This window comes from Leptothrix discophora (assembly GCF_030705305.1).
In the GTDB taxonomy this organism is placed as follows: Bacteria; Pseudomonadota; Gammaproteobacteria; order Burkholderiales; family Burkholderiaceae_C; genus Sphaerotilus; species Sphaerotilus discophorus.
On the sequence record NZ_JAUZEE010000006.1, the window covers coordinates 281,424 to 331,877 of the forward strand.

Annotated in this window: 41 protein-coding genes and 6 tRNA genes (1 of these 47 cut by a window edge); 33 read left to right on the forward strand and 14 right to left on the reverse strand. The window is 67.5% G+C overall.

Features of this window, described 5'->3' with window-relative positions:
* From Q8X39_RS13230 to Q8X39_RS13285, 12 genes are all read right to left on the reverse strand, one after another.
* On the reverse strand, positions 1 to 869 hold the 5' portion of the coding sequence (locus tag Q8X39_RS13230) for a transglutaminase-like domain-containing protein (RefSeq protein ID WP_305750146.1). Its footprint begins 262 nt before the window's first position; 869 of the gene's 1,131 nt are visible here — the first part of the coding sequence; its start codon is at positions 867 to 869; the stop codon falls past the left edge of the window.
* Between the two features lie 81 nt (positions 870 to 950).
* The gene (locus Q8X39_RS13235; protein WP_305750147.1) at positions 951 to 1,562 is read right to left on the reverse strand and encodes a TlpA family protein disulfide reductase; all 612 of its coding nucleotides are present in this window, start codon (positions 1,560 to 1,562) and stop codon (positions 951 to 953) included.
* 27 nt (positions 1,563 to 1,589) lie between these two features.
* Positions 1,590 to 3,068, reverse strand: a complete 1,479-nt coding sequence (gene selA, locus Q8X39_RS13240; protein ID WP_305750148.1) for an L-seryl-tRNA(Sec) selenium transferase — start codon at positions 3,066 to 3,068, stop codon at positions 1,590 to 1,592.
* Positions 3,068 to 4,153 carry a formate dehydrogenase accessory protein FdhE gene (fdhE, locus tag Q8X39_RS13245; protein WP_305750149.1) on the reverse strand — a complete coding sequence of 362 codons (1,086 nt, stop codon included), beginning with the start codon at positions 4,151 to 4,153 and terminating at the stop codon, positions 3,068 to 3,070. The genes selA and fdhE overlap by 1 nt, the downstream gene beginning before the upstream one ends.
* Before the next feature lie 115 nt (positions 4,154 to 4,268).
* Positions 4,269 to 4,889 carry a formate dehydrogenase subunit gamma gene (locus tag Q8X39_RS13250; protein ID WP_305750150.1) on the reverse strand — a complete coding sequence of 207 codons (621 nt, stop codon included), beginning with the start codon at positions 4,887 to 4,889 and terminating at the stop codon, positions 4,269 to 4,271.
* Positions 4,886 to 5,752 carry a formate dehydrogenase subunit beta gene (gene fdxH / locus Q8X39_RS13255; protein WP_305750151.1) on the reverse strand — a complete coding sequence of 289 codons (867 nt, stop codon included), beginning with the start codon at positions 5,750 to 5,752 and terminating at the stop codon, positions 4,886 to 4,888. Before fdxH ends, Q8X39_RS13250 begins: the two co-directional genes overlap by 4 nt.
* Before the next feature lie 3 nt (positions 5,753 to 5,755).
* The gene (gene fdnG, locus Q8X39_RS13260; protein WP_305750152.1) at positions 5,756 to 8,914 is read right to left on the reverse strand and encodes a formate dehydrogenase-N subunit alpha; all 3,159 of its coding nucleotides are present in this window, start codon (positions 8,912 to 8,914) and stop codon (positions 5,756 to 5,758) included.
* A gap of 218 nt (positions 8,915 to 9,132) precedes the next feature.
* Positions 9,133 to 9,966 (reverse strand): M90 family metallopeptidase, encoded by an 834-nt coding sequence (locus Q8X39_RS13265; protein ID WP_305750153.1) that lies wholly within the window; start codon positions 9,964 to 9,966, stop codon positions 9,133 to 9,135.
* Positions 9,967 to 9,979: 13 nt separating this feature from the next.
* The gene (locus Q8X39_RS13270) at positions 9,980 to 10,819 is read right to left on the reverse strand and encodes a UDP-2,3-diacylglucosamine diphosphatase (protein ID WP_369538105.1); all 840 of its coding nucleotides are present in this window, start codon (positions 10,817 to 10,819) and stop codon (positions 9,980 to 9,982) included.
* Positions 10,816 to 11,325, reverse strand: a complete 510-nt coding sequence (locus tag Q8X39_RS13275; RefSeq protein ID WP_305750154.1) for a peptidylprolyl isomerase — start codon at positions 11,323 to 11,325, stop codon at positions 10,816 to 10,818. Before Q8X39_RS13275 ends, Q8X39_RS13270 begins: the two co-directional genes overlap by 4 nt.
* A gap of 2 nt (positions 11,326 to 11,327) precedes the next feature.
* A complete protein-coding gene (locus Q8X39_RS13280) occupies positions 11,328 to 11,897 on the reverse strand; it encodes a peptidylprolyl isomerase (RefSeq protein WP_407068009.1) in 570 nt (189 codons plus the stop codon).
* Complete coding sequence (locus Q8X39_RS13285; RefSeq protein ID WP_305750155.1) at positions 11,894 to 13,834, reverse strand: L,D-transpeptidase family protein; 1,941 nt, start codon at positions 13,832 to 13,834, stop codon at positions 11,894 to 11,896. Before Q8X39_RS13285 ends, Q8X39_RS13280 begins: the two co-directional genes overlap by 4 nt.
* A 320-nt stretch (positions 13,835 to 14,154) precedes the next feature.
* On the opposite strand from Q8X39_RS13285, the gene cysS reads away from it, so the two are divergent.
* From cysS to Q8X39_RS13435, 30 genes are all read left to right on the forward strand, one after another.
* Entirely contained in the window at positions 14,155 to 15,546 is a 1,392-nt protein-coding gene (cysS, locus tag Q8X39_RS13290; protein WP_305750156.1) for a cysteine--tRNA ligase, read from the forward strand.
* An 8-nt stretch (positions 15,547 to 15,554) separates the two neighbouring features.
* Positions 15,555 to 16,211: a DNA-3-methyladenine glycosylase family protein gene (locus Q8X39_RS13295; RefSeq protein WP_305750157.1), complete on the forward strand. Its 657-nt coding sequence runs from the start codon at positions 15,555 to 15,557 to the stop codon at positions 16,209 to 16,211.
* Positions 16,212 to 16,332: 121 nt separating this feature from the next.
* The gene (locus tag Q8X39_RS13300; protein ID WP_305750158.1) at positions 16,333 to 17,301 is read left to right on the forward strand and encodes an acetyl-CoA carboxylase carboxyltransferase subunit alpha; all 969 of its coding nucleotides are present in this window, start codon (positions 16,333 to 16,335) and stop codon (positions 17,299 to 17,301) included.
* A gap of 69 nt (positions 17,302 to 17,370) precedes the next feature.
* Positions 17,371 to 18,768 carry a tRNA lysidine(34) synthetase TilS gene (gene tilS, locus Q8X39_RS13305; RefSeq protein WP_305750159.1) on the forward strand — a complete coding sequence of 466 codons (1,398 nt, stop codon included), beginning with the start codon at positions 17,371 to 17,373 and terminating at the stop codon, positions 18,766 to 18,768.
* Positions 18,769 to 18,822: 54 nt separating this feature from the next.
* On the forward strand, positions 18,823 to 20,091 hold the full coding sequence (locus tag Q8X39_RS13310) for an aspartate kinase (RefSeq protein WP_305750160.1): 1,269 nt from the start codon (positions 18,823 to 18,825) through the stop codon (positions 20,089 to 20,091).
* 119 nt (positions 20,092 to 20,210) lie between these two features.
* A tRNA-Ser gene (locus Q8X39_RS13315) sits at positions 20,211 to 20,301 on the forward strand.
* Positions 20,302 to 20,563: 262 nt separating this feature from the next.
* On the forward strand, positions 20,564 to 21,517 hold the full coding sequence (locus Q8X39_RS13320) for a LysR substrate-binding domain-containing protein (protein WP_305750161.1): 954 nt from the start codon (positions 20,564 to 20,566) through the stop codon (positions 21,515 to 21,517).
* A gap of 20 nt (positions 21,518 to 21,537) precedes the next feature.
* The gene (leuC, locus tag Q8X39_RS13325) at positions 21,538 to 22,962 is read left to right on the forward strand and encodes a 3-isopropylmalate dehydratase large subunit (RefSeq protein WP_305750162.1); all 1,425 of its coding nucleotides are present in this window, start codon (positions 21,538 to 21,540) and stop codon (positions 22,960 to 22,962) included.
* A 12-nt stretch (positions 22,963 to 22,974) separates the two neighbouring features.
* A complete protein-coding gene (leuD, locus tag Q8X39_RS13330; protein WP_305750163.1) occupies positions 22,975 to 23,622 on the forward strand; it encodes a 3-isopropylmalate dehydratase small subunit in 648 nt (215 codons plus the stop codon).
* Between the two features lie 45 nt (positions 23,623 to 23,667).
* Positions 23,668 to 24,780, forward strand: a complete 1,113-nt coding sequence (leuB, locus tag Q8X39_RS13335; RefSeq protein WP_305750164.1) for a 3-isopropylmalate dehydrogenase — start codon at positions 23,668 to 23,670, stop codon at positions 24,778 to 24,780.
* Between the two features lie 92 nt (positions 24,781 to 24,872).
* Positions 24,873 to 26,000 (forward strand): aspartate-semialdehyde dehydrogenase, encoded by a 1,128-nt coding sequence (gene asd / locus Q8X39_RS13340; protein WP_305750165.1) that lies wholly within the window; start codon positions 24,873 to 24,875, stop codon positions 25,998 to 26,000.
* 464 nt (positions 26,001 to 26,464) lie between these two features.
* On the forward strand, positions 26,465 to 29,146 hold the full coding sequence (locus Q8X39_RS13345; RefSeq protein WP_305750166.1) for a motility hub landmark protein FimV: 2,682 nt from the start codon (positions 26,465 to 26,467) through the stop codon (positions 29,144 to 29,146).
* A 54-nt stretch (positions 29,147 to 29,200) separates the two neighbouring features.
* Positions 29,201 to 30,007: a tRNA pseudouridine(38-40) synthase TruA gene (truA, locus tag Q8X39_RS13350; protein WP_305750167.1), complete on the forward strand. Its 807-nt coding sequence runs from the start codon at positions 29,201 to 29,203 to the stop codon at positions 30,005 to 30,007.
* Between the two features lie 3 nt (positions 30,008 to 30,010).
* Positions 30,011 to 30,709, forward strand: a complete 699-nt coding sequence (locus Q8X39_RS13355) for a phosphoribosylanthranilate isomerase (protein ID WP_407068010.1) — start codon at positions 30,011 to 30,013, stop codon at positions 30,707 to 30,709.
* Positions 30,710 to 30,804: 95 nt separating this feature from the next.
* Complete coding sequence (gene trpB / locus Q8X39_RS13360; RefSeq protein ID WP_305750169.1) at positions 30,805 to 32,091, forward strand: tryptophan synthase subunit beta; 1,287 nt, start codon at positions 30,805 to 30,807, stop codon at positions 32,089 to 32,091.
* Positions 32,088 to 32,912, forward strand: coding sequence for a tryptophan synthase subunit alpha (gene trpA, locus Q8X39_RS13365; RefSeq protein WP_305750170.1), 825 nt, complete (start codon positions 32,088 to 32,090; stop codon positions 32,910 to 32,912). The genes trpB and trpA overlap by 4 nt, the downstream gene beginning before the upstream one ends.
* On the forward strand, positions 32,909 to 33,781 hold the full coding sequence (gene accD / locus Q8X39_RS13370; RefSeq protein WP_305750171.1) for an acetyl-CoA carboxylase, carboxyltransferase subunit beta: 873 nt from the start codon (positions 32,909 to 32,911) through the stop codon (positions 33,779 to 33,781). The genes trpA and accD overlap by 4 nt, the downstream gene beginning before the upstream one ends.
* 110 nt (positions 33,782 to 33,891) lie before the next feature.
* Positions 33,892 to 35,205 carry a bifunctional tetrahydrofolate synthase/dihydrofolate synthase gene (gene folC, locus Q8X39_RS13375; protein WP_305750172.1) on the forward strand — a complete coding sequence of 438 codons (1,314 nt, stop codon included), beginning with the start codon at positions 33,892 to 33,894 and terminating at the stop codon, positions 35,203 to 35,205.
* Positions 35,206 to 35,358: 153 nt separating this feature from the next.
* The gene (locus tag Q8X39_RS13380) at positions 35,359 to 36,165 is read left to right on the forward strand and encodes an SPOR domain-containing protein (protein ID WP_305750173.1); all 807 of its coding nucleotides are present in this window, start codon (positions 35,359 to 35,361) and stop codon (positions 36,163 to 36,165) included.
* Positions 36,166 to 36,175: 10 nt separating this feature from the next.
* Entirely contained in the window at positions 36,176 to 36,688 is a 513-nt protein-coding gene (locus Q8X39_RS13385; protein ID WP_305750174.1) for a CvpA family protein, read from the forward strand.
* 84 nt (positions 36,689 to 36,772) lie between these two features.
* Positions 36,773 to 38,293 (forward strand): amidophosphoribosyltransferase, encoded by a 1,521-nt coding sequence (gene purF / locus Q8X39_RS13390; protein WP_305750175.1) that lies wholly within the window; start codon positions 36,773 to 36,775, stop codon positions 38,291 to 38,293.
* 19 nt (positions 38,294 to 38,312) lie between these two features.
* The gene (locus Q8X39_RS13395) at positions 38,313 to 39,566 is read left to right on the forward strand and encodes an O-succinylhomoserine sulfhydrylase (RefSeq protein WP_305750176.1); all 1,254 of its coding nucleotides are present in this window, start codon (positions 38,313 to 38,315) and stop codon (positions 39,564 to 39,566) included.
* 43 nt (positions 39,567 to 39,609) lie between these two features.
* Positions 39,610 to 41,004: a glutamate--tRNA ligase gene (gltX, locus tag Q8X39_RS13400; RefSeq protein ID WP_305750177.1), complete on the forward strand. Its 1,395-nt coding sequence runs from the start codon at positions 39,610 to 39,612 to the stop codon at positions 41,002 to 41,004.
* 120 nt (positions 41,005 to 41,124) lie between these two features.
* A tRNA-Ala gene (locus Q8X39_RS13405) sits at positions 41,125 to 41,200 on the forward strand.
* 33 nt (positions 41,201 to 41,233) lie between these two features.
* A tRNA-Glu gene (locus Q8X39_RS13410) sits at positions 41,234 to 41,309 on the forward strand.
* 58 nt (positions 41,310 to 41,367) lie between these two features.
* Positions 41,368 to 41,444: transfer RNA gene (locus Q8X39_RS13415), tRNA-Asp, on the forward strand.
* Between the two features lie 64 nt (positions 41,445 to 41,508).
* A tRNA-Glu gene (locus Q8X39_RS13420) sits at positions 41,509 to 41,584 on the forward strand.
* 70 nt (positions 41,585 to 41,654) lie between these two features.
* Positions 41,655 to 41,731 (forward strand) — tRNA-Asp (locus tag Q8X39_RS13425).
* A 213-nt stretch (positions 41,732 to 41,944) separates the two neighbouring features.
* Positions 41,945 to 43,627 carry a site-specific integrase gene (locus tag Q8X39_RS13430; RefSeq protein WP_305750178.1) on the forward strand — a complete coding sequence of 561 codons (1,683 nt, stop codon included), beginning with the start codon at positions 41,945 to 41,947 and terminating at the stop codon, positions 43,625 to 43,627.
* A 213-nt stretch (positions 43,628 to 43,840) separates the two neighbouring features.
* Entirely contained in the window at positions 43,841 to 45,550 is a 1,710-nt protein-coding gene (locus tag Q8X39_RS13435) for a site-specific integrase (RefSeq protein ID WP_305750179.1), read from the forward strand.
* Between the two features lie 21 nt (positions 45,551 to 45,571).
* Here the strand turns inward: Q8X39_RS13435 and Q8X39_RS13440 are convergent, their stop codons facing one another.
* Both Q8X39_RS13440 and Q8X39_RS13445 read right to left on the reverse strand, forming a co-directional pair.
* Positions 45,572 to 47,647, reverse strand: coding sequence for a hypothetical protein (locus Q8X39_RS13440; RefSeq protein WP_305750180.1), 2,076 nt, complete (start codon positions 47,645 to 47,647; stop codon positions 45,572 to 45,574).
* 293 nt (positions 47,648 to 47,940) lie between these two features.
* On the reverse strand, positions 47,941 to 48,390 hold the full coding sequence (locus tag Q8X39_RS13445) for a hypothetical protein (protein ID WP_305750181.1): 450 nt from the start codon (positions 48,388 to 48,390) through the stop codon (positions 47,941 to 47,943).
* 360 nt (positions 48,391 to 48,750) lie between these two features.
* On the opposite strand from Q8X39_RS13445, the gene Q8X39_RS20535 reads away from it, so the two are divergent.
* The 3 genes from Q8X39_RS20535 (at position 48,751) to Q8X39_RS13455 (ending at position 50,425) form a co-directional block, all read left to right on the forward strand.
* Positions 48,751 to 49,272 (forward strand): BPSL0761 family protein, encoded by a 522-nt coding sequence (locus Q8X39_RS20535; protein ID WP_369538106.1) that lies wholly within the window; start codon positions 48,751 to 48,753, stop codon positions 49,270 to 49,272.
* A 108-nt stretch (positions 49,273 to 49,380) separates the two neighbouring features.
* The gene (locus tag Q8X39_RS13450) at positions 49,381 to 49,824 is read left to right on the forward strand and encodes a hypothetical protein (protein WP_305750182.1); all 444 of its coding nucleotides are present in this window, start codon (positions 49,381 to 49,383) and stop codon (positions 49,822 to 49,824) included.
* Positions 49,817 to 50,425 (forward strand): HAD domain-containing protein, encoded by a 609-nt coding sequence (locus Q8X39_RS13455; protein ID WP_305750183.1) that lies wholly within the window; start codon positions 49,817 to 49,819, stop codon positions 50,423 to 50,425. The genes Q8X39_RS13450 and Q8X39_RS13455 overlap by 8 nt, the downstream gene beginning before the upstream one ends.
* Positions 50,426 to 50,454 lie beyond the last annotated feature (29 nt).

The window sequence follows — 50,454 nt, forward strand, 5'->3', positions numbered from 1 at the left end:
ACCTTGAGCACGTCGGCCGGGTCCATGGCGACCCAGCCCAGGCCGGCGAGGTGGACCTCGGCGCGGCAGTGCTGCGCGCCCTTCAGGTTGGCCGGGTTGCCGCTGAGTTCCTTGTAGCCAAAGGCCGACGGGACCAGGCGCAGGCCGTAGACATCGCGGGCCGGCACGCCGACCGCGCGGCACAGGCCGACGAAGACGGCGTTCAGGTCGGCGCACTTGCCGCCCAGGTTGCCGGTCTCCAGCATGGTCTTGATGTCGCCGGTGCCGCAGCCGCGGGTCTTGGGCTCGCGGTAGGCGTGGGCCACGACCCAGCCGTAGAGGGCGCGGACCTTGTCCAGATCGGTCTTCGCGCCACGGGTCGCTTCCAGCGCGGTCTTGCGCACGATGCCGTCCAGCGGCTTCAGTTCGGTGGGCTGCAGGTTGGCCTTGAGCACGGCCGGGTCCTCGGCGACGGTGCCGCGGCCATTCCAGTCGACGGCGCGGTTGCGGGTGCGCAGCGTGCTCGTCAGCGTCACGGTCGGCTGGGTCGTCTCGGGCGCGAAGGCCGCGTGCAGCATCCGCACGCCATGTTTCGGATCGCGCGTCAGGCCGATGGTGCGGGCGTTGCCGGTCCAGCTGTTGTCGACCGACCGCTGGTAGTCGGATTCGATGTCGGGCACCGGCAGCCAGAGCTGGGTCGCGCCCTGCACGTCGGCGATCTGGACGGTGGTCGTGACCTCGAAGGTGCGCCAGCCACCGACCTGCGGCTCGAAGCGGCGCTCGGCCGGTGCGGCGGTCTGGGCGCGGGTCAGGCCGGGCACCAGCAGCGGGGCGGCGAGGGCAGCGGTGGAGGCCAGCAGGCTGCGGCGGTCGAGTCGGATGTTCTTCATGGTGCGGGTTCCAGGAGACGTTGACGTTTCGGGGGAGAGGGTTCGAGGCGTGGGCGTGGGCGTGGGCGTGGGGGCGAAGGCTCAGACCAGCTCGCGCATCCAGCGGCGGGCGGCCGGACCGGCCCAGTCGAGTTCGCCGATGACGCTGAAGGCGGCCCGGCCCTTGCGATCGACCACGACGGTGGTCGGGAACACACGGGCGCCCCAGGCCCGCGAGGCGGCGCCGTCGCGGTCGCGCAGCACCGGCAGGCTCAGCGGTTCGGCGGCGAGGTAGCGGCGCACGGCGGCGTCGGTCTCGCGGTGGTTGACGGTGACGACCTGCACGCGGTCGTCCAGGTGGCGCTGCGCCAGCAGCTCCAGCGACGGCAGTTCGGTGCGACAGGGCTCGCACCAGCTGGCCCAGAAGTTGATGACGACGACCTGGCCGCGGGCATCTGCCAGACGCCAGGCCGGGCCGTCCCAGGTCGGCAGTTCGAGCGCCGGCGTGGCTTGACCGCGTGGCCACGCGGTGCGCTGGGCGCCGGGGGGATCGCCGTTGGCGAGGCAGGCGGCCGGCGCGGCGCTGAGGCTGGCGGCCAGTCCGGTGGTCGATGTCAGCAGCGAGAGCCCCTGTCGCAACGCCTGGCGCCGGGCGGGCGAGGGCGGTGCACCGGCTCCCGCCGGACCGGCGAGGAACGGATGATCAGGCGTCATGGTCGTGGTTCGTTGGCAGACGTCGGGTCAGGCCAGCCGATCGGCCAGCAGCGGCAGCTGGGCTGCCAGGAGGGCGTGATTCTCGACGCAACGCAGGTCGAGGATCAGCCGGTCGTCCGTGATGCGGCCGATAACAGGGCGCGGCAGGCTGCGCAGCGCGCTGGCCAAGTCGTCCAGCGCGCGGCCGGCGCCCTTTTTCTGTGTCGGCGTGATCGCCAGGCCGGCCGAGGGCAGGCGGTCGACCGGGAGCGAGCCCGAGCCGATCTGGCCGAGCAGGTCATCGACCACGGCGACGTCGACGCGCGGCGCAAGCGCCTGTGTGAACGGCGCGTGCAGCGCTTGCGCGGTCGCCAGGATGTCGGCCAGCGGGCGCGTCAGCAGCCGCAGCGTGGGCAGGTCGCGGCGGAGGCGTTCCGGGCGCAGGTAGAGCCGCAGCGTGGCCTCCAGCGCGGCCAGTGGCAGCTTGCTGACGCGCAGCGCGCGCTTCATCGGGTGCTTGCGGATGCGCTCGATCTCGGCACGGCGGCCGACGATCAGGCCGGCCTGCGGGCCGCCCAGCAGCTTGTCGCCGCTGAAGGTGACGACCTGGCAGCCGGCGGCCAGCTGTTCCTGCGGCATGGGCTCGCGCGGCAGGCCATGGGCCGACAGGTCGATCAGCGAGCCGGCCCCAAGGTCGCTGACCAGCGGCAGGCCATGGCGCTGCGCGATGCCGGCCAGCGTGGCCTCGTCGACGCTGGCGGTGAACCCCTGCACCACATAGTTGCTGGTGTGGATCTTCATCAGCAGCGCGGTGCGCTCGCCGATGGCCTGTTCGTAGTCGCGCGGGTGGGTGCGGTTGGTGGTGCCGACCTCGACCAGTCGGACGCCTGCCGCGGTCATGACATCGGGGATGCGGAACGCGCCGCCGATCTCGACCAGTTCGCCGCGCGAGACGATCACCTCGCGGTCACGCGCCAGTGCGGCCAGCGTCAGCAGCACGGCCGCCGCGTTGTTGTTGACAACGGTGGCCGCCTCGGCGCCGGTGAGCTGGCACAGCAGGTCCTCGACCAGACTGTCGCGATCGCCGCGGCCTCCGCTGGCCAGGTTGTATTCGAGGTTGTTCGGGCTGGCCATCAGCGCCAGCACCTGCTGCAGGGCCGCGTCGGCCAGCAGTGCGCGGCCGAGGTTGGTGTGGATGACGGTGCCCGTGCAGTTGAAGACGGCACGCATCGCGGGCGCGAGCGCCGCGTCGACGCGCTGGCCCAGCGCATGGCCCAGGGCGGCCGGTGCGACGGCCTCGCGTGCCAGCGTGCCGGCCAGCGCCTGCACGCGCAGGCTGTCCAGCAGCGACCGGGCGTGGCCGGCGACCAGCGTGTGGCCATGCTCGGCCACCAGCGCCGCGACCTCTGGCTGGCGCAGCAAGCGATCGACGGCGGGAAGGTCCTTGGGGCCGGCCGGCTCGGAGGGTGAGCCTGTCTCGCCGGGGGCCTTGGAACCGTGAACCACGGATTCGTCGGGCCGCGCCATCACGCGCCTCCGGGATCGGGTGGCGCGCTGCCGGGGTCGGCGCCGGACGTGCCCTGCTCGTCCTGGGCATCCGGATCGCCGAACAGCAGCATCAGGTTCAGGCCGTGGCGCTGCAGGCCGGTCTCGGCAACCAGCAGGTCCAGCGTGATCGAGGCGAGGTCGTCGGCCACCGCGTCGATACCGGGATCGCGGTCGGTGTGCAGGATCTTCAGGTAGTGGCCGCAGTCGTCGCAGGTCTCGGCCTGGACCGCCGCCTGGGCGGCGCGGGCCGAGCGCGCGGCGTTCTCGTCCTCGTCGAGGCCGTCGGCCAGCTCGGCGGTGTCGAGTGACTGGAAGGCGATGGCCTTGCCGCTGCCGCAGTGCGCGCACTGGATGCGCACGCGGTGCCATTCGGTGTTGCACAGGCCGCAATGCAGGTAGCGCTGGCCGAGCGATTCGCCCTCGCTTCGGGTGACGCTGGCCACCGGACGGCTGCCGCAGCAGGGGCAGACGCCGCTGGCATGGTCATCCGGACGACCGAAGGGCTGTCCGCCGCCGATGTGGGCACGCTGCACCGACAGCACGAGGTGGGTCCAGTAGACCTGGAGGGCGGCGGCGATCAGCGGCGCGGTGCCGAGGTCCAGCCCCCGCATCAGGCCGGTCAGCAGGCGGTCGGCCTGGTGTTCGAGGTGGTCGTTGCTGGCCTGCAGAAGGCCGTCGATCAGGGCGGCGACCGGCGCAGGGGCCTGAGGTCGCAGCGTGCCGCAGATCTGACGCAGCGCGGCCTGCCAGGCGGGGTCGCGTGGCCAGTCCAGCGTGGACAGCGGGGGCTCGCCGCGCTGCGCGGCGCGGTCGAGCGCGGCGGCGTCGGGCAGGGGCACGCCGCTGGGGAAGTCCTGCAGCGCCTGGTGCTGGGCCAGGGCAAGGTCGGCCATGAAGCCGAGGAAGTCGCCCATCGCGTGGCCGCGCGCGAGCTGGCGCAGGCGCATCGCGCGCTCGGCGAACAGCGTCTCGCGCTGCGGCCAGCGGAAGTAGGGCGTCTCGCCGGCAGGACGCGAGGCGATCTCTTCCGGGGTCATCACGCGGACCGTGGCGGTCGCTGTCATCGGGCGGGTTCCTTGGTGTGACGGGCGGGAGGGAAGAGGGATCGCATCAGCGATCGGGCCGGGATTCTGTCTGCGACGCGACGATCCCGGCCCGGGTGGAAAGACCGATGGCGCGTCAACGGCGACGCGTCATCTCCTCATGCCAGAGCGGATGGTTCAGCCGCGCCCAGTTCTCGGACACCGTGCCGCGCGTCATCGCCCGGACCGTGCCCTTGACCCAGATCGCCGCATAGACATGCACGATCACCGACAGCACCAGCACCACCGCCGAGACCGAGTGCAGCAGCACGGCGATGCGCAGCACGTTGATCGGGAACAGCGGCGCGAACCACGGGCGCCAGAACATGATGCCGGTGACCACCAGCACGGCCAGGCTGATCGACATGGCCCAGAACACCCGCTTCTGGCCGGCGTTGTACTTGCCGACCGGCGGCAGGTTGGCCTTGTTGCCACGCAGCATCTCGCCCATGTGCTTGGACCACTCCTTGTCGGCCGGCGTCATCACGTTCTCCTTCCACAGCCGCAGGAAGAGGCCCAGGAAGGCCACGACCATCAGCAAGCCCATGAAGGGATGCAGGATGCGTGTCCACGGGCCGCCGCCGAACAGGTTGGAGAAGAAGAACAGGCTCGGGTGGAAGAAGGCCAGGCCCGACAGGCCGGCCAGCACGAACATCAGGGCGATGAACCAGTGGTTCATGCGCTCCGAGTCGCCATAGCGCTGGATCAGCTTGCTCATGACTTTTCCTCCTCCGACTCGACCGGGCCGACCTTCATGTAGTGGAAGAAGCCGGCCACCACCGCGCCGACCATGCCGGCCACCGCGAGCGGCTTGGCGATGCCCTTCCAGACCGACACCATCGGGTTGATCGACGGATTGGCGGGCAGGTCCTCCAGCTCGGGCTTGTCGGCATGCTTGAGCACGTACATGACGTGCGTGCCGCCGACGCCCTGCGGGTTGTAGAGGCCCGCGTTCTGGAAGCCGCGATCCTTCAGCTCACCCGCGCGCTTCTCGCCATACGCCACCATGTCTTCCTTGGTGCCGAAGCCGATCGCGCCGGTCGGGCAGGTCTTGACGCAGGCCGGCTCCAGGCCCACGCCGACACGGTCCGAGCACAGCGTGCACTTGTAGGCCTTGTTGTCGGCCGCGCTGATGCGCGGCACGTCGAACGGGCAGCCCTTGATGCAGTAGCCGCAGCCGATGCAGTTCTCGCTGATGAAGTCGACGATGCCGTTGCTGTACTTGACGATCGCGCCGGGTGAAGGACAGGCCTTCAGGCACCCCGGGTCCTCGCAGTGCATGCAGCCGTCCTTGCGGATCAGCCACTCGAGGCTGCCGTTCTCGGGCTCGACCTCGAAGAACTTCATCACCGTCCAGCTGCTGGCGGTCAGGTCGCTGGGGTTGTCGTACACGCCGATGTTGGTGCCCACCTCGTCGCGCAGGTCATTCCAGTTCATGCAAGCCACCTGGCAGGCCTTGCAGCCGATGCACTTGGACTCGTCGATGAGCTTGGCGACCTGCGGCGCGTTGGTTCGCACCTGGGGCGTCGGGGACGTCGTGGCTGAGCGTGCAACCACGTCTTGCGATTGGAGGCTGGCCACTTGTCAGCTCACTTTCTCGATGTTGACGAGGAAGGCCTTGAACTCCGGTGTCTGCGAGTTCGCGTCGCCGACAAACGGTGTCAGGGCATTGGCCAGGTAGCCGTTCTGCGTCACCCCCTTGAAGCCCCAGTGGATGGGAATGCCGACGTGATGGACCTTCTTGCCGTTGACCTCCAGCGCCTTGATGCGCTTGGTGACCACGCAGGCCGCGACCAGCTCGCCGCGCTTGCTGCGCACCTTGACCTGGTCACCCTGCTTGATGCCCTTCTCCTTGGCCAGGTCCTCGCCGATCTCGACGAAGGGCGCTGGCTGGACGATGGCATTGCTGCGCGAGTGCTTGGTCCAGTAGTGCAGGTGCTCGGTCAGGCGGTAGGTCGTCGCGGCATACGGGAACTCGTCCTGCTTGCCGAAGTTCTCCCGGTCACCCTTGTAGACCCGGGCCGCCGGATTGCTGACCGCGCCCGGGTTGGTCGGGCACATCAGGTTGACGCCCAGCGGGGTCTCGAAGGGTTCGTAGTGCTCGGGGAAGGGGCCCTCGTTCATGCCCACCGCGTGCAGCCTCGCGACGCCCTCGGGGTTCATGATGAAGGCACCGACGCCCTGCTCCGGCGCGGCATCCGGACGCATGTCCGGCACGTCCGCACCGCCGGCCCAGCTCGTGCCGTTCCAGGCCAGGTACTTGCGCGACGGATCCCAGGGCTTGCCATCCTTGTCGGCCGAGGCGCGGTTGTAGAGGATGCGGCGGTTGGCCGGCCAGGCGAAGCCCCAGTTCGGGAACACGCCCAGGCCAGTCGGGTCGCTGTTGTCACGCCGGGCGGTCAGGTTGCCGCTCGGGCCCCAGCAGCCGGCGTAGATCCAGTTGCCGCAGCTTGTCGTGCCGTCGTCGCGCAGCACCGCGAAGCCCGGGATCTGCTCACCGGCCTTGACCAGCGGAGCGACCGGCGCCGCAGGTGCGGCCGCAGCGGTGGCGGTTGCCGGCTTGGCACCCGCGCTCGCAGCCACCGCAGGCTTGGCACCCGCAGCCGGTGCAGCGGGCGGCGGCGGGTAGAGGTCGGCCAGCGCCTTGCCGGAGATCTCCCGCAGCAGCTCGCCCGGCTGGGGCACGTTGGCGTTGAGGTAGGGCCAGCTCAGCGCGGCGATCGGCTCGGGCAGCGCACCGCCGTCCTTCGCGTACATGCCGCGCAGCTTGACGAACAGCCGCGCCATGATTTCCGAGTCCGGCTTGGCCTCGCCCGGGGGATCGACCGCCTTCTCCTTCCAGCTGATGACGCGGCTGGAGTTGGTGAAGGAGCCGGTTTCCTCGGCGAAGCAGCTGGTCGGGAAGCGGAAGACCTCGGTCTGGATCTTGGAAGGATCGGCATCGTTGAGCGGGCCGAAGTTCTTCCAGAACTCGCTGGTCTCGGTCTCCAGCGGGTCCATCACGACCAGGTACTTCAGCTTGGCCAGGCTCTCCGAGAGCTTCTTCTTGTTGGGCACGGCCGCCAGCGGGTTGAAGCCCTGCACGACGAAGCCGTTCATCTTGCCCTGGTGCATGCGCTCGAAGATCGCCAGGATGTCGTAGGCGCCATCGCGCTTCGGGATCCAGTCGTAGGCGAAGCTGTTGTCGGCCGTCGCGGCATTGCCGTAGTAGGCCTTCATCAGGCTGGTCTGCCACTTCGCGAAGTTCTGCGTGAAGGCCATCTGCCCCGGACGCAGCGGCTTGCCGGTGCGTGCGGCCAGGTAGGTCGCACGGTCAGCGTCGGCGTCGGTCGGTGCACCGATGTAGCCCGACAGCACCTCGGTGTAGGCACACATGTCGGTGATGCCCTGCACGTTGGCATGGCCGCGCAGTGCGTTGATGCCGCCACCCGGGCGTCCCATGTTGCCCAGCAGCAGCTGGATCATGGCCATCGTGCGGATGTTCTGCGAGCCCACCGAGTGCTGGGTCCAGCCGAGCGCGTAGCAGATGGTCATCACCTTGTCCGGCGCCGCGGTGCCGGCCAGCATCTCGCACACCTTGAGGAACTTGTCCTTGGGCGTGCCGGTGATCTGGCTCACCAGCTCCGGCGTGTACCGGGCGTAGTGCTTCTTCATCTGCTGGAAGACGCACTGCGGGTTCTGCAGCGTGTCGTCCGTCTTCACGAAGCCGTCCTCGCCCATCTGGTAGCCCCAGGTGGACTTGTCGTAGCTGCGCTTCTCGGCGTTGTAGCCGCTGAAGAAGCCGTTCTCGAAGGCGTAGCCCTCCTTGACCAGGAAGGCGGCATCCGTGTTCAGCTTGACGTAGTCAAGGTGAATCTTGTCGCTGCTCAACAGGTAGTTGATGACACCGGCCAGGAAGGCGATGTCGGTGCCGACCCGGATGGGCGCGTAGAAGTCCGCCACGGCGGCCGAGCGCGTGAAGCGCGGGTCGACCACGATGAGCTTGGCCTTGCGCTGCTGCATGGCCTCCACCACCCACTTGAAGCCGCAGGGGTGGGCTTCGGCGGCATTGCCGCCCATCACCAGGACGAGATCGGTGTTCTTGATATCCGTCCATGAATTGGTCATCGCTCCGCGACCGAAAGTCGGGCCCAGACTGGACACCGTCGGTGCGTGTCAGATGCGCGCTTGCGTGTCCAGGGCGACCATGCCCAGGCCACGAGCGATCTTGACGCTCAGATAACCGGATTCATTCGAGGAGGCGGACGAGATCAGGAAGCCGGTGGTGTTCCAGCGGTTGACCGTGACGCCCTTGTCGTTGGTCTTGATGAAGTTGGCGTCCCGGTCGGCCTTCATGTGGGTGGCCACGCGGGTCAGCGCGTCTTCCCAGGACAGGCGCTTCCATTCGTTGCTGCCGGGTTCGCGAACCTGCGGGTACTTCACGCGGTCCTTGGACTGGATCATGTCCATCACGCCGGCACCCTTGGGGCACAGCGTGCCGCGGTTGACCGGGTGATCCGGGTCGCCCTCGACGTGGACGATGGTCGACTTGACGTTCTTCGACTTGTCGCCCAGCGTGTACATGATCAGGCCGCAACTGACCGAGCAATACGGGCAGATGCTGCGGGTCTCGGTGGTCCTGGCCAGCTTGAAGTTTCGCGTCTCGGCCAGAGCGGCCGTGGGCGAGAAGCCCAACGCGACGAGGCTGGACGCTGCCAGCCCCGCTCCACTGACCCGGAAGAACTGTCTCCGGTCCATGTCCATGGGTGGGATCTCCTGCGGGCCTGCGGCCCCTTGCGTTCGATGCGAGCGAGCCTGCACGTGCATGCCAGCGCCTGCAAGCTGGCATTCCGGCAGGACTGTGAGGATTGAATCGCCACCGCGCCCCGCCAGCCATCCGGAAGTGCCCGTGCGCGGCCGCGTCAACTTGTCGCGGCGGGCTGTCCAGGGCAGGGGCAGGGCAGGGGCAGGGCAGGGAGACCTCAGGGTCGCCGGTCTGCGGCCCGTGGCTTGCGGGGTGCGCGGGGCCGCAGCACGGCCGGGTCGGCGTCGACGGAGGCCGGGTCCTGGCGGAAGTGGCTGGCCAGCAGCGCGTACACGGCCGGCTCGTGTGCCAGCAGCAGCTCCGGCGCGACGAAGAAGGCCTCGCTGGCGACCGGGAAGTACTCTTCCAGGCCGTGCACGCCGTAGGGATCGAGGGCGGTCGGCTCGCCGGACTCGACCTGCCGGACCAGCCGGGCATGGGCTGCCTGCATGACCTGCAGCCAGTGGCGGCGCGCGCCCGCGTCGGGCAGCGGCGGCACGCCGTCGGCCTCGCCGTCGAGCATGTCCAGCACATGCACGAACTCGTGGATGACGACGTTGTAGCCGTCCTCGGCGGTCTCGCCGCTGGCGGCGACCTCGCTCCAGGCCAGCATCACCGGGCCGCCGGGCATGGCCTCGCCGGCCAGTTCCTCGCTGCCTTCATGGCAGACGCCGTCCTCGTCGATCCACTGGCGCTGTGCCGTCACCTCGCCGGGGTGCAGGACGATGCCGACGAAGCCGTCGTAGGCGGCCAGGTCCAGGTGCAGCACCGGCAGGCAGGCCTGCGCGGCGATCGCCACGGCCATCTCGTCGGTCACGACCAGGCCGCCCGCGCCGTGGAACTCGTGGCGGTCCAGGAAGACGGCGCAGTCCTGCCGCAGCTTGAGCAGGTCGGCCAGCGGCCGGCGTTTCAGGAAGGGCAGGCGGCGCAGCGTGTCCAGCCACAGCGCGTCCGGAATGGCCCGCTGCTGCCGGGCCCGTGCATCGCGCCAGCGGCGCCACCAGGTCAACATGGTGGTGCGGCCCTCAGGCGGGCTGGACGCCGGGCAAGGTGCGGCGCTGCAGGCCGTCGGCGCACCAGCGCAGCAGGTCGGCGCGCATCAGGCTGCGCTCGACCGGGTGATCGTGCCAGTCGCTCAGGACCCAGCGGCTCAGGCCGTCGCCGAGGTCATGGCAGGCCGGACGGTGGGTGTGGCCATGGACCAGCGTGCGGGCACCGGCTTGCACCAACGCGGCGCGCACGGCGTCGGCATCGAGGTCGCCATAGGACTCGACGCCCTGGTCGCGCTTGCGGGCCTCGCTGGCCTCGCGCAGCTGGCGCGCGATGGCGCGACGTTCGGACAGCGGACGGGCCAGGAAGGCGTCCTGCCAATCGGTGCTGCGGACCTGGGCGCGGAAGGCCTGGTAGGCCGTGTCGTCCAGGCACCAGGCATCGCCGTGCCCGACCAGCAGGCGTTCGCCCCAGGGCGCGACCAGCACGGTCGGATCGGCCATGGCCTGCAGACCGGCGGCGCGGCAGGCTTGCGGTCCGAGCAGGAAATCGCGGTTGCCGACCAGCAGGGCGAGGCCGAGCGGCCGATGCCGGGCCTGGACGGCCGCCGTCAAGGTGGCGAAGGCGCGGGCTTCGAAGCTGTCGGATTCGTCGAGGCTGTCGTCGCCGATCCAGACCTCGAAGATGTCGCCCAGCAGCAGCACCGCGTCGGCATCGGTGCCGCGCAGGTGCGCCGCGAGCGCCGCCAGCGTGGCCGGGGTGTCCTCGGCCAGGTGCAGGTCGGCGATGAACTCGACGGCGCGCCAGTGGGCCGGCAGGACCCAGGCGGACGCCGGCGTGGCGGCGTCCGCAGGGCGATCGCTCGCCAGGGTCACGCCGTGACGACCACGGCCTTGGTGATGATGACGTCCTCGACCGGCACGTCGTCATGGTGACCGCGGGTGCCGGTGCGGACCTTCTCGATCTGGTCGACGATCTCGGTGCCGGCGATGACGCGGCCGAAGACGGCATAGCCCCAGCCCTGCGGCGACTCGGAACGGAAGTTCAGGAAGTCGTTGTTGACCGTGTTGATGAAGAACTGCGCGGTGGCCGAGTGCGGCGCGTTGGTGCGCGCCATGGCCAGCGTGTACTTGTCGTTCTTCAGGCCGTTGTTGGCCTCGTTCTGGATCGCGGCCTGGGTCGGCTTCTGCTTCAGGCCCGGCTCCATGCCGCCGCCCTGGACCATGAAGCCCTTGATGACGCGGTGGAACACCGTGCCGTCGTAGTGGCCGCTGTTGACGTAGTTGAGGAAGTTGGCGGCCGACAGGGGCGCCTTGGCGTCGTCGAGCTCGATGCGGATGACGCCAGCGGTGGTGTGCAGATCGATTTGGGGTGCTGCCATGTTCATTTCTCCAGGGTGGCCTTCTTGATGATGACGGGTTCGTTGGGCACGTTCTGATGCATGCCGCGGTTGCCGGTGGGCACGGCGCGGATCTTGTCGACCACGTCCATGCCTTCGACGACCTTGCCGAAGACGGCGTAGCCGTTGCCGTCCTGCGAGTTCGGCTGGTCGAGGAAGTTGTTGTCCTTGACGTTGATGAAGAACTGGGCGGTTGCCGAGTCCGGCACCATCGTGCGGGCCATCGCGATGGTGCCGCGCGCGTTGGACAGGCCGTTGCGGCTCTCCAGCGGGATCGCGGGCTTGGTCGCCTTCTCCTTCATGCCGGGCTCCATGCCACCGCCCTGGATCATGAAGTTCGGGATCACGCGGTGGAAGATCGTGCCGTCGTAGTGGCCGCTCTTGACGTAGCCGAGGTAGTTCTCGACGGTCTTCGGTGCCTTGGCGGCGTCGAGCTCGACCACGATGTCGCCCATCGTGGTCGACAGCCGGACCTTCTGCGCGAGGGCGAGGCCACTCATCGCAAGGCCCAGGGTGATGGCGGCCGCGCCGCGGGCCAGGGTGGCCAGTTTCATTCGAGGACTCCTTCGGAAAAGATGCGCCATTGTCCGCTCTCACGCGTCCAGTACTGGCGCCGCATCAGCCCGTGCGTGCTGCCGCGCAGCCGTTCACGGAAGGTCACGACCAGCATCTCGTGCGGGTCGTTCCAGCTCAGCACGCTGAGCTCGTCGAGCTCGCGTTCGCGGCCCTGCCCGGCACGGGATTCGGCCTGCAGGCGCTCGCGCCACGCATCGTAGCCATCCTCGCCGTTGTCGAAGTGCATCGAGTACATCGCCATCAGCCCGCCCAGGTCGCTGTGCATGCGGGCCCGCCGCCAGCTCTCGACCAGGCCCAGCGCGGTCTGGCGCTGGGCCATCAGCGCACGCGGCGCGACCCACTCCAGCCGCTCGGCCACGATCACCGGCGTGTGACGCGGCGCGAGCAGCCTGAGCCAGCGCGACAGGTCGTCGTTGGCCATGACGATGCAGCCATTGGTCGACAGCGGCGCGCGGGCGTACTGGCCGGTCGGCGTGCCGTGGATCCAGATGTTGGCGCCGGTGCGGCCGAGGTGGCGGTCGAGGTCGTTGGGGTAGTTCAGCGGCAGCGCGCCGGCGCCATAGAAGTCGCCCAGCTGGCCGCCGTCGAGGTGGCTGGTGATGCTGTAGATGCCCAGCGGCGTGCGCTGGTCGCCCTCGCTGCGCTTGCCGGTGCCGCGGCTGCCGATCGAGACATAGTGGTGGCCGACGAGGCGTGGCGTGCCGGCCTGGTTCTCGATCACGTAGAGCCGGGCGCGCGAGGTGTCGACGGCCACCACGTGGCGCACGCTGCCCGACAGCTGCAGCACCTGGCTCGGCCAGCTGCCCGGCGCGGGCGGGTCACGCAGCGCCTGCAGCCGCAGCACGGCCTCGCGGCGCAGCGCCTGGGCCTGGGGACTGGTCTGGGCCGGCGTGCCGGCCGGTGTCAGGTCGCCGGTCGAGGCCAGCAGCAGGTCGCCGTAGACGAGTTGCCCCAGCGCGAACTGCGGCACGTCGCGCACCAGGGACTCGATCGCTGCCAGGGCCTGCGGCAGGCGGGCCTCGCCGATCAGTCGGTAGACGGCGATCAGGCGCGCCTCGGGTGCCTCGCCACGGTGGCGCAGCGGCTCGTCGTCGACCTCCTGTCGGGTGGCCTCGAAGGGCAGGGCCGCCGTGTTCGTCGCCGTGCGGGCGTTGGCATCGACGGGCGCCCGGTCGTCCGTTGCCCGGCCGCGCGCCCACACCGCCGACAGGCCTGCGGCGAGCAGCAGCAGCGAGCCGAGCGCCACCCACAGCAGGCGCTGCAGAGGGATCGGCGTGGACGTCGCGGGGATGTCGGAAGCGGGCGTGGGCACGTCGGATGCGGAAGGGGTGGGCGGGAGCGCGGGAGCCTGGGATCCGGCCGTGCCGGGGGTGGTGGATGAGGCTACGTCGGACGCGGCAGCAGGCCCCGCGGCCACGCGCGACGGTCCCGGCGCCGAGGCTGGCGGACCGGCGATCGTCGCCGTCGTGGTGGTCCACGGCAAGGCCAGCGGCGGAGCGTCCGATCGTGCCGTGCCGAGCGCCCGGTCGTAGGCCTGGCGGGCCATCTGCGCATGCAAGAGTTGCAGCAGTTCGTAGGCCCGCGCATGGGCCGCGCTGGTGCGCAGCGCCGCTTCAAGATGGGACCGCGCGGCCGCAGCGTCCTGGTCCTGGATCGCCAGCGTCGCGAGGTTCATCTCGGGCTCGGGACGTTGCGGCCAGCGCCGCGCCAGGTCTTCCAGGCGGGCCCTCGCCAGGTCGCGCTGGCCGCTGCGTGCCAGGGCCACGGCGGCATCGACTTCGGCCATCAGCGGATCGTCGGACGCGGCAGGCGATCGGACCGGTGCAGGGACCGTGGGGGGTGTGTCGGCCGCCATCGCGGCGTGCGCGCCGCAGCCCAGCAGCAGGGCCAGGACGACCTCTCGCAGGACGGTCACGAGACCGGTGCGGAGGTGTCCGATGACCTCAGGCGGCAGGTCGTGCATCAGTCGACGGCCCTGAGACAAACGACGTGCCGCGAGGGCTGGCGGAGGGGCGGCACAGGGCTCACGTCAGGGGGTCCAGGGCTATACTGATTTGATTCTAGGGGAGGCTGTGCAAGGGCCTGATCAGGCCCTTGCCGTGGGCGACCGAGGGGAGTGCGACACGCCGTTGTCAAGCCTGCTCCCCCGTGTTCGAGTGGGTCTTGACGGCCTGTCGAGGGCCCTCCCCGCATCGATGTCTCTTAATCGCGAAGCGCCCGGAGTTGCGTCGTTCTATGCGCCTACACAACAGCCTGACCCGCGCGGTCGAAACCTTTGAACCGCAGGAGCCGGGCCATGTCCGCATGTACGTCTGCGGCATGACGATCTATGACCTGTGCCACATCGGCCATGCCCGCATGATGATGGCCTTCGACGTGGTCTACCGCTGGCTGCGCGCCAGCGGCTACCGCGTCACCTACGTGCGCAACATCACCGACATCGACGACAAGATCATCCGTCGCGCGACCGAGCGTGGCATCACGATCCGGCAGCTGACCGACGAGATGATCGCGGCCATGCACCAGGACATCGGCGCGCTGGGCATCGAGCGCCCGACCCACGAGCCGCGCGCGACCGAGTACGTGCCGCAGATGCTCGACCTGATCGGCCGCCTGCAGGACAAGGGCTTGGCCTATCGCAGCGGTACCGGCGACATGAACTACGCGGTGCGTCGCTTCGAGGGCTACGGCAAGCTGTCGGGCAAGTCGCTCGACCAGCTGCGCGCCGGCGAGCGCGTGGCCGTCAACGACGGCAAGGACGACCCGCTCGACTTCGCGCTGTGGAAGTCGGCCAAGCCCGAGGAGCCGGCCGACGTGAAGTACGACAGCCCCTTCGGCGTCGGCCGTCCGGGCTGGCACATCGAGTGCTCGGCCATGAGCTGCGCCCTGCTCGGCGAACAGTTCGACATCCACGGCGGTGGCCTGGACCTGCAGTTCCCTCACCACGAGAACGAGATCGCCCAGACCGAAGGCGCAACCGGCAGGCCCTGGGTGCGCTACTGGATGCACAACGGCTTCCTGAACGTCGACAACGAGAAGATGTCGAAGTCGCTCGGCAACTTCTTCACCATCCGCGACGTGCTCAAGAGCTACGACGGCGAGACGGTGCGCTTCTTCATGCTGCGCGTGCACTACCGCAGCCCGTTCAACTTCAGCGATGCCGGACTGGACGATGCGCGCAATGCACTGACCCGTCTCTACACGGCGCTCGACGGCGTCGAAGGCCTGGACGTCGGCATCGCCGATGCGGCCGCGATCGACTGGAACCTGCCTGCTGCCGCGCGCTTCAAGGCCGCGATGGACGACGACTTCAACACGCCCATCGCGGTGTCGGTGCTCTTCGACCTCGCCGGCGAGGTCAACCGCACCCGGGACCGCGCCACCGCGACGCAGCTGCGTCAGCTCGCCGGCGTGCTCGGCGTGCTTCAGCAGGCCCCGCGGGCCTATCTGCAGGGCGGTGCGTCGTCCGGCCTGGACGAGGTCGCGATCGCCGGCCAGATCGAGGCCCGCAAGGCCGCCAAGGCCGCGCGCAACTTCGCCGAGGCCGACCGCATCCGCGACAGCCTTGCGGCGCAGGGCGTGATCCTCAAGGACACCCCGCAGGGCACGACCTGGGTCAAGGCTTGAGCGCCCCGATGAGCACGCCTGCGGCCCTGGCGCTGGTCACGCCCGACTATTGGGACGAGGCCTGCAAGCACCTGATGAAGCGCGACCGGGTCATGAAGAAGCTGATCCCGCGCTTCGGCGAGGCCCGCCTGCAAAGCCGCGGCGACGCGTTCACGACGCTGGCCCGCTCGATCGTCGGCCAGCAGATCTCGGTCAAGGCGGCGCAGTCGGTCTGGCTGCGCTTCCTGGCGCTGGGCGCCGCAGCCGACGCGCCGCTGCAGCCGGGCTGGGTCATCGACCTGGGCGTCGAGACCATGCGCTCGGCCGGCCTGTCGGCCCGCAAGTGCGACTACCTCCGCGACCTGGCCCAGCACTTCATCGACGGCGCGGTGCATGAGACGCACTGGTCGGCGATGGACGACGAGGCCATCATCGATGAGCTGGTGGCGATCCGCGGCATCGGTCGCTGGACCGCCGAGATGTTCCTCATCTTCCACCTGATGCGCCCCAACGTGCTGCCGCTGGACGACCTCGGCCTGATCAAGGGCATCAGCCTGAACTACTTCAGCGGCGAGCCGGTCTCGCGGGCCGAGGCGCGCGAGGTCGGCGATGCCTGGGCACCCTTCCGATCGGTTGCGACCTGGTACGTCTGGCGCAGCCTGGATCCCTTGCCGGTGGAGTACTGATCTACACTGCCAACCCCATTTCTAGCCACGTGCTGGCCCGACAAATGCTAGTGACCTCGCCAGGCAACGTGCTTGTCCCAGGCCCCGGGCCCTTGTCGAACCAGCCACAGGAAAGGCGCTCATGAGCAAACGACACTTCCTCGAATTCGAGCAACCCATCGCCGAACTCGAGACCAAGATCGAAGAGCTGCGCTACGTGCAGAACGAGTCTGCGGTCGACATATCCGAGGAGATCGACCGGCTCTCCAAGAAGAGCCTGCAGCTCGCCAAGGACATCTACTCGAGCCTCTCGCCCTGGCAGGTCACGCTGATCGCCCGGCATCCCCAGCGGCCCTACACGCTGGACTACATCAACGAGATCTTCACCGACTTCCAGGAACTGCACGGCGACCGCCACTACGCCGACGACCTGTCGATCGTGGGTGGCCTGGCCCGATTCAACGGGCAGCCCTGCATGGTGCTAGGCCACCAGAAGGGCCGCGACACCAAGGAGCGCGCCGCCCGCAACTTTGGCATGTCGCGTCCCGAGGGTTACCGCAAGGCCCTGCGCCTGATGAAGCTGGCCGAGAAGTTCGGCCTGCCGGTCTTCACCTTCGTCGACACGCCCGGCGCCTATCCCGGCATCGGTGCCGAGGAGCGCGGCCAGTCCGAGGCCATCGGCCGCAACATCTTCGAGATGGCGCAGCTGGAAGTGCCGATCATCACGACCATCATCGGCGAAGGCGGGTCCGGCGGCGCGCTTGCCATCAGCGTGGCCGACCAGGTGCTGATGCTGCAGTTCTCGGTCTACTCGGTGATCTCGCCCGAAGGCTGCGCGTCCATCCTCTGGAAGACGTCCGAGCGCGCCAGCGATGCGGCCGAAGCCCTGGGCATCACCGCGCACCGCCTGAAGGCACTGTCACTGATCGACAAGATCGTCAACGAGCCGGTCGGTGGCGCTCACCGCGACCCGAAGGCCATGGCGGCGTCGCTCAAGCGCGGCCTCAACGATGCGCTGCGTCAGGTCTCGGACCTGAAGACCCGCGAACTGCTGAACCAGCGCTATGCGCGCCTGCAGTCCTACGGCCGCTACAACGACACCAAGTCCTGACAGGGCCTCGGCCCTTGCCCTCGACGGCCGTCCCGGCATGACCGGGCCGGCCGTTTCGCCGTTCTGGCCATGAATCCGATCCATGACCCTGGCCGATCGTCGTCGGCAGCACCACCGGTCGTTCGGCGCGATGACCTGGCCGCGCTGCCGATGCTGGCCGGCCACACGCGTGTCGCGGTGGCCTACAGCGGCGGGCACGACTCGACCGTGCTGATGCACGCGACCTGCCTGTGGGCGGCGGCACGGGGCGCGCAGGTGCACGCTCTCCATGTCCAGCATGGCCTGAGCCCGCATGCGGCGCATTGGGAGGCGCACTGCGCGGCGCAGGTCGACGGCTGGACTCGCATCGCGCGGGTCAGCCTGCACATCCGACGCCTGGCGCTGGTCGTGCCGCCCGGTGCCAGCCTTGAGGCCCATGCGCGCGCCGCGCGCTATGCGGCGCTGGCCGACATGGCGCGCGAGGCCGGCTGCGACACCGTGCTGCTGGCGCATCACCTCGATGACCAGGTCGAGACCTTCCTGCTGCAGGCGCTGCGCGGCGCCGGTCCGGCCGGCCTGTCGGCCATGCCGGTCGACATCCGGCGCGACGGGCTGCGCTGGGTCCGGCCCTGGCTGGACCGGCCGCGGGTCGAGCTGGCGGCGCATCGGGAGGCTCACGGATTGAGCCACATCGAGGACGACAGCAACGCCGACCCCCGCCTGGCCCGCAACCGCCTGCGGCTGTTGGTGCTGCCGGCCTTGCGCGCGGCCTTCCCGCAGGCCGACGAGACCCTGAGCGCGTGCGTGCGCCAGGTCCAGGACGCGCGGGTCTGCGTCGATGCGCTGGCACGCATCGACCTCGAAGGCCTGCGGGATGTCGACGGCGGGCCGGCCTTGTCGGTGTCGCAGCTCCTGGAGCTGGCGCCGGCGCGGCAACGCCATGCGCTGCGGCGATGGCTGATCGAGCGCAGTGGTCACGCACCGAGCCAGGCGCTGCTGATGCGCCTGTCGACCGAGGTCGAGCATGCACCCGATGGCCGCTGGCAGGGCCGTGGCGGCTTGGTGCATGCGCATCGCGGGCGGCTGGCCTGGGTCGCCGAGACGGGTCGTTGCCCGGCTCCGCCGACTTGCCGTGTCTCGCTGCGGCCGGGTCGGCATCCGGTGCCGGACTGGGGTGGCGTGCTCGTGATCGAGCCCGTGCTGCGGGGCGGCATTTCCCAGGTGGGCGGTGACATGGTCGAACTGCGGCCGCGTCAGGGCGGCGAGCAGTTCCAGTCGCATCCGCAGGGTGTGCCGAGGTCCTTGAAGAAGCAGTTCCAGGATGCGGGCGTGCCGTCCTGGGCGCGCGCGGCGCCGCTGGTGTGGCGAGACGGCCTGCTGGTGCAGGTCGAGGGACTCGGCGTCGATGCCCGTGCCCGGGTGCGCGATGGCGAGCCTCAGTGGTCGCTGCGCTGGGAGGCTGGCGAGCAGGCGGTCGCAGGTCGTTAAAATATCTGGTTCTCCGCACGGCAGTCGTGCCGGAGCATCCTTTCATCAACCGACATGGCCTTGATCGTTCACAAGTACGGCGGCACATCGATGGGCTCGCCCGAGCGCATCCGCAACGTCGCCAAGCGCGTCGCCAAGTGGGCGCGTGCCGGCCACCAGATGGTGGTCGTGCCCTCCGCGATGAGCGGCGAAACCAACCGCCTGCTGGGCTTGGCCAAGGAGGTCTCGCCGGCCGTCCAGACGCCGGCCGTGCTGCGCGAACTCGACATGATCGCCTGCACCGGCGAGCAGGTCTCCGTGGGCCTGCTGGCGCTGGCGCTGCAGGCCGAAGGCATGGAAGCCATCAGCTACAACGGCTGGCAGGTGCCCATCAAGACCGACCAGGCCTACACCAAGGCCCGCATCGAGAGCATCGACGACAGCCGCGTGCGCGCCGACCTGGCCGCTGGCCGCGTGGTTGTCATCACCGGCTTCCAGGGCATCGACGGCGACGGCAACGTGACCACGCTGGGTCGCGGCGGCTCGGACACCTCGGCGGTCGCGGTCGCGGCGGCGATGAAGGCCGACGAGTGCCTGATCTACACCGATGTCGACGGCGTCTACACCACCGATCCGCGCGTCGTGCCCGAGGCGCGCCGGCTGCACACCGTCAGCTTCGAGGAGATGCTGGAGATGGCCAGCCTGGGCTCCAAGGTGCTGCAGATCCGTTCGGTCGAGTTCGCGGGCAAGTACCGCGTGCCGATGCGCGTGCTGTCGAGCTTCACCCCGTGGGACATCGCCATCGAGGAAGAAGCCAAGTCGGGCACGCTGATCACTTTCGAGGAAGACGAGAAGATGGAACAAGCCGTTGTGTCGGGCATCGCGTTCAACCGCGACGAAGCCAAGATTTCCGTGATGGGCGTGCCGGACAAGCCGGGCATCGCCTACAGCATCCTGGGCAAGGTTGCCGATGCCAACATCGACGTGGACGTGATCATCCAGAACGTCTCGCACGACGGTCGCACCGACTTCTCGTTCACGGTCCACCGCAACGACTTCCAGCGCACCGTCGACCTGCTGAACAAGGACGTCGTGCCGGCCCTGGGCGCCAAGGAAGTCGTGGGCGACACCAAGATCTGCAAGGTCTCGATCGTCGGCATCGGCATGCGATCGCACGCCGGCGTGGCCAGCACGATGTTCCGCGCGCTGAGCGAAGAGGGCATCAACATCCAGATGATCACGACCAGCGAGATCAAGACCTCCGTCGTGATCGACGAGAAGTACATGGAGCTGGCGGTGCGCGCGCTGCACAAGGCCTTCGATCTCGACCAGCCGAACGCCTGATCGACACCGCACGGATCTCCGTTGATCCGTGCTGGCTTGCGAGTTTTGACGCGCCGATTCTGGTTTGAAGTGCCGGGGGCTGGTACCGGAAGGGATTCCGGCTATACTCCCGCTTCTTCGGAGACGTGACCGAGTGGCCGAAGGTGCTCCCCTGCTAAGGGAGTATGCGCCAAAAGCGCATCGAGGGTTCGAATCCCTCCGTCTCCGCCAAGACCTGCCGATCTGGCTGGAAGAATTGGCCGAATGAGCCTCCGCCCTGCGGAGGCTTTTTTCGTTCTGGCGTCGAATATCTCGCGAGATATCGCGGCCCTTGCGGACTTTGTGGTGGTCCCTGACGGGAAGGCTGCGACGGCGGGGTGGCGATTAGCCTTCGCCTGCCGCGAAGGCACAATTGACGACCTTCGATGGGCCCGCCTTCGACCGCATGCGACGATGACGGTCTCGTTGCTGACCGGGCCCCGGGCAGCCTTCCATGCGCTTCGATCTCGTCACGCTCAACCTCGTGCTGGCCATCGCCGAAACCCGCAGCATCACGCGCGGCGCGCAGCGTGAACACCTCGCGCTGGCCGCTGCAAGCAAGCGCTTGAGCGATCTGGAGTCGCGCCTGGGCGTGCAGCTGTTCGAGCGCCGCGCCCGCGGCATCGAGCCGACCTCGGCCGGTCAGGCGCTGGTGCGGCACATCCGCTCGCTGCATGCCAGCCTGCATGCGCTGGAGGAAGAGGTCGCCGAATACGCCGACGGTGTGCGCGGCACGCTGCGCATCGTGGCCAATTCCTCGGCCATCGCCGAATGCCTGCCGCCCGACCTCGCGGCCTTCTCGCAGGCCCATCCGGGCGTGCAGGTGAGCCTCGAGGACGAGACCAGCACGCAGGTGCAGCGCGCGGTGCTGCAGGGTCAGGCCGACGTCGGCATCTTCGTGCCGCCGGTGATCGAGAGCGGCTTGCGGACCTGGCTCTACCGCCACGGCGAGCTGTCGGTGATCGCCCCGCGCACCCATCCGCTGGCACGGTGTGCGTCCTTGAAGCTGGCCGACCTGCTTGACGTGGACTTTGTCGGCCTGCACGTTGGCGCGGCCGCGCAGGACATCATCCTTGCCGAGGCGGCCGCGCAGGGCCGCAGCCTGAAGGCGCGGCTGCAGGTCCGCGGCTTCGATGCGATCGCGCAGCTGGTCGCGGCCGGACTGGGCGTGGCGATCATGCCCACCGGTGTCGCGCAGCGGCTGTCGCAGGCCTACGCGATCGGGCTGGTCGCGCTCGACGAGGCCTGGGCGCGGCGCGACTACCTGGTCGCGGTGCGTGCGCAGGAGGTCCTGCCCGCCGTCACCCGTCGTTTCGTGGACCTGCTGCGCCAGGGCGCGCCCGGATCCGACGCTCCCCTTGCCAGCGACGTCGCCAGCGCGTCGTCGCCCCCTTCCACCTCCCCTTGAACCGCCCGACAGGAGCTGCCATGACCGGACGCACCCTCTACGACAAGCTGTGGGACGAACACGTCGTCCACACCGAGGAAGACGGCACCGCCGTGCTCTACATCGACCGCCACCTGGTTCATGAGGTGACCAGCCCGCAGGCCTTCGAGGGGCTGCGGCTGGCCGGACGCAAGGTCTGGCGCGTCAGCTCGGTGGTGGCCACGGCCGACCACAACACGCCGACGACCGGCTGGGAGCAGGGCTACGACGGCATCGCCGATCCGATCAGCAAGTTGCAGATCCAGACCCTGGACAGCAACATCCGGGAGTTCGGCGCGGCGGCCTATTTCCCGTTCATGGACCAGCGCCAGGGCATCGTGCACGTGATCGGCCCGGAGAACGGCGCGACCCTGCCGGGCATGACCGTCGTCTGTGGCGACAGCCACACCAGCACGCACGGCGCCTTCGGTGCGCTGGCGCATGGCATCGGCACCAGCGAGGTCGAGCACGTCATGGCCACGCAGACGCTGCTGGCCAAGAAGGCGAAGAACATGCTGGTCAAGGTCGAGGGCTGGCTGTCGCCGGGCCTGACGGCCAAGGACATCGTGCTGGCCATCATCGGCCGCATCGGTACCGCCGGCGGCACCGGCTACACGATCGAGTTCGGCGGCAGCGCCATCCGCGCATTGAGCATGGAAGGCCGCATGACGGTCTGCAACATGGCCATCGAGGCCGGTGCCCGTGCCGGCCTGGTGGCGGTTGACGAGACCACGCTGGCCTACGTCAAGGGTCGTCCGTTCGCGCCCAAGGGCGTCGAGTGGGATCAGGCCGTGAGCCACTGGCGCACGCTGCACAGCGATGCCGACGCGGTCTTCGACGTGGTCGTCGAGCTGGACGCCGCGCAGATCCGCCCGCAGGTCACCTGGGGCACCAGCCCGGAGATGGTGCTGGCGATCGACGAGCGCGTGCCCGATCCCGACAAGGAGAAGGACGACGTCAAGCGCTCGGCCATCGAGCGGGCGCTGACGTACATGGGCCTGGAGCCGAACAAGGCGATCGCCGACGTGCGCATCGACAAGGTCTTCATCGGCTCGTGTACCAACAGCCGCATCGAGGACATCCGCGAGGCTGCCGCCGTGGTACGTCGCATCGGCGGCCGCGTGGCCGGCAACGTCAAGCTCGCGATGGTCGTGCCGGGCTCGGGCCTGGTGAAGGCGCAGGCCGAGGCCGAGGGCCTGCACGAGGTCTTCCGTGCCGCAGGTTTCGAATGGCGCGAGCCGGGCTGTTCCATGTGCCTGGCGATGAACGCCGACCGGCTCGAGCCGGGCGAGCGCTGCGCCTCGACCAGCAACCGCAACTTCGAGGGCCGTCAGGGGGCTGGTGGCCGCACCCACCTGGTCAGCCCGGCCATGGCCGCTGCCGCCGCCATGAACGGCCACTTCGTTGACATCCGCCGCATCGTCTGAGCGAGGAACACCATGCAAGCCTTCACCGTGCTCAAGGGCCTGGTCGCCCCGATGGACCGTGCCAACGTCGACACCGACGCGATCATCCCGAAGCAGTTCCTGAAGTCGATCGCCCGGACCGGCTTCGGTCCCAACCTGTTCGATGAGTGGCGCTACCTCGACAAGGGCGAGCCGGGCCAGGACCCGGCCAGCCGCAAGCCCAATCCCGACTTCGTGCTGAACCAGCCGCGCTACCAGGGCGCCTCGGTGCTGCTGGCGCGCGAGAACTTCGGTTGCGGTTCGAGCCGCGAACATGCGCCGTGGGCGCTGGATCAGTACGGTTTCCGTGCCGTCATCGCGCCGAGCTACGCCGACATCTTCTTCAACAACTGCTTCAAGAACGGCCTGCTGCCGATCGTGCTGCCGGAGTCGGTCGTCGCGCGTCTGTTTGACGAGGTGCACGGCTTCGTCGGCTACCAGCTGACGGTCGACCTGCCGCGCCAGGTCGTGGTCAAGCCCGATGGCACCGAGATCCCTTTTGACGTGCAGCCCTTCCGCAAGTACTGCCTGGTCAATGGCTTCGACGACATCGGCCTGACGCTGCGTCATGCCGACAAGATCCGCAGCTACGAGGCCGAGCGGCTGGCGCGCATGCCTTGGCTGGCGCAACGCGCGCTGTGAGCGGCGCGGCGCGCGTCCCGAACACCCACTCCTGAAAGCATCCCCATGAAGATTGCCATCCTGCCGGGCGACGGCATCGGCACCGAGATCGTCGCCGAGGCGGTCAAGGTCCTGAAGGTCCTGGACCTGTCCTTCGAGATGGAGGCCGCGCTGGTCGGCGGTGCCGCCTACGAGGCGCATGGCCACCCGCTGCCCGAGTCGACGCTGAACCTGGCGAAGGCCGCCGATGCGGTGCTGTTCGGTGCCGTCGGCGACTGGAAGTACGACAAGCTCGAACGGGCGCTGCGCCCGGAGCAGGCCATCCTGGGCCTGCGCAAGAACCTGGGCCTGTTCGCCAACTTCCGTCCGGCGATCTGCTACGAGCAGCTCACGCACGCGTCGAGCCTGAAGCCGGAGCTGGTCGCGGGCCTGGACATCCTGATCATCCGCGAGCTGACCGGCGACATCTACTTCGGCCAGCCGCGTGGCCGCCGCACCGCCGTCGACGGCCTGTTCCCGGGTGCCGAGGAAGCCTTCGACACGATGCGCTACAGCCGCCCCGAGGTCGAGCGCATCGCCCACGTGGCCTTCCAGGCCGCGCGCCGGCGCAACAAGCGCGTGACCAGCGTCGACAAGGCCAACGTGCTCGAGACCTTCCAGTTCTGGAAGGACATCATGATCGAGGTCGGCCAGCAGTACCCGGACGTCGCGCTGGATCACATGTACGTCGACAACGCGGCGATGCAGCTGGTCAAGGCGCCGAAGAAGTTCGACGTGGTCGTCACCGGCAACATGTTCGGCGACATCCTGTCGGACGAGGCCGCGATGCTCACCGGCTCGATCGGCATGCTGCCCTCGGCGTCGCTGAACGACCGCAACCAGGGCCTCTACGAGCCCAGCCACGGCAGCGCGCCGGACATTGCCGGTCAGGGTGTTGCAAACCCGCTGGCTACAATCCTGTCCGCTGCCATGATGCTCCGCTACTCCCTCAACCAGCCCGAAGCTGCCGACCGGATCGAATCCGCGGTCAGCGCCGTCCTGTCCACCGGTCTGCGCACCGGCGACATCTGGTCCGAAGGCACGCAGCGGGTCGGCACGCGGGAGATGGGCGACGCCGTTGTCGCGGCCCTGGTCGGCAACACCAGCGGCAAAACCATTACCACGATGACCAAGAGCTAGTCAGCTCCGGATCGTCTCGCCCCCACACCTGGACCCCGGCGAAGCGAGCCGGGGAATACGGGGGTCCGGAAATCAACTGAAAGGCTAAGGAAATGGCACTCGTAGGATTGGTCGGCTGGCGTGGCATGGTCGGCTCGGTCTTGATGGACCGCATGCAGGCGGAAGGCGACTTCGACCTGTTCGAGCCGATGTTCTTCTCGACCAGCAATGCCGGCGGCCCTGCCCCGGCGATGGCGAAGAACGAGACGAAGCTGCAGGACGCGTTCGACATCGACGCGCTCAAGCGCTGCGAGATCATCATCACCGCGCAAGGCGGCGACTACACCTCCGACGTCTTCCCCAAGCTGCGTGCGGCAGGCTGGAACGGCCACTGGATCGACGCCGCCTCGACGCTGCGCATGAAGGATGACGCCGTCATCATCCTGGACCCGGTCAACATGCCGGTGATCAAGGACGCGCTGGCCAAGGGTGGTCGCAACTGGGTGGGTGGCAACTGCACCGTCAGCTGCATGCTGATGGGCGTGGGCGCGCTCTACAAGGCCGGTCTGGTCGAGTGGATGAGCACCCAGACCTACCAGGCCGCATCGGGCGGCGGTGCGCAGCACATGCGCGAGCTGCTGACGCAGTTCGGCACGCTCAATGCCGAGGTCCGCTCCCTGCTGGACGACCCCAAGAGCGCCATCCTCGAGATCGACCGCAAGATCATCGCCAGGCAGCGTGCGCTGACCGAGGCCGAGACCGCCAACTTCGGCGTGCCGCTGGGCGGTTCGCTGATCCCCTGGATCGACAAGGACCTCGGCAACGGCACCTCCCGCGAAGAGTGGAAGGGCATGGCCGAGACCAACAAGATCCTCGGCCAGGGCGACGGCTTCAGCGCGCCGGCGATCCCGGTCGACGGCTTCTGCGTGCGCATCGGCGCGATGCGCTGCCACAGCCAGGCGCTGACCTTCAAGCTCAAGCGTGACGTGCCGCTGGCCGACATCGAGGCCATGATCGCCGCCGACAACGCCTGGGTGAATGTCGTGCCGAACACCCGCGAGGCGACCGTGCGTGACCTGACGCCGGTGGCCGTGACCGGCACGCTGACCATCCCGGTCGGTCGTCTGCGCAAGATGGCGATGGGCCCGGAGTATCTCGGCGCCTTCACCATCGGCGACCAGTTGCTCTGGGGTGCGGCCGAGCCGCTGCGCCGCATGCTCCGCATCCTGCTGGACGCCTGATCGCCAGACGCCGGCCCTGCGGCGTCTGGTCCTGCGCGTCTGATCCGGGGCGACATACCCGGCGACCGTCCCGGGTCGTCGCGTCCCGGAATACCCGTCTGACGACCGGACATCACCGTCGTTGTCGACCGACAACGACGGTTACAACAACCTGCACATTCCTCCGTGCGTTGCAGAACATCAGGCAATGCATGAGCTTGTCTTTGTATCTGCTTGATGTTATTGTGTTTTCAGGGATTTTGAGTGGTCGGCTTGGTGGTTGAAGGAAGGCTGTGCAGCAGCCTTGCGGGTGAAGACCAGGGTTCTGGATGACGCCAGGGTGGGCCGCTCGAAGACCGACACCACGTACGTTTGACGCACTTTTGCTCGACCTGAAGCGCCGGTTTGTGCGCGAGCCAAGCTGGGGCATGGGAGAAGCCTTGAAAACCGATATGTCTGGCACGGGGCGAATCGCTCTGAAGCAGGTGGCGGCCGCCGTCGCCCTGTCCGCATTGCTCGCGGGCGCGCCGTCGGCCTGGGCCTTGAGCCTGGGACGATTGACGGTGCAGTCCGCATTGGGGGAGGGATTGCGGGCGGAGATCGACGTCACCAGCCTGACGCCCGAAGAGGCGGCGAACCTGCGTGTGCGCATCGCGCCACCGGATGCCTACCGCATCGCCGGCGTCGACTACAACCCGGTGCTGCCGCAGACCTCCGTCGCGCTGCAGCGCCGGCCGGATGGCTCGGCCTTCCTGCGCATCTCCAGCAACCAGTCGGTGCAGGAACCGTTCGTCGACGTGATCCTAGAACTGTCCTGGTCGAGCGGTCGCCTGCTGCGTGAATACACGCTGCTGTTCGACCCGCCCGCCACCGCGAAGGCGCCGTCCGCGCCCGCTCCGGCAGTCGCTGCTGCACCGCCGGTGGCCACGCCGGCACCGGTCGCCGTCGTGCCTGCCGTTCCGGTGGCGCCGCCTGCTCCCGCCCTGGCCGCCGCGCCCGAGCCCGCACCCGCACCCGCACCCGCGCCGGTGGCGAACGCGCCTGCTGTCGAATCCGCACCGACCGCGCCCGCCGCCGCGCTCGGCAAGGGCGAACTGGCCGTTCGCAACAAGGGCAAGGCGCGTGCCGACGTTGCTGCCGCTCCTGCTGCGCCAGCGCCAGCCGCGTCCGATGCGGCGGCCGCCGAGCTCAAGGTCCGTTCGGGCGACACGCTGTCGTCGATCGCCCGCAAGGTCCAGCCCACCGGTGTCTCGCTCGACCAGATGCTGGTCGGCCTGTACCAGGGCAACCCGCAGGCCTTCGTCGGCAACAACATGAACCGCCTGCGTTCGGGCGTGATCCTGAATGTGCCGGCCGGCGAACAGCTGTCGACCATCGACCCGCAGGAAGCGCGTCGCGTGATCGTTGCCCAGAGCAGCGACTTCAACGCCTACCGCCAGCGCCTGGCTGCTGTCGTTCCGGCGCCTGCCACCGATGCTGCGCCGGCCCGCCAGGGCAGCGGCAAGGTGACCGCCGAGGTCCAGGACCAGAAGCAGGCCGCCGCGCCGCAGCAGGACCGCCTCAAGCTCGACAAGGGCAAACCGGCCGATGGCAAGACCCAAGTCGCGTCGGCCGAGGACAAGATCGCCGCCGATCGCGCCGCCAAGGAAGCCAGCGCCCGCGCCAGCGAACTGGCCCGCAACGTCGAGGAACTGAAGAAGCTGCAGGCCGCCTCGGCTGCGGTGCCTGCCGCTCCGGCGCCGACGCCGGCCGTGGCCTCCGCACCGGCTCTGCCGACGCCGGCCTTGCCGGTGGCCAAGCCGGCTGAGCCGGTGGCGGCTCCGGCGGTCGATCCGGTGGTGGCGTCCGCGCCGGCTGCCGAGGCCGTCGCATCGGCGCCGTCTGCCGCAGATGCCGCGCTCGCCGCCGCTTCGGCCGCGATGTCCGGCGCTGTCGAGGCAGCCAGTGCACCGGCATCCGCCGTGCCGCCTGCACCGATCGCCGCCGACGAGCCTTCGCTGATCGACAGCCTGTCCGAGAACCCCTGGGTGCTGCCGGGCGCTGGCGTGGTCATCGCGCTGCTGGCCGGCCTGGGCTACTACCGGCTGCGTGGCCGCAACAAGGAAGACGCCGGCGTGACCTCCTTCCTGGAGAGCCGCCTTCAGCCGGACTCGTTCTTCGGTGCCAGCGGTGGGCAGCGCGTCGACACGCGCGATGCCAACGGCGCGCCGTCGTCGATGAGCTATTCGCTGAGCCAGATCGATGCCATCGGTGACGTCGACCCGGTTGCCGAGGCCGACGTCTACCTGGCCTACGGTCGTGACCTGCAGGCCGAGGAGATCCTGAAGGAGGCGATGCGCGCCAACCCGGATCGCCTGGCCATCCGCACCAAGCTGCTGGAGGTCTACGCCAAGCGCCGCGACACGAAGGGCTATGAACTGCTGGCCGGCGAGCTCTACGGCCTGACCGGCGGCCAGGGCGAGGACTGGACCCGTGCGCAGGAACTCGGTCGATCGATCGATCCGGACAATCCGCTCTACGAGCCGGGCGGCCAGCCGGGCATCGGCAGCACGGCCGAGGCCGGCGGCGGCGAGATGCTGGGCGCGAGCACGATGCCGCAGTCGATCGTGCCGTCGCCCTCGCGCTTCGAGCACAGCGTGCCGGACCTCGACCTCAGCGCCGACCCGCTGGGCACGCCGAGCGCAGCGGTGGACCTCGACATCTCGGTGCCCGCCGCGATGGACGATCCGCGCCCGGCCTCGTCGGTGTCCAACACCTTCCCGAGCGTGCCAGCAGCCTTTGGCAGCGGCCCGGCGGCCTTCGACAGCCGTCCGTCCGGTGACGACTTCCAGGGCAGCGCCAGCCTCGATTTCGAGCTGGATGACCTGCCCCGCAACGCCCCGGCGGCTGCGCCGAGCCCGACGATCGACCTGGCCGACCTGTCGCTGGACCTCGATGCACCGCTCAGCCGTCCGGGTTCGATCCCGGCGCCGCTGAACGTCGAGGCCTACGACAGTGGCGTGGGCGACGACGGCTCCGACCCGCTGGCGCGCAAGCTGGAGCTGGCCGAGGAGTTCAACCAGATCGGCGACTACGAAGGCGCTCGCGACCTGCTGCAGGAAGTGATCGACAACGCCGACGGCACCCTGCGCGCCAAGGCGCAGGCCATGCTCGACAAGCTCGCCTGAGCCTGTCCATGAAGTTCCGCATCCGATGACCGTCACCACCAGGGGCTCGGTGCCGTGCGACTCGCGCTCGGCCTGAGCTACCGGGGCACCGCCTACAGGGGCTGGCAGAGCCAGCAGGGCGGTGGCACGGTGCAGGATGCGCTCGAAGCGGCCCTCGGCCGCTTCGCCGCTTGTGAGGTCCGCACCCTCTGCGCCGGCCGGACCGACGCGGGCGTTCACGCGCTGAACCAGGTCGTCCACCTGGACACCGACCGTGATCGCGAGAACTACGCCTGGGTGCGCGGCACCAACACCTTCCTGCCGCCGGACATCGCGGTGCAGTGGTGCCGGCGCGTGCCGGATCACTTTCACGCCCGCAACGGCGCGCGTGGTCGGCGCTACGTCTACCTGCTGCTGGAGTCGCCGGTGCGCCCGGCGATCGAGTCCGGCCAGCTCGGCTGGACCTTCCGCCCGCTGGACGGCGCGCGTCTGCGTGCGGCGGCCGATGTGCTGGTCGGCGAGCATGATTTCTCGGCCTTCCGCTCGTCGGAATGCCAGGCGCTGTCGCCGGTCAAGCAGCTGCGCGAGATCTCGATCCGCCGCCAGGGCGCGATCTGGCGGCTGGAATTCGAGGGATCGGCCTTCCTGCACCACATGGTCCGCAACATCATGGGCTGCCTGATCACGGTGGCCAGTGGCAGGCGCGAGCCCAGCTGGCTGGCCGGCGTGCTGGCCTCGCGCGACCGCAAGCTGGCCTCTCCGACCTTCATGCCCGACGGGCTGCATTTCATGGGCCCGCGATACGATGTCGAGCTGGCCGTGCCCGAGCGCACGCCTGCCTTCGACGCGCTGCCCGCCGACACCGCCGTCCTGTCCTACTGATCGATGCCATCGATGCCGCCGCTGTCCCCGTCCCTGTCCCCGCCTGCCCGCACCCGCATCAAGATCTGCGGCCTGACCCGCTCCGAGGATGTCGATGCGGCCGTCGCCGCCGGTGCCGACGCGATCGGCTTCGTCTTCTACGCCCGCAGCCCCCGAGCGGTGACGCCCGGTCAGGCGGCCGAACTGGCGCGTCGCCTGCCGCCCTTCGTGACGCCGGTGGGCCTGTTCGTCAACGCCCCGCCGGCCGAGATCGCCGATGCCTGCGAGCGCATCCCGACGCTGCTGCTCCAGTTCCACGGCGACGAGACCGCCGACCAGTGCGACGCGGCGGGACGTCCCTACCTGCGGGCGGCCAGGGTGGCGCCGGGGTTCGACTTGCTAAACTTCGCCCGCTCCTTTCCCGCTGCCCAGGCCCTGCTCCTGGACGCCCATGTCGAGGGCTACGGGGGAGGTGGAAAGGTCTTCGATTGGTCGCTCATTCCCGCCGACGCCCCCGCTCCGGTCGTTTTGTCTGGTGGGTTGAATCCTGCAAACGTGACCGATGGGATCGCCCGCGTCCGGCCCTGTGCCGTTGACGTGAGTTCGGGCGTCGAGGTCGCCAAGGGCATCAAGGACGCCGTCCTGATGCGCCGCTTCTGCGAGGCGGTTCGCGTGGCCGATGCCCGGCTCGCCGCCGCGACGCCGGCCGGTCCCGCCGCCTGAACCTGACCACTGCCCCCGAGGTGCCGCGTCCGGCGCCTCATCCGCATCCTGCCGCGCGTCACGCTCGCGCGGCGCTCCCGCGAGAGAGAGACACCATGTTCGACTACCAGCAACCCGACGCCCGTGGGCACTTCGGGATCTACGGCGGCAGCTTCGTTGCCGAGACGCTCAGCCAGGCCATCGACGAACTGCGTGCAGCCTACGAGCACTACAAGAACGACCCGGCATTCCAGGCCGAATACCGCCGCGAGCTGGCCCATTTCGTCGGCCGGCCCAGCCCGGTCTACCACGCCGACCGGCTGAGCCGCGAGATCGGCGGCGCGCAGATCTTCCTCAAGCGCGAGGACCTCAACCACACCGGCGCCCACAAGGTGAACAACACCATCGGCCAGGCCCTTCTGGCCAGGCGCATGGGCAAGCCACGCGTGATCGCCGAGACCGGTGCCGGCCAACACGGCGTGGCAACCGCGACGATCTGCGCCCGCTACGGCCTCGAATGCGTCGTCTACATGGGCAGCGAGGACGTCAAGCGCCAAAGCCCGAACGTCTACCGCATGCACCTGCTGGGCGCGCGCGTGGTGCCGGTCGAGTCCGGCAGCAAGACGCTGAAGGACGCGCTCAACGAGGCCATGCGCGACTGGGTCACGAACGTCGAGAACACCTTCTACATCATCGGCACCGTGGCCGGCCCGCATCCCTACCCGGCGATGGTGCGCGACTTCCAGCGCGTCATCGGCGACGAGTGCCTGGTGCAGATGCCCGAGATGATCGGTCGCCAGCCCGATGCCGTGATCGCCTGCGTCGGCGGCGGCAGCAACGCGATGGGCATCTTCTACCCCTACATCCCGCACGAGCAGGTCCGACTGATCGGTGTCGAGGCGGCCGGCGAGGGCCTGGAGTCGGGCCGCCATTCGGCCTCGCTGCAACGCGGCACGCCGGGCGTGCTGCATGGCAACCGCACCTACGTGCTGCAGGATGCGGACGGCCAGATCACCGAGACGCACTCGGTCTCGGCCGGCCTGGACTACCCCGGCGTCGGCCCCGAGCATGCCTTCCTCAAGGACATCGGCCGCGCCGAGTACGTCGGCATCACCGATGCCGAGGCGCTGTCGGCCTTCCACCGCCTGTGCCGCACCGAGGGCATCATCCCGGCGCTTGAGTCCAGCCACGCCGTGGCCCACGCGATGAAGCTGGCCGCGACGATGCGGCCCGACCAGCACATCCTGGTCAACCTGTCCGGCCGCGGCGACAAGGACATCGGCACCGTTGCCGACCTGTCGGGCGCCGATTTCTACTGTCGACCGTCGTGTCGCGGCCAGTCCGTCAAGGGCCAGGCCGCTGCCGAGCAGGCGATCGACTTCTCCCGTGGAGCCGCACGATGAACCGCATCGCCGCCACCTTCGAGCGCCTGCGCGCGCAAGGCCGCAAGGCCCTGATCCCCTACGTCACTGCCGGTGATCCGTATGCCGACGTGACGGTCGAGCTGATGCACGGCATGGCCGCAGCCGGCGCCGACGTGATCGAGCTGGGCGTGCCGTTCTCGGACCCGATGGCCGACGGCCCCGTCATCCAGCGCGCCAGCGAGCGCGCGCTGGCTCGTGGCATCAGCACCGCCCGGGTGCTGGACATGGTGCGCGATTTCCGCAGCACCGACACCCGCACGCCGGTCGTGCTGATGGGCTACGCCAACCCGATCGAGCGCTACGGCCAGGACCGATTCGTCGACGACGCGCAAGCCGCCGGCGTCGACGGCGTGCTGGTGGTGGACTACCCGCCGCAGGAATGCGAGGCCTTCGCCACCCGGCTGCGCGCCGCTGGCATGGACCCGATCTTCCTGCTGGCGCCGACTTCGACCGACGCGCGCATGGCCGATGTCGGCCGCATCGCCACCGGCTACGTCTACTACGTCTCGCTCAAGGGCGTGACCGGCGCGGGCAACCTCGACACCGATGCGGTCGCCGCGATGGTGCCGCGCATCCGCCAGCATGTCGGCGTGCCGGTGGGGGTCGGATTCGGCATCCGCGACGCCCAGACCGCGATCGCCGTCGCCCGGGTTTCGGACGCCGTCGTGATCGGTTCCCGTATCATCCAGTTGATCCAGGATGCCCCGCGTGAGCAGGTCGTCTCTGCCGCTTCCGGCTTCGTCGCCGAGATCCGCGCGGCGCTGGACACCCTCCAAACGCCGCAAGGAGCAAGCGCATGAGTTGGCTCGACAAGCTGCTGCCGCCCAAGATCCAGCAGACCAATCCGACCGAGCGCCGCTCGGTGCCCGAAGGCCTGTGGGTCAAGTGCCCGTCCTGCGAGACGGTGCTCTACAACACCGACCTGGAGCAGAACGTCAACGTCTGCCCCAAGTGCTCGCACCACCACCGCATCGACGCCCGGGCTCGCCTGGACGCCTTCCTCGATGCCGAAGGGCGCTACGAGGTCGGCCAGGAGGTCGTGCCGGTCGACCCGCTGAAGTTCAAGGACAGCAAGAAGTACCCGGACCGCATCAAGGAGGCCATGGAGGCCACCGGCGAGACCGATGCGCTGGTCGTGATGGGCGGCTCGGTGATGAGCATCCCGCTGGTCGTCGCCTGCTTCGAGTTCGACTTCATGGGCGGCTCGATGGGCTCGGTGGTCGGCGAGCGCTTCGTGCGTGGCGTCGAGACCGCGATCGAGCAGAAGGTGCCCTTCGTGTGCTTCACCGCCACCGGTGGCGCGCGCATGCAGGAAGGCCTGCTGTCGCTGATGCAGATGGCCAAGACCAACGCCGCGCTGACCCGCCTGGCCAAGGCGAAGCTGCCCTACGTCAGCGTGCTGACCGACCCGACCATGGGCGGTGTGTCCGCCAGCTTCGCCTTCGTGGGCGACGTGGTGATGGCCGAGCCCAAGGCGCTGATCGGCTTTGCCGGCCCGCGCGTGATCGAGAACACCGTGCGCGAGAAACTGCCCGAAGGCTTCCAGCGCAGCGAGTTCCTGGTCGAGAAGGGTGCGCTGGACATGATCGTCGACCGCCGCCAGCTGCGCTCGACCATTGCCCGTGTGCTGGCGATGCTGCAGCGCCAGAGCGCCGACGCGGTCGCCTGACCGAGGCCTGAGCCAGCCCTGCGGCTGGCATGAACCGGGGGCGTCGCGAGGCGCCCTTGTCTTTTTTGGGGTGGCACCGTCCGCGCCACCGTTCCGGAGTTCCCGACCCGATGTACCGCACCCTCGCCGAGTGGCTGTCGCACTGCGAACGCCTGCACCCACGCACCATCGACCTGACGCTCGAGCGGGTCGCCACCGTGGCGCAGCGGCTCGACCTGCGCATCGGCGTGCCGGTCTTCACCGTCGCCGGCACCAACGGCAAGGGCTCGACCTGCGCCATGCTGGAGGCGATCCTGACCCAGGCCGGCTACCGGGTCGGCGTCTACACCTCGCCGCACCTGGTGCACTTCGAGGAACGCCTGCGCGTCAACGGCGAGATCGTCCAGGCCGATGCCCTGCTGGCCGACTTCGAGGCCGTCGAAGCCGCGCGCGACGGCGGCTCGCTGACCTACTTCGAGTTCACCACGCTGGCGCTGCTGCGCCACCTGTCGTCCCAGCCGCTCGACGCGGTCGTGCTGGAGGTCGGCCTCGGCGGCCGGCTCGATGCGGTCAACGTGATCGATGCCGACTGCGCCGTCATCACCAGCATCGACCTCGACCACATGGACTTCCTCGGCCCGGACCGCGAGTCCATCGGCCGCGAGAAGGCCGGCGTGATGTGCGCCGGTCGCCCGGCCATCGTCTCCGACCCGCAGCCGCCGGCCAGCCTGTTGGCGCACGCGGCCGAACTGGGCGTGGACCTGTGGTGCTTCGGTCGCGACTTCAACTACGCCGGCGACCGCCAGCAGTGGTCCTGGAGCGGCCGCGGCCGGCGCTACAACGCGATGGCCTACCCAGCGCTGCGAGGCGCCAACCAGCTGCTCAACGCCTCGGGCGTGCTGGCCGCGCTGGACGCCATGCGAGCGCAGCTGCCGGTGCCGGCCCAGGCCGTGCGCAACGGGCTGGCCATGGTCGAACTGCCGGGGCGCTTCCAGATCGTGCCGGGCCAGCCGACCCTGGTGCTCGACGTCGCCCACAACCCGCACGCCGCCGCCGTGCTGGCGCGCAACCTCGACCAGATGGCCTACCACCCGCGCACCCACGTCGTGCTCGGTGCCATGGCCGACAAGGACATCGCCGGCCTGGTGCAGCCGCTGCTCCCGCTGGTCGACAGCTGGCATTGCACCGACCTCCCGACCGCGCGTGCGGCCCGTGCGGTCGACGTGGCGCAAGCGGTCGACGCGGCCCGCGCAGCGCATCCGTCGGCTTCGGCGCCCCTGCCGGTGGCGACGATCGCCTGCCATGCGGACCCGTCCACGGCCCTGGCCGCGGCCATCGCCGCCGCAGACCCCACGGATAGAATCGTGGTCTTCGGATCGTTCTACACCGTTGGTGGCGTGATCGAGGCCGGATTGCCGCGGCTGGGCAGCGCGCACCTCGGCTGAGCCGCCGCAGCGGTCGGTCCTTGCCGAAGACCCGCTGCGCCGTTCACCTCGCCGGTCTCCAAGCCCCCGACGTTCGCCGCCTGCCTCGTCCCCTGCCAAACGCCCCTCCATGGCGCCTGCCGCTGACGACGGTTCACCCGGATCCACCGCCTGATGCGCCTGCCTTCCTTTCTCCAGCGCCAGCAACCCAACCGACCGGGCGCCGCGTCCGGTCGCGGTGCCGTGCCGCAGGACGATGCCTTGATCGAGCTGCTGCGCGTGCGCGCCCGGCGTCGCCTGATCGGCGCGGCGGTGCTCGTGGTGCTCGCGGTGGTCCTGCTGCCGATGATCTTCGAGTCCAAGCCACGGCCGATGAGCGGCCCGGTGACGATCGAGGTCGCACGACCCGATGGGAACGGCGCTTCGGGTGCCGTCGCGATCGTGCAGGCACCGCCAGCGGCACCACCCGCTCCGGCACCACCCGCTCCGGCGACACCCGCACCCGCTCCTGCTCCCGCACCAGTTGTCCCGGCCTCTCCGGCACCGCCGGTTGTCGCCGAGCCTGACCCGGCCCCGCCGATCGCCCAGCCCTTGCCGGACAAGCCGGTCGCCAAGCCCATCGAGAAGCCGCCCGCCAAGCCGGTGGAGAAGGGGGTCGAGAAGCCTGCAGCGGCGAAAGCCGTCGACAAGCCTGTCGAGAAAACGGTCTCCAGGCCCGACCCCGCCAAGGTTGACACCGGCAAGGCCGATGCGACCCGCTATGCCGTCCAGGTCGGCGCCTTTGCGGAGGCCAACGCGGTGCGCGAGACGCGCGCGCGGCTGGACAAGCTCGGCCTGCGTTCGAGCGTCCAGACCGTCGAGACCGCCAGCGGCACGCGAACCCGCGTGCGGGTCGGTCCGTACGCCTCACGCGAGGAGGCCGACAAGGCCGCTGCCCAGCTGCGCGCCGCCGGCCTGCCCGGCATGATCGTGCCGCAGTGAGGCCGGCCCGATGACGCTGGATGCCTCCTGGGTCGACATCGGCGCGGCGCTGATCCTGCTGCTGTCCATCGTGCTGGGCCTGTTGCGCGGGCTGGTGCACGAGGTCCTGTCGGTGCTGGGCTGGCTGGTCGCCTGGCTGCTGGCCCGCTCGGCCGCCTTGCCGGTCGGTGATTGGCTGGGCTGGGCGCCGCCGGGATCGAGCCTGCGCGTGGGCATCGGCTTCGTGCTGACCTTCGCGCTGGCGATGTTGGCCTGGCGCATCCTCGCCTGGCTGCTGTCCCAGATCATCAAGGCCAGCGTGCTGGCGCCGATAGACCGTGTGCTGGGCGGCCTGTTCGGCCTGCTGCGCGGTGGCCTCATCGTCGTGCTGCTGGTCACGCTGGCGGGTTTCACGCCGCTGGTGCGCAAGCCGTTCTGGCGCGAGTCGGTCTCGGTCGGTGCCGCCCAGGCGGTGCTGGTGGCGCTTGCGCCCATCCTTCCAGGCGACTGGACGAAGCCTTCCAACGGTCGGCCGATGCCCTGAGCGTGGACAATACGGGTTGTCCCGCAGCGGCTTGCCGTCGACCCTCGACGGTGGTGCGCGGGATCCCTTTTTTCGGAGTGAACGATGTGTGGCATCGTCGGGGTGACGTCGAACTCGCCCGTGAATCAACAGATCTATGACGCCCTGCTGCTGCTGCAGCACCGCGGCCAGGATGCCGCCGGCATCGTGACGGCGGTGGGCACCAAGTTCTTCATGCACAAGGCGCGCGGCATGGTCCGCGATGTCTTCCGCACCCGCAACATGCGGGCGCTGCCGGGCACGATGGGTCTGGGCCAGGTGCGCTATCCGACCGCCGGCAACGCCTACAGCGAGGAAGAGGCCCAGCCCTTCTACGTCAACGCGCCCTTCGGCGTCGTGCTGGTCCACAACGGCAACCTGACCAACGCGCACGCGCTCAAGCAGGAGCTGTTCGACGTCGACCGTCGCCACATCAACACCGAGAGCGACACCGAGGTCCTGATCAACATCCTCGCGCACGAGCTCGAACTGGCCGCGCGCGACCAGCCCCTGTCACCGGTGGAGGTCTTCAAGGCCGTCTCCGCCGTGCATCGTCGTGTCAAGGGGTCCTACGCGGTGGTCGCGCTGATCGCCGGCTACGGGCTGCTGGCCTTCCGTGACCCCTATGGCATCCGGCCGCTGTGCCTGGGCTCGCAGGACGGTGCCGCCGGCATCGAGTGGATGGTGGCCAGCGAATCGGTGGCGCTCGAAGGCTCGGGCTTCAAGATGCTGCGCGACGTCGCCCCCGGCGAGGCCGTCTTCATCGACACCAACGGCCAGCTGCATGCCCAGCAGTGCGCAGCCTCGCCGTCGCTGAACCCCTGCGTGTTCGAGTTCGTCTACCTGGCGCGGCCCGACTCGGTGATCGACGGCGTGTCGGTCTACCACGCCCGCCTCAACATGGGCGAGACGCTGGCCCAGCGCGTCATCAACACGATGCCGCCGTCGGACATCGACGTGGTCATCCCGATCCCCGAATCCAGCCGTCCCTCGGCGATGCAGCTGGCGCAGAAGCTGGGCAAGCCCTACCGCGAAGGCTTCGTCAAGAACCGCTACGTCGGTCGCACCTTCATCATGCCGGGGCAGGCTGTGCGCAAGAAGAGCGTGCGCCAGAAGCTCAACGCCATCGGCATGGAGTTCAAGGGCCGCAACGTGCTGCTGGTCGACGACTCCATCGTGCGAGGCACGACCTCCAAGGAGATCGTGCAGATGGCCCGCGAGGCCGGTGCCAACAAGGTCTACATGGCCTCGGCCGCGCCGCCGGTGCGCTACCCGAACGTCTACGGCATCGACATGCCGACCAGCGAGGAGCTGATCGCGCACAACCGCTCGATCGAGGAGATCCGCGCCTACATCGGCTGCGACGCGCTGATCTACCAGGACGTCGATGCGATGAAGCGCGCGGTCGCGGCGCTCAACCCGAAGCTGGCCGGCTTCGAGGCCTCCTGCTTCGACGGCCGCTACATCACCGGCGACGTCAGCGCGGCCGATTTCGAGGCCATGCAAACCCAGCGCAGCAACCAGCCGCAGGACGAGGAAAGCGCCGCCGACCGCGGCCGCCTCGCGCTGCAGAACGCCAGCGAGTGAGCCGAAGGACCTGCCCCGCATGACGACCGACACGACCCGACCGAAGGACGCGCCCAGGCGGCTGCCGCGCGTCGACCTGCCTGCCGACGCCCGCCTGGACACGCTCGCCGTGCGCGAGGGCCTGCCCGCGTCGCCCTGGGGTGAGAACTCCGAGGCGCTGTTCCTGACCAGCAGCTTCGTGCACCCCGATGCGGCGACGGCGGCAGCGCGCTTCGCCAACGAGGAAGAGGCCTTCGTCTACAGCCGCTTCACCAACCCGACGACGATGATGATGGAGCGCCGGCTGGCGGCGCTCGAAGGCACCGAGGCCTGCATCGCGACGTCCAGCGGCATGGCCGCGATCATGCTGCTGGTGATGGGCCTGCTGAAGGCCGGCGACCACGTCGTCTGCTCGCGCAGCGTGTTCGGCTCGACCATCAAGCTGCTTCAGGGCGAGTTCGGCAAGTTCGGCGTCCAGACCTCCTTCGTGTCGCAGACCGACGTGGCCGAGTGGCGCGCCGCGATCCGGCCGGAGACCCGGCTGCTGTTTGCCGAGACGCCCAGCAACCCGCTGACCGAGGTCTGCGACATCCGCGCGCTGGCCGACATCGCCCATGCCGCCGGTGCGCTGCTGGCGGTCGACAACTGCTTCTGCTCGCCGGCGCTGCAGCAGCCCGCGAAGCTCGGCGCCGACCTGATCATCCATTCGGGCACCAAGTACCTCGATGGCCAGGGCCGCGTCGTGGCCGGCGCCATCTGCGGGCCGGAGGCCATCGTCGAAGGCAAGTTCGTGCCGGTGATGCGCTCGGCGGGCATGTGCCTGTCGCCGTTCAACGCCTGGGTCGTGCTCAAGGGCCTGGAGACGCTGGCCATCCGCATGCGCGCGCAGAGCGAGTCGGCGCTGGCCCTGGCGCAGTGGCTAGAACAGCAGCCGCAGGTCGCGACCGTCTGGTATCCGGGCCTGCCGTCGCACCCGCAACACGCGCTGGCCATGGCGCAGCAAGGCGGCTGCGGAGGCGCGGTCGTCAGCTTCGTGGTGAGAGGCGAGGGCGCCGCAGCCGGGCGGGCCAACGCCTTCTCGGTCATCGATGCAACCCGCATCTGCTCGATCACGGCCAACCTCGGCGACACCAAGACCACCATCACGCACCCGGCCAGCACCTCCCATGGTCGCCTCAGCGAAGAGCAGCGCCTGGCCGCCGGCATCACTCAGGGGATGATCCGCGTGGCCGTCGGACTCGAACACATTGAGGACCTGAAGGCCGACCTCGCGCGCGGCCTGGCGCTGATCTGAGCCATCGGCCATCGCCGATGCAGACCCGAACGAGCACGTTTCCATGACCCAAGTCCGCACCCGCTTCGCGCCGTCCCCGACCGGCTTCATCCACCTCGGCAACATCCGCTCGGCCCTCTATCCCTGGGCCTACGCACGCGCCACGAAGGGCGTGTTCGTGCTGCGCATCGAGGACACCGACGTCGAGCGGTCCTCGCTGGAAGCGGTCGACGTGATCGTCGAGGGCATGCGCTGGCTCGGGCTGGACCATGACGAGGGTCCGTTCTATCAGATGCAGCGCATGGACCGGTACAAGGAGGTCCTCGCGCAGATGCAGGCGCAGGGCCTGGTCTATCCCTGCTACATGAGCACGGCCGAACTCGACGCGCTGCGCGAACGCCAGATGGCCGCCAAGGAAAAGCCGCGCTACGACGGCACCTGGCGTCCTGAAGAAGGCAAGTTGCTGCCGCCGGTGCCCGAGGGCGTACGCCCGGTGCTGCGCTTCCGCACGCCGCAGGGCGGGTCGGTGGTCTGGGACGACAAGGTCAAGGGCCGCATCGAGATCAGCAACGACGAGCTGGACGATCTGGTGGTGGCCCGTCCGGACGGCACGCCGACCTACAACTTCTGCGTGGTCGTCGACGACATCGACATGCAGATCACGCACGTGATCCGCGGCGACGACCACGTCAACAACACGCCGCGCCAGATCCACGTCTTCCGCGCCCTGGGCCACGAGCCGCCGGTCTACGCCCACCTGCCGACCGTGCTCAACGAGCAGGGCGAGAAGATGAGCAAGCGCCACGGTGCCAAGCCGGTGACGCAGTACCGCGACGAGGGCTACCTCGCCGACGCGGTCGTCAACTACCTGGCGCGGCTGGGCTGGAGCCACGGCGACGACGAGATCTTCAGCCGCGAGCAGCTGGTCGAGTGGTTCGACCTGGATCACCTCGGCCGCAGCGCCGGCCAATTCGACGAGGCCAAGCTGCGCTGGGTCAACGCCCAGCACATGAAGCGCTGCGACAACGCGGTCCTGGCCGGCCTGGTGGTCGAGCAGCTCGCCCGCATCGGCGTGACGACAGTGGCCGACGAGCGCCTGGCGGCGCTGTGCGCGCTGTTCAAGGATCGCTGCAGCACGACGGTCGAACTGGCCGACTGGCTGGCCATCTACTTCCGCGACGTCCAGCCCAGCGACGAGGACCGCGCAGCGCACCTGGGCGAGGCGGTGCGCCCGGCTCTGGGTGCGCTGGCACAGCGTCTGGAGGAGCTGGCGAGCTGGGATGCGCCTTCGATCGCCGAGGCCCTCAAGGCCACGCTGGCCGAGTTCAAGCTGAAGATGCCGCAACTGGCCGTGCCGGTGCGGGTGGCCGTCTGCGGTCGCGCGCAGACGCCCTCGGTCGACGCCGTGTTGTCGCTGTTCGACAAAAAAAATGCGCTCGAACGCTTGCGTCGCGTTTGAAAGCACTCCATAATTGCATTCTCGCTTGAACAAGGCGGCGCTTGATGAAGCAAGCAGCAACGGAATCGAAAAAAGCTGAAAAGCAAACAAGGTTCCAGAGCAGTTTGCGACGTCTCCAACGGGGGTATAGCTCAGCTGGGAGAGCGCTTGCATGGCATGCAAGAGGTCAGCGGTTCGATCCCGCTTACCTCCACCAATTTGGTGCCGCCGAGTTTGACGTCAAGGTCTTGACCCCTTCGTCTAGAGGCCTAGGACACGACCCTTTCACGGTTGTAACAGGGGTTCGAATCCCCTAGGGGTCGCCAAGTTTGACGAGACTTGGCGGGAATCATCAAAAGTGGTTCTGCTGATCGTCACCGACGCGGAGTGGTAGTTCAGTTGGTTAGAATACCGGCCTGTCACGCCGGGGGTCGCGGGTTCGAGTCCCGTCCACTCCGCCAAGTATCTTTCGGGTCATGTCTTATTCATGGCCCGTTTCTTTTTGAATGGTTGATTGTTGCGTCTGACCCCTTCGTCTAGAGGCCTAGGACACGACCCTTTCACGGTTGTAACAGGGGTTCGAATCCCCTAGGGGTCGCCAAGTTTGTCGATGCTTGGCGGAGATCGAAGATTCGATCTTGCAGATTCGACGCTGGTTTCAGCACCACTGCGGAGTGGTAGTTCAGTTGGTTAGAATACCGGCCTGTCACGCCGGGGGTCGCGGGTTCGAGTCCCGTCCACTCCGCCAACCCCCTTTTTGAAGGGGAGCTAAGCCGATGTAAGTCTTTGACTTGCAACGGCTTTTTGCTTTCTGGGTCTCCTTTTTCTGCTACCCCGTCTACGGTCGACGGTGCTACCCCGAAACGACTTCGGTGTAGCAGTCCGGTGTAGCAGAGCGGTGTAGCAGTCACCGCCCGCCATCGAAGTGCTCGCCGAGGTCCAAAGCGACCAAGGGGCATCGATGAGTCAATCCTCCAATGCCGTCCGACGCCTCGCGCTCGTTGGCGGCAAGTCCGCGGCGAAGCTGCCGCAGTACATGCACCGTCGCGGCGACATGCTGTACTTCAAGCGGAAGATTCCGGCAGACGCCGCCGATGCGTTCCCCGCCTTCAAGGAACAGGTCTGGAAGGCGCTCGGAACGAACCTGCTGGCGAAGGCCAAGGTCCGCCTTGCGGTCGAGGTGACGGAGTTCAACCTGACGCTCGCAGCGTTCCGCCGCAATAAGGCTGCTCAGGAGCGTGACCAGGAGAGGGAACCGGCGCCGCCAGGACTTGCGCTTGTCGGTGGCCGTTCTGGCGAGGCCCAGACTCAAGGCCTGCTTGAAGCTGTTCGACCCGCCGTTGCCTCCGCGACCGTCGAAATTGCTGCCCTTGCTCTCCCGGCGGCGTCGCCGAGCACGGAGCCGCGGCCACTTGGCCAGGCCGTTGTCGGGCAGGAAGCGCAACTAGAGGCCGACCGCTTGAAACTACTTCGCAGCCTAGAAGCCGGACTTGAGCAGTTGCGGCTGATGACGCAGGGCGCCGAGTCTGCCGTCCCGGCATCCCCCGCCCGAAGCCGGGCAGAGCAGAAGCTTCAGCATTCGCCGCTTGCAACCGCGGTCGCGCCGAGGGTGGTTGGGCCAACGCAGACCCTGATGCATCTGCTGGAAGATTGGAAACAGACCCAGACCCGGCCTCGAACCATCAGCGCTTATGAGACGGCCGTCATGGAGTTTCGGAAGCTCCATGGCACCATCCCGGTCGAGGCCATCACGCGGCCGATGGTGCGTGCATATAGAGACCACCTCATAGACCAGGGGCTGTCGAAGGGAACCATCGAGAACCGCATCGGCTTCCTGTCGACCCTGATTCGTCACGGCATGACTGAGCTCGTCGAGCATCTTGCAGGTAACCCCTTCGAACGCATCGGCGTTGTTGGCGCTTCAGGGCTCAAGCCAAAGAAGGACCGGCGCGCGTACGAGGTCTGGGAGTTGAACTTGCTCTACGCGAGCGAGCTGTACACGCAGGGCTACCGCCCAGAGGGCCAGTCCATTGACGCGGCGTACTGGCTGCCGCTCATGGGCCCATTCGTAGGAGGCCGCATCGAGGAGCTGTGTCAGCTGGCCATCTCTGACGTGCAGTCAATCAACGGCGTCTGGTGTCTGCGCATCTGCAACCTCGACGAAGACCAGAAGCTCAAGAACGAAGGCTCGTTCCGCCGCGTGCCCCTCCATGATGAACTCATCAAGTGCGGGTTCCTGGCATACGCAGCGAAGGTTGCCGCTGCCGGTCATAGGCGCCTCTTCCCCACGCTCAGCAACCGCAACGCGAACGAAATCTACTCGAACTCCCCTGGCAAATGGTGGGGCCGCTACTGCGACCGAATCGGGCTGACGGACCATCGCCTCGACTACCACTCGTTCCGCTACCTTATGAAGCAGCGCTTGGGCCTCTGCGGCGTTGAGAACGAGCCGAGGGACGCACTGCTGGGCCACTGGGCCAGCGACAGTAACGCCAAGCGCGTTTACATGCGCGCCGAGGAAAACCAGTATCCCTTTCCGAGCCTTGTCGCTGCGATGAAGAAGCTGCGCTACGACGAGCTCAGGATTGAGCACCTGTACGTCGCCCACCCATACGAGGGCGTGGGCGAGCACCTGGTGCGTTGACGAACCGGCTCGTCGACTCGACTGAGGTCTCAGCGCCGTTCGCCCGCTCTGGCAACGCTACCGGTCGCGCCGCTTCCCGCCTGTGCGTCCACGCACAAACCGGTCTGTCGGCCATCTTCTCAGGCCGAATCCGGCTTCGGACAATGTGAGCCTCGCCACTGAGCACTCAAGTCAGCCTCACGAAGTCGAAAACCGATGACGTGAGACCTCGCCATGTCGACCGATACCACTACCCCCAAGCCAAGCAGTGCCGCCACCATTCCGCCCCAGTCGGAGTGGCCTCCCTACCTCGCTCTGAGAGGGAAGACGTTCAACTTCAAGCGCAAGTTCCCGGCACTTGTCGTTCGCCATTCCGGAGGCCGGTACAAAAAGGACGCTCATCAATGGAAGTCGCTTGGCACCTCGGACTTCGAAGTCGCGGTCAAGCGCCTCGCGGAGGAAACAACGCGCTTCGACCGGCGTATGGACGCCCTCATCGCGAAAGTGAACGAGAGTCCAAAGGCGTCAAAGGCAGCCAGAGGCGAGGGCACGACAAAGTACCTCCTGCCCGAGCACATTCCATACATTCTTGAACGCTACGCGTGCGGCATCCTGCAAGACGATGATGAAGAGCGCGAGGGAATGAACCCCGAGGAGCGGGCGGAGCACATTGAGCGCCTCGAGAGTTGGATTTTCGATTACAAGCAGAGCTGCGCCATTGGTGACTTCTTGCCCGTCGAAGAACTATCTGCTGAGATTCTCAGCCTTGAGTGTCTGATTGCCCCCCCAGGCTCCGAAGTGCGTCAGCAGTTCCTTTGGGAACTCATGAGCCGAGACATCGAGCTCGCGGAGACGCAGCTCGCACGTGCCAGAGGGAAGCTCGTCAAGGCGCCAAAGGAACTTCCCATTGCGCCTCGCGACATACCGACCATGCGGGACCTTTACTGCAGTTGGGCGCTGGGCCAAAAGATTGACCGCACGAAGGACACCTACCTCTCCTTTGTCGAGGAGTTCGAGGCGCTCTACGGTGCGCTTCCTGTCGCATCCATCACCCACGACGAGCACGGGCTTGGGTACCGCAACTACCTCGGCAACTGCGATTGGGTTCGTCCGACGGTCCAGAACCGCATTGGCGGCCTTGCGACGCTGGTGCGGCACGGAGTTTCCGAGGGCTTGGTCAAGCTCGCTGGGAACCCCTTCGACCACATCAAGCTCGACATGATTCCGGACACTCCTGCGAGCGAGCAGCGCCGTTCCTACGAGCTCGCCGAGTTGCAGACAATCTTCGGCGACGCTCGCTACCCGACATGGAACGGCGTCAAAGGCCAATGCGCGGAAGTCGCGCACTGGGGACCCTTGGTGGGCATCTTTACTGGGGCGCGCATCGAGGAGGTTTGCCAGGCGAGGGTAGATGACGTCCGGCGGCTGAACGGCGTCTGGGTTCTCCGAATTACCAACCTAGGCCCCGACCAGAGACTCAAAGCCGACGGAAGCTTCAGGTACGTCCCCATTCACGACGAACTCATCGAGTGCGGCTTCCTGCAGTTCGCAGCGGAACAGAAGCGCGGAGGGCACGAACGGCTCTTCCCCTCGCTGAGCAACGACAACAAGAACAAGACCTTCTCGAGTGCCTACAGCAAGTGGTACGGGCGATACCTTGACGCCCTGGGGATGTCTGACCCTCGACTCTGCTATCACAGTTTCCGATTCAGCTTCAAACAGCAACTGGCGATTTGCAACGTTCAGTTCTTGACAGTAGATGCCCTCGCTGGGCACTGGCTGGAGGAGAAGGTTTCCGGGCGCGGTTATATGCGCGTGCAGGACCGGCAGTACCCCCTACCTCTGCTTGTTGATGCCATTAAGAAGCTCAAGTACGAGGGTCTGGACCTGTCACGTTTCATCGTCGGTAACCCGATGGATGGCGTCGACGAGGTGTTGGGATGACCCGAGCCGCGGACGTTTTGCTTAGCGCACGCTGGCCCCTCGCCGAGCCTGCAGCTCAGTCATCGCTTGGGTAATGCCACTTGTGAGTGCACGGAGTCCATCTGAGGCGCTCAGATGCGCGTACTCCTTCATCACGGTTGCCAGCGTGTCATGCAGCAGCGTCGCCACGGTTACGTAGTCAGCCGGGTTTCGTTTCAGATGGTCGGTTGCAATGATGTGCCGAACAGCGTGTGCCCCGAAGCCAATGCAACCCGGAATATGTATCCTGGTGAGCGCCTTCAGCCGATTTGATAGACCGTCCGCTGTCCAGCCCTGTTGCTCGACTCCGAACTCGAGCGCAAGGTGAACTTTGGCCTTGCGAGGGCCTAAGACCGTGGGAAGAAAGAGTCGGTCGGAGACATCGGCATCGATGAGGTAGGGACGTGCCTCGGATAGATACCGCTCGAGCCACGGTACAACCCTAGCATCCACCGATGCGGAGTACGGCTGGCACGCCGCACCGGCTTCGTTCTTGAAGTCACTCGGCTCGAAGAAGATGCCCCAGGCACCCGGACCTGTCCTCCGCAAGTGACCCGTGTTGTCGGGCTTGTACTCCATCAAGGCGTACATGCCCACGCGCAACGGATTGCTGATGAGCATCCGAACAAAGACTATGTCACGGAGCCAACTCAGATAGTCCCTGCGATGCTCGATGGGAGGAGGCGTCGACTCGAGGGCTTCGGCGAAGGCCACGAGGTGTAGGAGCGGGAAATCGTCCTGAAGGATGGTTTCAATACGCTCTCGAGGATGACGAGAGCGTCCAATTCGTGCTCTCCGCTCCAGCAAGTTGGTGAATGACAGAAGGCGCTCATACGCACGAGAGCAATGCGACTGCCATGCTTGCTTCAGTTCAGGCCCATCGCCCGACAGCTCAAGTTCTTCGCGAACGCTGTCGGGAAGCGTCTTCGCGAGACCGGGCGTCGACCAAACGTAGCCGGTGATTGGTTTGATATGCGACCGTACGTGTCCGAGAAACATCATCAATCCGTTGTGAACAATGCCGTCGGCGCGCCTCGTCATCCACCTCGTATGCGCCTCTACATGAGCCGGTAATGCCAGCCACGCCAGAGTGTCTGCCTCTGCCAACGCAAGGCCAATTCCATCGGGCGCAGGCAAGGCAAGGCGGCCAAGATAGCTGGCGATGCTGCCAAAGTGAACGCCGGCGGTCGCGCACACTTGTCCGTCGCAGACTGCGGCAGGAGGAACGCGGAACGAGGTCTTCTCCAGAGGCTTCACGCGCCAGGAATTCCGCTGTGTCGCGCCTTCCCTGGTCAAGTCGGACTTGAATCGAGTCAGGTCTTTCCACTGTGTCGCAATCCGTGGGGTGAATTTGATGGCGTAGGCGCCCTTGCGGCGATTGCGCTGCATCCGCTGACCGAATTTGGTCGAAGGTCGCTTTTCGTGCGGAGTTCTGGAGTACCGCGTGCGCCGGGTTGGAGGGAGGCGGCGTACCAGCGCACCCTTCGGAAGTTCGAGAGCAATCTCGAGACTTGCAATGACGTGTACGTCCACAGACTTTGGAAGCCCTTCCCCGAGCTTCCAACGTCGCAATGTGGGTGCCGCAACGCCTATGCTGCGCGCAATCTGAGGCAATGAATGCGGCGACGCGTCTACGGCCAGCTTGAGGGCATCTGAGAACCGCTCGGGTAACGTGTCCAGCAGGCGCAACTGGTCATGCAACGTACGCCAGCGCAACAGCTGCTCGGCTCGGTCTCGACGTGTTCGTTCGGCATGACTATCCTGAATCCCATCTTGAAACCGCAAGAACATGTCATCGAAATCTGTCCCGAAGTGCTTTCCAACCAAGGCATCCGGAGAAATTTCATGAACTCTGCGCCACAGGTTGAGCGCGGCGACTAGGTTGTCCACCTGCTGCTTTGGCATTCCGCCATCGCTTAGCAGATTGCGACCCGCGTCAGTTAGTGACGCGTAAGTCATAGTGAGCGTTGCACCCAACTCTGAAGCTATCTGCCTTTCCGTGGTTTTAGTGTCGACGTCGGCGGGGTTTTGAGATTCCTTGAGCATGAACTGGTAGTGAAGTTGGTCTTCTAACGGCATCGTTAGATTGCGAATAACGGGAAAGCAGAGAGCAAAGAGGGACGGCGTTGGAAAATCCGTCGGAACTTGATATGCACTTGGTTGATGAACAGCGAAACAATTGCCGTTATTCACTCAGAGGCCGTCCTACTGGCGGCATACGTCGCCGGGTGTCGAGCCCGGCTTGCTTTGTGTAGGGACGCTGTTTAAACGTGGCTGCAACTGCCAAGGGGCGGCAAAGGCGCCTCGCGAGGGAAAAGGCGCCCCCGCCGAACGGGGGCGCTTAAAGAGTTCTACGGCTCTAACTAACTCAACTACCTCTCCCGCTTTCCCTTCCCGTACTCGTCGAGGTCGGTCTGAGCCCGCGCGTCACCGAGAGCGGCTCGGTGAATAGCGAGCATCCATTCCTCCTCCCGAGCAGGACGGGATTCAGACGGACCCCGTAGCTCTTGGTAGAGCAACGCGACGAGGCGCTGGACTTCGTGGTCAGCGCTCATGAGTGCGTCCGGGCAGAAGCCAGCCCATGCCGGGTCACGGCGCATTGCTGCTAGAGCCTTCTTGACGCGCTCGGACATCGGCGATTCCGGGGGGTACATCACGTCTTCGACCGTGACGATTCCTGCGAGACAGAAGACGAACATGGGCGGCACTCCGAGATACTTGGCTGCAGCTCTCAGCACTGTTCGCTTTGCGTTCGCAACGTCGGTATCACGACGCCGCCACTCTGCAATGCGCTGATACGGTACTCCAAGCTCGTGTGCCATGTCTTCGAGCGAGTCTCCGCGTTGGGCCGATTCCGCGAGCAAGACTCGAATTAGCGGCGGGTCATCCAAGCTCGGTGGTGCGCGCCCTCTCCCCGGTGGCTTTGGCACAGTTCTCTTTGACATCAATGGTTCCTGAGTCGACAGCAGTTCGCTGACAGAGCGTGTAGCGACTCGTCGAGGTCACCATCGGCCCCTGAAGAATGACGGGCGAACCCCGTGCTGCCTTGAGCGTTTGGCTAACAGAGCAGCGGCTATCTGAGGGTTGAGGTGTTAGGAACGTTGCCTGCATAGTCCGACCACCATGGAGCATCTGCGTTCAGCCGCATTGGTTGGACGGGGGCTCGTAGGCCAGGAAGAGCTATGACAACGCCTGATGAGCGCACGCGTGCTGTGATGCAGACGCGCGACTTTCTGCAAGAGCTGGCGGGGCAATCTGCCGACCCATGCATTCCCGAGTTCGTGCGGAGGGAGGCACATCGCCTGTTACGACACTATCCGGGTGGGTCGAACATGAGCCTTGTGCACAACGTATTGCCCTCCTGGTTCGGAGCGGTACCCGAAAGGCAGGTCGACCGGAGTCGCTTGGAAAGGGCCCTGGAAGGTTCGGAGGTCCACGGGGTCTGGAAAGTTGGCATCGTTCAAACAGTGGACCCGACCAAGGGGCGCTGCACCTTTCTCGATGGATTGACTGAATCGCTGCATCGGTATGTGGCCAAGACAGACGCCGAGCGTTCAGCGCTGGCACACATCTCTAAAGGAGATTGCGTGGACTACTGCGTAGGTGTGAGAGGCCAAATCGTCTGCGTGCACAAGCCGACTCCCGAGGCACCTGAAAACTCCTTGTCAGGCGGTCTCTTGTCAGGCTCCGCATCAAGCACCTGAAGCATCCTCTCTGCTCACCCATTGGGTGATGGGCCGCGGCCCGGGCCCGGAAACGATGAACTGGCTTCTTGACTCGTTAAGACGAAGAACTGCGAACGGACCTACAGCATGACCGTCGAGGAACTCATTCAACTCTTGTATCGTTTTGGCTCACGTACGTCCGTCAGGCTGGTGGACTCGGTAGGCCAGTTCGTTCTGACGCCGTGCGATATCGAGGGCCTGGACACCGACGCGCCAGGTGGTCCGGCGGTCTGCCTCTTCGCACGCGACGCCGCGTGCGCGCGCCCGGTCCGACCTGAGATGAAGTGCCGGACGTGTGGATGGGTGCACGTCGCCATTCCCAGGCATCACGCCGAACAGTGGGTCCTGGACGCCACGCCAGAACAAAGGCAGGACGGGCGCTTGGCTTACGCGGCTATGCACCGATATTTCCGCTGCTACCGATGTGGCGCAACGACCGATGCCTTCGTGCCAGCCTTGCCGAGTGATGCGCCGGTCGGCTGCACGCTTCAACCCGTGGTGGTCGGGCAGCGCAAGGAAAGCCGTGATTAACATCGAGGGGAACTTGACCGTCGATAGAGGCTGCCCGGGAGCGCAGGTCGTCTACCTGGGCATTTCGGGCGTATTGCACCCTAGCAGAACCACATACGAGCTCGTCAACCATCGCTCGCCCTGGGACGACGGGCATGAGCTCTACGAAGGTGTGCCGGTCCTAGACACGGCGCTGCAGCGCTGGCCTGCCGCGCGCATCGTGCTGACATCGACATTGCCCTGGTCGCGCGGCCTAGATGCGGTTCTGCCTCAACTGGGTGCCCTCGCTGAACGGGTCGACGCCTTCACATACGATGACCTTACGAAGCGCGCCGTCCGAACGGTTACGACACGCAGCGGGTCGACGCGCGCCGTAACGTACTCGAACGAAGACTACTGGCGTCTGAACAAGTCCGGCATCGTCGCCGCGCACGTAGAGTGGCTGAAGCCTGCCGCTTGGGTGGCAATTGATGACGAGACCATTCTGTGGCCAGACGCCGTTGTGCGCGACCAGTTGGTCGCCACCGATGGCTGCGTCGGGCTGATGAGCCCAGAGGCGCAGGACCGGCTGCTGACGGTGTTGCACGCGAACTTCGGTAAGCGTCCGCCAAAGTCACCTTGACCCCGGCACGGCCGGCGCTCAGGTCCCAG

Coding starts and splice junctions, on each gene's coding strand:
- Q8X39_RS13450 (WP_305750182.1), top strand. CDS start 49,381: ATGACCGTCGAGGAACTCATTCAACTCTTGTATCGTTTTGGCTCACGT.
- trpB (WP_305750169.1), top strand. CDS start 30,805: ATGTTCGACTACCAGCAACCCGACGCCCGTGGGCACTTCGGGATCTAC.
- Q8X39_RS13280 (WP_407068009.1), bottom strand. CDS start 11,897: ATGAAACTGGCCACCCTGGCCCGCGGCGCGGCCGCCATCACCCTGGGC.
- Q8X39_RS13310 (WP_305750160.1), top strand. CDS start 18,823: ATGGCCTTGATCGTTCACAAGTACGGCGGCACATCGATGGGCTCGCCC.
- asd (WP_305750165.1), top strand. CDS start 24,873: ATGGCACTCGTAGGATTGGTCGGCTGGCGTGGCATGGTCGGCTCGGTC.
- selA (WP_305750148.1), bottom strand. CDS start 3,068: ATGGCGCGGCCCGACGAATCCGTGGTTCACGGTTCCAAGGCCCCCGGC.
- trpA (WP_305750170.1), top strand. CDS start 32,088: ATGAACCGCATCGCCGCCACCTTCGAGCGCCTGCGCGCGCAAGGCCGC.
- Q8X39_RS13265 (WP_305750153.1), bottom strand. CDS start 9,966: ATGTTGACCTGGTGGCGCCGCTGGCGCGATGCACGGGCCCGGCAGCAG.
- Q8X39_RS13275 (WP_305750154.1), bottom strand. CDS start 11,325: ATGGCAGCACCCCAAATCGATCTGCACACCACCGCTGGCGTCATCCGC.
- Q8X39_RS13440 (WP_305750180.1), bottom strand. CDS start 47,647: ATGCCGTTAGAAGACCAACTTCACTACCAGTTCATGCTCAAGGAATCT.
- gltX (WP_305750177.1), top strand. CDS start 39,610: ATGACCCAAGTCCGCACCCGCTTCGCGCCGTCCCCGACCGGCTTCATC.
- purF (WP_305750175.1), top strand. CDS start 36,773: ATGTGTGGCATCGTCGGGGTGACGTCGAACTCGCCCGTGAATCAACAG.
- Q8X39_RS20535 (WP_369538106.1), top strand. CDS start 48,751: ATGACAACGCCTGATGAGCGCACGCGTGCTGTGATGCAGACGCGCGAC.
- Q8X39_RS13385 (WP_305750174.1), top strand. CDS start 36,176: ATGACGCTGGATGCCTCCTGGGTCGACATCGGCGCGGCGCTGATCCTG.
- Q8X39_RS13445 (WP_305750181.1), bottom strand. CDS start 48,390: ATGGCACACGAGCTTGGAGTACCGTATCAGCGCATTGCAGAGTGGCGG.
- Q8X39_RS13380 (WP_305750173.1), top strand. CDS start 35,359: ATGCGCCTGCCTTCCTTTCTCCAGCGCCAGCAACCCAACCGACCGGGC.
- Q8X39_RS13320 (WP_305750161.1), top strand. CDS start 20,564: ATGCGCTTCGATCTCGTCACGCTCAACCTCGTGCTGGCCATCGCCGAA.
- leuC (WP_305750162.1), top strand. CDS start 21,538: ATGACCGGACGCACCCTCTACGACAAGCTGTGGGACGAACACGTCGTC.
- Q8X39_RS13235 (WP_305750147.1), bottom strand. CDS start 1,562: ATGACGCCTGATCATCCGTTCCTCGCCGGTCCGGCGGGAGCCGGTGCA.
- Q8X39_RS13295 (WP_305750157.1), top strand. CDS start 15,555: ATGAGCACGCCTGCGGCCCTGGCGCTGGTCACGCCCGACTATTGGGAC.
- Q8X39_RS13430 (WP_305750178.1), top strand. CDS start 41,945: ATGAGTCAATCCTCCAATGCCGTCCGACGCCTCGCGCTCGTTGGCGGC.
- accD (WP_305750171.1), top strand. CDS start 32,909: ATGAGTTGGCTCGACAAGCTGCTGCCGCCCAAGATCCAGCAGACCAAT.
- leuD (WP_305750163.1), top strand. CDS start 22,975: ATGCAAGCCTTCACCGTGCTCAAGGGCCTGGTCGCCCCGATGGACCGT.
- folC (WP_305750172.1), top strand. CDS start 33,892: ATGTACCGCACCCTCGCCGAGTGGCTGTCGCACTGCGAACGCCTGCAC.
- fdhE (WP_305750149.1), bottom strand. CDS start 4,153: ATGACAGCGACCGCCACGGTCCGCGTGATGACCCCGGAAGAGATCGCC.
- Q8X39_RS13300 (WP_305750158.1), top strand. CDS start 16,333: ATGAGCAAACGACACTTCCTCGAATTCGAGCAACCCATCGCCGAACTC.
- tilS (WP_305750159.1), top strand. CDS start 17,371: ATGAATCCGATCCATGACCCTGGCCGATCGTCGTCGGCAGCACCACCG.
- Q8X39_RS13355 (WP_407068010.1), top strand. CDS start 30,011: ATGCCATCGATGCCGCCGCTGTCCCCGTCCCTGTCCCCGCCTGCCCGC.
- Q8X39_RS13395 (WP_305750176.1), top strand. CDS start 38,313: ATGACGACCGACACGACCCGACCGAAGGACGCGCCCAGGCGGCTGCCG.
- cysS (WP_305750156.1), top strand. CDS start 14,155: ATGCGCCTACACAACAGCCTGACCCGCGCGGTCGAAACCTTTGAACCG.
- leuB (WP_305750164.1), top strand. CDS start 23,668: ATGAAGATTGCCATCCTGCCGGGCGACGGCATCGGCACCGAGATCGTC.
- Q8X39_RS13435 (WP_305750179.1), top strand. CDS start 43,841: ATGTCGACCGATACCACTACCCCCAAGCCAAGCAGTGCCGCCACCATT.
- Q8X39_RS13250 (WP_305750150.1), bottom strand. CDS start 4,889: ATGAGCAAGCTGATCCAGCGCTATGGCGACTCGGAGCGCATGAACCAC.